The 56,866-nt window shown below is 72.4% G+C and carries 49 protein-coding genes and 2 pseudogenes; 18 read left to right on the top strand and 33 right to left on the bottom strand.

Annotated features, from left to right (window positions below):
- Positions 1-5 precede the first annotated feature (5 nt).
- Entirely contained in the window at positions 6-1,247 is a 1,242-nt protein-coding gene (locus tag ACFYPH_RS28115; RefSeq protein WP_355135477.1) for a glutamate-5-semialdehyde dehydrogenase, read from the top strand.
- An 8-nt stretch (positions 1,248-1,255) separates the two neighbouring features.
- On the opposite strand, the gene ACFYPH_RS28110 is transcribed toward ACFYPH_RS28115, so the two are convergent.
- From ACFYPH_RS28110 to ACFYPH_RS28085, 6 genes and pseudogenes are all read right to left on the bottom strand, one after another.
- Positions 1,256-2,161: a prenyltransferase/squalene oxidase repeat-containing protein gene (locus ACFYPH_RS28110; RefSeq protein ID WP_355067743.1), complete on the bottom strand. Its 906-nt coding sequence runs from the start codon at positions 2,159-2,161 to the stop codon at positions 1,256-1,258.
- Positions 2,162-2,288: 127 nt separating this feature from the next.
- Positions 2,289-3,470, bottom strand: coding sequence for an adenylyltransferase/sulfurtransferase MoeZ (gene moeZ, locus ACFYPH_RS28105; RefSeq protein WP_387185987.1), 1,182 nt, complete (start codon positions 3,468-3,470; stop codon positions 2,289-2,291).
- Between the two features lie 121 nt (positions 3,471-3,591).
- Positions 3,592-4,416, bottom strand: coding sequence for a DUF3152 domain-containing protein (locus tag ACFYPH_RS28100; RefSeq protein ID WP_355067719.1), 825 nt, complete (start codon positions 4,414-4,416; stop codon positions 3,592-3,594).
- Between the two features lie 82 nt (positions 4,417-4,498).
- On the bottom strand, positions 4,499-5,362 hold the full coding sequence (locus ACFYPH_RS28095; RefSeq protein ID WP_387185983.1) for a DUF3152 domain-containing protein: 864 nt from the start codon (positions 5,360-5,362) through the stop codon (positions 4,499-4,501).
- Positions 5,363-5,367: 5 nt separating this feature from the next.
- Positions 5,368-6,342, bottom strand: coding sequence for an alpha/beta fold hydrolase (locus tag ACFYPH_RS28090; protein WP_387185980.1), 975 nt, complete (start codon positions 6,340-6,342; stop codon positions 5,368-5,370).
- 23 nt (positions 6,343-6,365) lie between these two features.
- A pseudogene (locus ACFYPH_RS28085) lies at positions 6,366-8,153 on the bottom strand (hypothetical protein); the annotation flags it as partial.
- Between the two features lie 1,998 nt (positions 8,154-10,151).
- Here ACFYPH_RS28085 and ACFYPH_RS28080 point away from each other — a divergent pair.
- Entirely contained in the window at positions 10,152-10,790 is a 639-nt protein-coding gene (locus tag ACFYPH_RS28080) for a TetR/AcrR family transcriptional regulator (RefSeq protein WP_039909051.1), read from the top strand.
- A gap of 62 nt (positions 10,791-10,852) precedes the next feature.
- Entirely contained in the window at positions 10,853-11,080 is a 228-nt protein-coding gene (locus ACFYPH_RS28075; protein WP_030329796.1) for a DUF3107 domain-containing protein, read from the top strand.
- 76 nt (positions 11,081-11,156) lie between these two features.
- Here the strand turns inward: ACFYPH_RS28075 and ACFYPH_RS28070 are convergent, their stop codons facing one another.
- On the bottom strand, positions 11,157-11,807 hold the full coding sequence (locus ACFYPH_RS28070; RefSeq protein ID WP_387185976.1) for a ferritin-like fold-containing protein: 651 nt from the start codon (positions 11,805-11,807) through the stop codon (positions 11,157-11,159).
- Between the two features lie 318 nt (positions 11,808-12,125).
- On the opposite strand from ACFYPH_RS28070, the gene ACFYPH_RS28065 reads away from it, so the two are divergent.
- Positions 12,126-13,814, top strand: coding sequence for a DEAD/DEAH box helicase (locus tag ACFYPH_RS28065; RefSeq protein ID WP_387185973.1), 1,689 nt, complete (start codon positions 12,126-12,128; stop codon positions 13,812-13,814).
- 89 nt (positions 13,815-13,903) lie between these two features.
- Positions 13,904-15,058 (top strand): class I SAM-dependent methyltransferase, encoded by a 1,155-nt coding sequence (locus tag ACFYPH_RS28060; protein ID WP_387185971.1) that lies wholly within the window; start codon positions 13,904-13,906, stop codon positions 15,056-15,058.
- A gap of 69 nt (positions 15,059-15,127) precedes the next feature.
- Here ACFYPH_RS28060 and ACFYPH_RS28055 read toward each other — a convergent pair whose 3' ends face one another.
- The gene (locus ACFYPH_RS28055; protein ID WP_355067729.1) at positions 15,128-15,571 is read right to left on the bottom strand and encodes a hypothetical protein; all 444 of its coding nucleotides are present in this window, start codon (positions 15,569-15,571) and stop codon (positions 15,128-15,130) included.
- A 240-nt stretch (positions 15,572-15,811) separates the two neighbouring features.
- Here ACFYPH_RS28055 and ACFYPH_RS28050 point away from each other — a divergent pair, with 240 nt between their 5' ends.
- Positions 15,812-16,228 carry a helix-turn-helix transcriptional regulator gene (locus tag ACFYPH_RS28050; RefSeq protein WP_354854403.1) on the top strand — a complete coding sequence of 139 codons (417 nt, stop codon included), beginning with the start codon at positions 15,812-15,814 and terminating at the stop codon, positions 16,226-16,228.
- Positions 16,229-16,361: 133 nt separating this feature from the next.
- Here ACFYPH_RS28050 and ACFYPH_RS28045 read toward each other — a convergent pair whose 3' ends face one another.
- From ACFYPH_RS28045 to ACFYPH_RS28030, 4 genes are all read right to left on the bottom strand, one after another.
- Entirely contained in the window at positions 16,362-17,294 is a 933-nt protein-coding gene (locus ACFYPH_RS28045) for a hypothetical protein (protein ID WP_355067731.1), read from the bottom strand.
- Entirely contained in the window at positions 17,287-17,517 is a 231-nt protein-coding gene (locus tag ACFYPH_RS28040; RefSeq protein ID WP_354854407.1) for a heavy metal-associated domain-containing protein, read from the bottom strand. Before ACFYPH_RS28040 ends, ACFYPH_RS28045 begins: the two co-directional genes overlap by 8 nt.
- 133 nt (positions 17,518-17,650) lie before the next feature.
- Positions 17,651-19,780, bottom strand: coding sequence for a DEAD/DEAH box helicase (locus ACFYPH_RS28035; protein ID WP_355067733.1), 2,130 nt, complete (start codon positions 19,778-19,780; stop codon positions 17,651-17,653).
- A 9-nt stretch (positions 19,781-19,789) separates the two neighbouring features.
- On the bottom strand, positions 19,790-21,556 hold the full coding sequence (locus ACFYPH_RS28030; RefSeq protein WP_387185965.1) for a BTAD domain-containing putative transcriptional regulator: 1,767 nt from the start codon (positions 21,554-21,556) through the stop codon (positions 19,790-19,792).
- 142 nt (positions 21,557-21,698) lie between these two features.
- Here ACFYPH_RS28030 and ACFYPH_RS28025 point away from each other — a divergent pair, with 142 nt between their 5' ends.
- Positions 21,699-22,520 carry a hypothetical protein gene (locus ACFYPH_RS28025; protein ID WP_355067736.1) on the top strand — a complete coding sequence of 274 codons (822 nt, stop codon included), beginning with the start codon at positions 21,699-21,701 and terminating at the stop codon, positions 22,518-22,520.
- 218 nt (positions 22,521-22,738) lie between these two features.
- On the opposite strand, the gene ACFYPH_RS28020 is transcribed toward ACFYPH_RS28025, so the two are convergent.
- From ACFYPH_RS28020 to ACFYPH_RS27995, 6 genes are all read right to left on the bottom strand, one after another.
- Positions 22,739-23,842 carry a branched-chain amino acid ABC transporter permease gene (locus ACFYPH_RS28020; RefSeq protein WP_355067738.1) on the bottom strand — a complete coding sequence of 368 codons (1,104 nt, stop codon included), beginning with the start codon at positions 23,840-23,842 and terminating at the stop codon, positions 22,739-22,741.
- A complete protein-coding gene (locus ACFYPH_RS28015; RefSeq protein WP_387185961.1) occupies positions 23,839-24,729 on the bottom strand; it encodes a branched-chain amino acid ABC transporter permease in 891 nt (296 codons plus the stop codon). The genes ACFYPH_RS28020 and ACFYPH_RS28015 overlap by 4 nt, the downstream gene beginning before the upstream one ends.
- On the bottom strand, positions 24,729-25,454 hold the full coding sequence (locus ACFYPH_RS28010) for an ABC transporter ATP-binding protein (protein WP_354854418.1): 726 nt from the start codon (positions 25,452-25,454) through the stop codon (positions 24,729-24,731). Before ACFYPH_RS28010 ends, ACFYPH_RS28015 begins: the two co-directional genes overlap by 1 nt.
- On the bottom strand, positions 25,454-26,197 hold the full coding sequence (locus ACFYPH_RS28005) for an ABC transporter ATP-binding protein (protein ID WP_354854420.1): 744 nt from the start codon (positions 26,195-26,197) through the stop codon (positions 25,454-25,456). Before ACFYPH_RS28005 ends, ACFYPH_RS28010 begins: the two co-directional genes overlap by 1 nt.
- A 3-nt stretch (positions 26,198-26,200) precedes the next feature.
- Positions 26,201-27,400, bottom strand: a complete 1,200-nt coding sequence (locus ACFYPH_RS28000; RefSeq protein ID WP_266246453.1) for a substrate-binding domain-containing protein — start codon at positions 27,398-27,400, stop codon at positions 26,201-26,203.
- A gap of 580 nt (positions 27,401-27,980) precedes the next feature.
- Complete coding sequence (locus tag ACFYPH_RS27995) at positions 27,981-29,105, bottom strand: glycerophosphodiester phosphodiesterase (RefSeq protein WP_387185957.1); 1,125 nt, start codon at positions 29,103-29,105, stop codon at positions 27,981-27,983.
- Between the two features lie 142 nt (positions 29,106-29,247).
- Between ACFYPH_RS27995 and ACFYPH_RS27990 the strand changes: the two genes are divergently transcribed.
- Together ACFYPH_RS27990 and ACFYPH_RS27985 are read left to right on the top strand one after the other, a co-directional pair.
- Positions 29,248-30,582, top strand: a complete 1,335-nt coding sequence (locus ACFYPH_RS27990; RefSeq protein WP_387185954.1) for a TrkH family potassium uptake protein — start codon at positions 29,248-29,250, stop codon at positions 30,580-30,582.
- A gap of 17 nt (positions 30,583-30,599) precedes the next feature.
- The gene (locus ACFYPH_RS27985) at positions 30,600-31,268 is read left to right on the top strand and encodes a TrkA family potassium uptake protein (RefSeq protein WP_354854427.1); all 669 of its coding nucleotides are present in this window, start codon (positions 30,600-30,602) and stop codon (positions 31,266-31,268) included.
- 39 nt (positions 31,269-31,307) lie between these two features.
- Here ACFYPH_RS27985 and ACFYPH_RS27980 read toward each other — a convergent pair whose 3' ends face one another.
- The 7 genes from ACFYPH_RS27980 to ACFYPH_RS27950 all read right to left on the bottom strand — a co-directional run bounded on the left by ACFYPH_RS27980 (position 31,308) and on the right by ACFYPH_RS27950 (position 40,151).
- Positions 31,308-32,972 carry a serine/threonine-protein kinase gene (locus ACFYPH_RS27980; RefSeq protein ID WP_387185950.1) on the bottom strand — a complete coding sequence of 555 codons (1,665 nt, stop codon included), beginning with the start codon at positions 32,970-32,972 and terminating at the stop codon, positions 31,308-31,310.
- A 71-nt stretch (positions 32,973-33,043) separates the two neighbouring features.
- Positions 33,044-34,606, bottom strand: a complete 1,563-nt coding sequence (locus tag ACFYPH_RS27975; protein ID WP_363936037.1) for a fused MFS/spermidine synthase — start codon at positions 34,604-34,606, stop codon at positions 33,044-33,046.
- A gap of 36 nt (positions 34,607-34,642) precedes the next feature.
- Positions 34,643-35,656, bottom strand: a complete 1,014-nt coding sequence (locus ACFYPH_RS27970; protein WP_354854432.1) for a hypothetical protein — start codon at positions 35,654-35,656, stop codon at positions 34,643-34,645.
- A 314-nt stretch (positions 35,657-35,970) separates the two neighbouring features.
- Positions 35,971-36,780, bottom strand: a complete 810-nt coding sequence (locus ACFYPH_RS27965; protein ID WP_355064560.1) for an inositol monophosphatase — start codon at positions 36,778-36,780, stop codon at positions 35,971-35,973.
- The gene (locus tag ACFYPH_RS27960) at positions 36,773-37,225 is read right to left on the bottom strand and encodes a response regulator (protein WP_387185945.1); all 453 of its coding nucleotides are present in this window, start codon (positions 37,223-37,225) and stop codon (positions 36,773-36,775) included. The genes ACFYPH_RS27965 and ACFYPH_RS27960 overlap by 8 nt, the downstream gene beginning before the upstream one ends.
- Positions 37,222-38,955 carry a CHASE3 domain-containing protein gene (locus tag ACFYPH_RS27955; protein ID WP_354854437.1) on the bottom strand — a complete coding sequence of 578 codons (1,734 nt, stop codon included), beginning with the start codon at positions 38,953-38,955 and terminating at the stop codon, positions 37,222-37,224. Before ACFYPH_RS27955 ends, ACFYPH_RS27960 begins: the two co-directional genes overlap by 4 nt.
- Entirely contained in the window at positions 38,952-40,151 is a 1,200-nt protein-coding gene (locus ACFYPH_RS27950) for a fused response regulator/phosphatase (RefSeq protein ID WP_354854439.1), read from the bottom strand. The genes ACFYPH_RS27955 and ACFYPH_RS27950 overlap by 4 nt, the downstream gene beginning before the upstream one ends.
- A gap of 326 nt (positions 40,152-40,477) precedes the next feature.
- Here ACFYPH_RS27950 and ACFYPH_RS27945 point away from each other — a divergent pair, with 326 nt between their 5' ends.
- Positions 40,478-42,898: a M28 family peptidase gene (locus tag ACFYPH_RS27945; protein WP_387185941.1), complete on the top strand. Its 2,421-nt coding sequence runs from the start codon at positions 40,478-40,480 to the stop codon at positions 42,896-42,898.
- Positions 42,899-42,966: 68 nt separating this feature from the next.
- Here ACFYPH_RS27945 and ACFYPH_RS27940 read toward each other — a convergent pair whose 3' ends face one another.
- A complete protein-coding gene (locus ACFYPH_RS27940) occupies positions 42,967-43,458 on the bottom strand; it encodes a hypothetical protein (protein ID WP_354854442.1) in 492 nt (163 codons plus the stop codon).
- Between the two features lie 284 nt (positions 43,459-43,742).
- Here ACFYPH_RS27940 and ACFYPH_RS27935 point away from each other — a divergent pair, with 284 nt between their 5' ends.
- Positions 43,743-45,893: a tetratricopeptide repeat protein gene (locus ACFYPH_RS27935; protein ID WP_387185938.1), complete on the top strand. Its 2,151-nt coding sequence runs from the start codon at positions 43,743-43,745 to the stop codon at positions 45,891-45,893.
- 4 nt (positions 45,894-45,897) lie between these two features.
- Here the strand turns inward: ACFYPH_RS27935 and ACFYPH_RS27930 are convergent, their stop codons facing one another.
- Both ACFYPH_RS27930 and ACFYPH_RS27925 read right to left on the bottom strand, forming a co-directional pair.
- On the bottom strand, positions 45,898-46,839 hold the full coding sequence (locus ACFYPH_RS27930) for a threonine/serine dehydratase (RefSeq protein WP_354854444.1): 942 nt from the start codon (positions 46,837-46,839) through the stop codon (positions 45,898-45,900).
- Positions 46,840-46,855: 16 nt separating this feature from the next.
- Positions 46,856-47,623, bottom strand: coding sequence for a hypothetical protein (locus ACFYPH_RS27925; RefSeq protein WP_387185935.1), 768 nt, complete (start codon positions 47,621-47,623; stop codon positions 46,856-46,858).
- 325 nt (positions 47,624-47,948) lie between these two features.
- On the opposite strand from ACFYPH_RS27925, the gene ACFYPH_RS27920 reads away from it, so the two are divergent.
- The 4 genes from ACFYPH_RS27920 to ACFYPH_RS27905 all read left to right on the top strand — a co-directional run bounded on the left by ACFYPH_RS27920 (position 47,949) and on the right by ACFYPH_RS27905 (position 49,998).
- Positions 47,949-48,125 carry a hypothetical protein gene (locus ACFYPH_RS27920; RefSeq protein WP_354854448.1) on the top strand — a complete coding sequence of 59 codons (177 nt, stop codon included), beginning with the start codon at positions 47,949-47,951 and terminating at the stop codon, positions 48,123-48,125.
- A gap of 45 nt (positions 48,126-48,170) precedes the next feature.
- The gene (locus ACFYPH_RS27915) at positions 48,171-48,974 is read left to right on the top strand and encodes a hypothetical protein (RefSeq protein ID WP_387185932.1); all 804 of its coding nucleotides are present in this window, start codon (positions 48,171-48,173) and stop codon (positions 48,972-48,974) included.
- A 434-nt stretch (positions 48,975-49,408) separates the two neighbouring features.
- A complete protein-coding gene (locus ACFYPH_RS27910) occupies positions 49,409-49,654 on the top strand; it encodes a toxin HicA (protein ID WP_387185929.1) in 246 nt (81 codons plus the stop codon).
- Complete coding sequence (locus tag ACFYPH_RS27905; RefSeq protein ID WP_334498534.1) at positions 49,654-49,998, top strand: toxin-antitoxin system HicB family antitoxin; 345 nt, start codon at positions 49,654-49,656, stop codon at positions 49,996-49,998. Before ACFYPH_RS27910 ends, ACFYPH_RS27905 begins: the two co-directional genes overlap by 1 nt.
- A gap of 321 nt (positions 49,999-50,319) precedes the next feature.
- Here ACFYPH_RS27905 and ACFYPH_RS27900 read toward each other — a convergent pair whose 3' ends face one another.
- The 3 genes from ACFYPH_RS27900 to ACFYPH_RS27890 form a co-directional block, all read right to left on the bottom strand.
- Complete coding sequence (locus ACFYPH_RS27900) at positions 50,320-50,574, bottom strand: Smr/MutS family protein (protein ID WP_088987488.1); 255 nt, start codon at positions 50,572-50,574, stop codon at positions 50,320-50,322.
- A 121-nt stretch (positions 50,575-50,695) separates the two neighbouring features.
- Positions 50,696-51,064 carry a tetratricopeptide repeat protein gene (locus ACFYPH_RS27895; protein WP_387185926.1) on the bottom strand — a complete coding sequence of 123 codons (369 nt, stop codon included), beginning with the start codon at positions 51,062-51,064 and terminating at the stop codon, positions 50,696-50,698.
- Positions 51,065-51,153: 89 nt separating this feature from the next.
- Positions 51,154-51,924 (bottom strand): ROK family protein, encoded by a 771-nt coding sequence (locus ACFYPH_RS27890; protein WP_354854454.1) that lies wholly within the window; start codon positions 51,922-51,924, stop codon positions 51,154-51,156.
- 62 nt (positions 51,925-51,986) lie between these two features.
- Here ACFYPH_RS27890 and ACFYPH_RS27885 point away from each other — a divergent pair, with 62 nt between their 5' ends.
- The gene (locus ACFYPH_RS27885) at positions 51,987-53,624 is read left to right on the top strand and encodes an ABC-F family ATP-binding cassette domain-containing protein (protein ID WP_354854456.1); all 1,638 of its coding nucleotides are present in this window, start codon (positions 51,987-51,989) and stop codon (positions 53,622-53,624) included.
- Positions 53,625-53,857: 233 nt separating this feature from the next.
- Here the strand turns inward: ACFYPH_RS27885 and ACFYPH_RS27880 are convergent, their stop codons facing one another.
- Positions 53,858-54,385 carry a DUF6244 family protein gene (locus ACFYPH_RS27880; protein WP_387185922.1) on the bottom strand — a complete coding sequence of 176 codons (528 nt, stop codon included), beginning with the start codon at positions 54,383-54,385 and terminating at the stop codon, positions 53,858-53,860.
- Between the two features lie 274 nt (positions 54,386-54,659).
- Between ACFYPH_RS27880 and ACFYPH_RS27875 the strand changes: the two genes are divergently transcribed.
- Together ACFYPH_RS27875 and ACFYPH_RS27870 are read left to right on the top strand one after the other, a co-directional pair.
- Complete coding sequence (locus ACFYPH_RS27875; RefSeq protein ID WP_387185919.1) at positions 54,660-55,298, top strand: hypothetical protein; 639 nt, start codon at positions 54,660-54,662, stop codon at positions 55,296-55,298.
- Positions 55,299-55,303: 5 nt separating this feature from the next.
- On the top strand, positions 55,304-56,170 hold the full coding sequence (locus tag ACFYPH_RS27870) for a hypothetical protein (protein WP_387185916.1): 867 nt from the start codon (positions 55,304-55,306) through the stop codon (positions 56,168-56,170).
- A gap of 611 nt (positions 56,171-56,781) precedes the next feature.
- Here the strand turns inward: ACFYPH_RS27870 and ACFYPH_RS27865 are convergent.
- Positions 56,782-56,866: pseudogene (locus tag ACFYPH_RS27865) on the bottom strand (IS5/IS1182 family transposase); the annotation flags it as partial.

Here is a 56,866-nt window from a genome sequence, read left to right as displayed (position 1 = left end):
CCGGCATGAGCGTCGTCGAGCAGGCGCGACGGGCGCGGGACGCCGCCGCCGACCTGGCCGTGGCCACCCGTACGGTCAAGGACGCCGCGCTGGTGGCGATGGCCGACGCGCTGGTGGCGCGTACCCCGGAGATCCTGACCGCGAACGAGACGGACCTGGCGGCCGGCCGGGAGGCCGGGCTGAGCGCGGCCGTGCTGGACCGGCTCGCCCTCGACGCGGGCCGGGTGGCCGGCATAGCCGACGCGCTGCGCCAGATGGCCGCGCTGCCCGACCCGGTCGGCGAGGTGGTCCGCGGCTCGACGCTGCCCAACGGCCTGGAGCTGCGCCAGATCCGGGTGCCGTTCGGGGTGGTCGGCATCATCTACGAGGCACGCCCGAACGTGACCGTGGACGCCGCCGGGATCTGCCTCAAGTCCGGCAACGCGGCGCTGCTGCGCGGGTCGTCCTCGGCCGCGCACTCCAACGCCGCGCTGGTCGCGGTGCTGCGCGACGCGATCGCCGACGCCGGCCTGCCGGCCGACGCGGTGCAGCTGCTCGACGCCAGCTCCCGCGACTCGGTCAAGGAGCTGATGCGCGCCCGAGGGCTGGTCGACGTGCTCATCCCGCGTGGCGGCGCGTCGCTGATCCGCACCGTGGTCGAGGAGTCGACGGTGCCGGTGATCGAGACCGGGGTGGGCAACTGCCACGTCTACGTCGACGCCGCCGCGGACGTGGCGAAGGCCGTCGCGGTCACGCTGAACGCCAAGACGCAGCGCCTGTCCACCTGCAACACCGCCGAATCGCTGCTGGTGCACACGGACGTCGCCGACGCGTTCCTGCCGCCGATGCTGGCCGCGTTCGCCGAGGCCGGCGTGACCGTGCACGGCTCCCCCGAGGTGACCGCGTACTCCGCCGCCGTGGTCCCGGCGACCGAGGAGGACTTCGCCACCGAGTACCTGTCGGCCGACATCTCGGTCGCGGTGGTCGACTCGCTGGACGCGGCGGTCGCGCACATCCGCCGCTTCGGCACCGGGCACACCGAGGCGATCCTCACCGACTCGGCGAGCGCGGCCCGCGACTTCGTCGCCCGTGTCGACGCGGCGGCGGTCATGGTGAACGCCTCGACCCGGTTCACCGACGGGGGCGAGTTCGGCTTCGGGGCGGAGATCGGCATCTCGACGCAGAAGCTGCACGCCCGGGGCCCGATGGGCCTGCCCGAGCTGACCAGCACCAAGTACGTCGTCACCGGGGACGGGCACCTGCGCTAGGGCCGATGTCAGCCCGGCTGCGCGGCGGCTCCGGCCGCCGCCGGTCGGGCGGCCCGGATCGCGGACAGCGTGGCGTGCACGTCGAACTGGTGACCGTCGTCGCTCTCCCAACCCCCGTCGCTGCGCTGGGTCTCGGCGAGCCGCCGCAGGGCCCGCACCATGATCCAGTCGTGCAGGTCGATGCCGACCCGGCGCAGCGTGGCCCCCAGCCAGGCCACGTCGCCCGGCGACATCGTGGGCATCCGTTCGGCGAGCACCACCTGGATCCGCGCCGACTCCTGGAACATCTCCTGACGGTGCAGCACGGCGGCGCTCAGCCAGCCCGCCGCGAGGAACGACGGCCAACTGCCGTCCGGGCGCAACCGCGCGACGATCGACTGGGCCGCCGCCTGCACCACACCGGCGTACGCCCCGCCGACCCGGTGATCGAGCGGACCCGAGGCGCGGGCGTCCAGGCCGGCGACGGTCAGCCAGAAGCCGGCGTTGGCGGTGAGGAAGAGTTTGGCCTCCGGATCGCCGGGGCGGGCCCACTCCGGGGCCGAGCCGGTCAGCGAGAGGTCCTCGTCCCAGCCGCCGTCGGCCTGCTGCCGGGACGCCAACCAGTCCAGTGCCCGGCGGGCGGCGGGACGGCCCAGCGCGCCCAGGTCGTCCAGCTCGGCGAGGCGGAAGCAGGTGGCGTCGACCGAGGCGACCTCGCCACCCCAGCTCGCCGGCCAGCCGCCGTCCGACGACTGGCCGATCTCGGCCGTCTCCAACAGCTCCGGCGGCACCGGCGTGCCGTTGCGCAGCCAGGAGAGGCGGGCGCGTTCCACCGCGTCCCCATGCGCCACGACGAACCCGATCGCGGCTTCCAAGTCGACCACGGCGGTGACGCTACCTGCGCAGACACGATCCCGCCTCGGGGAATCGGCCAGCTGGAAATGGCTGCGTCGCTCCGGCCGGAGCGCCGTACGGAGGCACTTGCGTCGATTTACCGCCGTCGGCCGCGGTGTGTAGAACCGCGCCGGGGCGGCGCCGCGTGGCGTCGCCCCGGTGGGCCGGTCAGTACGCGGGCAGTGCCGGGTCGATCTGCTTGATCCAGGAGAGCACGCCGCCCTGCACGTGCACGGCGTCGCGGAACCCGGCCGCCTTGAGCGCGGCGAGCGCCTCCGCCGAGCGGACACCGGACTTGCAGTGCAGCACGATCTGCTTGTCCTGCGGGAGCTTCGCCAGCGCCTCGCCAGAGATGATGTCGCCCTTGGGGATGAGGGTGGAGCCGGGGATCCGCACGATCTCGTACTCGGCCGGCTCCCGCACGTCGACGAGGAAGATGTCCTTGCCGGCGTCCTGCCACTCCTTCAGCTCCAGGGCGGTGATGGTCGAGTCGAGCGTCGCCTCCTGGGCCTCCTCGGAGACCGCGCCGCAGAAGTCCTCGTAGTCTTCCAGCAGGTCGGTGACGGTCGGGTTCTCGCCGCAGAGCACGCAGTTCGGGTCCTTCCGAACCTTGATCTTGCGATACTCCATCTCCAGGGCGTCGTAGACCATCAGGCGGCCGACCAGCGGCTCACCGATGCCGGTGAGCAGCTTGATGGCCTCGTTCACCTGGATCGAGCCGATCGACGCGCAGAGCACGCCGAGCACGCCTCCCTCGGCGCAGGACGGGACCATGCCGGGCGGCGGCGGCTCCGGGTAGAGGCACCGGTAGCAGGGGCCGTGCTCAGCCCAGAACACCGACGCCTGGCCGTCGAAGCGGTAGATCGAGCCCCAGACGTACGGCTTGCCGAGCAGCACCGCCGCGTCGTTGACCATGTACCGGGTGGCGAAGTTGTCGGTGCCGTCGACGATGAGGTCGTACTGGGCGAAGATCTCGCGGACGTTCTCGCGGTCCAACGCGGTGTTGTGGATCTCCACGTTGACCAGCGGGTTGATCTCGCGGATCGACGCGGCGGCGGACTCGGCCTTGGAACGGCCGACGTCGGACACGCCGTGGATGACCTGGCGCTGGAGGTTCGACTCGTCGACGGTGTCGAAGTCGATGATGCCGAGGGTGCCGACCCCCGCCGCGGCGAGGTAGAGCAGGGCGGGCGACCCGAGGCCACCGGCGCCGACACAGAGCACCCGGGCGTTCTTCAGCCGCTTCTGCCCGGCCACCCCGACGTCCGGGATGATCAGGTGGCGCGAGTAGCGGCGGATTTCGTCAACGGTCAGCTCGGCGGCGGGCTCGACGAGCGGGGGCAACGACACGGTGGACTCCCCGGGATCGGCGGTGTGAACCGCGCCATTGTTGCTCGCCCGGGCCACTCTCGGCCATGAGGGAGGACACGTGGCCCGCGATGCGGGAGGGGAATAACCGGCGGCCGGTCGCTCAGGGGACGATGTCGCCGCCGTAGCGACGGCCGTCGAGGTACGGCCAGGCGTTGGCCAGGCAGCCCTGCAACCCGTACGTCTGCTGCTGCATCACCGGTGCGGGCTCCCCCGGGCCGGGGCATGCCTCGTGCTGCTCGCCGAACTCGTGGCCGACCTCGTGGTTGATGACGTAGGTGCGGTACGTCTCCAGCGGGGCCCCGTAGTCGGGCACCGCCTCCTGCCAGCGGGCCAGGTTGATGATGACCTGGCCGGGCAGCCGGCAGGAGGTGTAGCGCTCGGTGGTCAACCCGCCCTCGGCGCACATCCGCTCCGACGTGACCGGGGTGGCGAGGTAGACGGTGAAGTCGGCGGCGTCGACGTCGGCCACCCGCTGCACCCGCAGCTCACCGGAGGCGATCCAGCTGCGCGGGTCGGCCAGCACCTCGTCCACCCGCGCGGCGAACGCGTCGGCGTCCTGACCGCTGCCCCGTTCGACCACGACCCGGTAGCGGCGCAGCGGTCCGTCCGTACCGTGCACGGATGTTCCCCCGTCGGCGACGGTGAAGCGTCCCGCGCCGACCGACGGGTAGCCGCTGGGCACCGGGTGGGCCTCCCCGCCGCCCAGGCCCATTCCGCCCTGGGTCGGGGTGGGCGGTACGTCGGCCGTCGGTTCGTCGCCCCGCGTCGCGGTCACGCCGACTGCGGTGGCGGTGGCGGCCACGAGCAGGCCGAGCAACAGGCTGCGGCGGCGGCGGCGGCGCATCCGCAGGACCGTGGGACGCGCATCCTCGTACGCGGACCGGTCGGGCGGCTCGGGCGGGCCGTAAGGGGACGACGGCGTCATGACGTCCAGCCTGCCAGATTATTCGGGCAATTCTCCGCTTTTAGCTTCTATTACCGCAATACCCCTCATGGGGCCGGTTGTCTCAGAGAGCCGGCCCGGCGTAACGCCGACCGTCGACGTACGGCCACGGGTTGACCCGACACCCGTTGAGAAAGAGGGTCTGCTGCATCATCACCGGCGCCGGACGCCCCGCGCCCGGGCAGCGCTCGTGCCGGTGCCCGAGCTGGTGACCCACCTCGTGGTTGACCACGTACGTCCGGTAGACCGCCAGCGGCACGCCCGCCGACACGTAGTGCGGCACCGACAACCGCCACCGATCCAGATTGATGATCACCTGGCCGGGCGCGCGGCAGGAGGTGTACGGCCGCCCGCCGATCCGAATGTCCACGCCACCCTCGGCGCACATCCGGCCCGCCGTACGGGCGGTCGCCAGGTAGACGGTGAAGTCCCGGGGAGCGTCCCCCGGGACCTGCTGCAACCGCAGCCGGCCGCTGTCGACCCAACTGCCCGGCCCGGCGAGCGCCACCTGGACGGCCTGCGCGAACGCGGCGATGTCCTCGTTGCTGCCCGACTCGACCGCCACCCGGTAGCGGCGCAGCTCACCCGCCCGGCCCAGCACCGGGCCGGCGTGGTCGTCGTGGCTGAACCGGCCGGAACCCGCGGTCGGCACCGCACCGGGCAACCGCAGCACCGGCGACGGGCTCGGCGACGCAGCGGTGGCGGTGGCGGTCGGCGACAGATCCGCCGACGGTGGCAGCGGCCCGGCCGCCGACGGCGGCAGCGGCCCGGCCACCAGCGGCGGCCCGATCTCGTCGGCAGTCAGCCGATCCGGTGGCACCCCCGGACCCTCGGCGATCACGGTCACCGCCGCGCCGACAGCCAGCACCACCGCCACCAGCTGGGCGATCAGTGCGAGGCGACGGCGGCGGCGAGCGGACCTGAACATCCCGGTCAGCCTGCCAGATCGGACGGCCGAGCGGCCTCCTCCGTTTCGGCGAGCAGGCCGACCACCGCCCGGGCGACCAGCCGGGGAACCTCCAGCTGAGCCACGTGACCGACACCGCCGAGCATCAGCAGGCGGCTGTCCGGGATGACCCGGGCGGTCTGGGGCGCGACGCGAACGTCGACCAGCCGGTCCTGCCGGCCGCCCACCACAAGCGTCGGCGCGCGCACCGCCCCGGCGAGCCGCCACAGCGAGCCCGGCCCCGGCAGATACGCCCGCAGGAAGCTGGAGACCAGCCCCCGGAACGTCCGGACGTACGCGGCCGCGTAGTGCTCCGCCTCGTACCGGACCCGGATCTCCTCCAACGCCTCGGCCCGGCGCTGCGCACAGATGCGGCTGAGGTCGGCGACGCACGCCTCCAACACCTGCTGGGCCATCACCTCGGGCGCGAGTTGGGTGAGCCGCCGGGCGACCAGCCGTTCACCGCGCGGAATGGCCAGCACCGGCAGCATCCTGCCCTGCAACGACCGCCGGAAGTCCAGAAACGGCAGCGCCGGAGAGATCAGGGTGAGGGTGCGGACCAGGTCGGGCCGCAGCCCCGCCACCTGCACCGAGACCGCGCCATCCAGCGAGTTGCCGAACAGGTGCACCGGCCCCCGACCGGAGTGCTCGATCCACCGGATCACCAGGTCGGCGAAGGCCGGGATCGTGTAGCGCGGGCCCGGCTCGCTGCGGCCGAACCCGGGCAGGTCGATGGCCTGGCCGTCCAGCCGGTCGGCGAGCAGGCCGGCCAGGTCGGTCCAGTTCTGCGACGAGCCGCCCAGCCCGTGCACGTACAGCGCCGGCTCCGCGTCGACGGTCGTCGCCGGAGTGTCCCGCACATAGGTGACGACGCCGTCGAGGCGGACCTCCCGGCCCGGCCACGGCGGCGGCACACCGACCTCGGGGAGGAGGTGGTCCGGCCAGAGGGAGGCGCGCTTCATCCTCCCAGTCTGCCTCGGACCACTCAGGACAGCAGCGCCTCCAGCCGACGATTGACCGCCGCCAGCGTCGCCCGGACCACCGCCTGTCGCGGATCGCCGGCCACCAGGGCCGAGCCGGCGAGCTGCTCGACCCAGCCCTCGCAGACCAGCAGCACCACCACCGTGGCCACCTCGCAGTTGCCGAACGGCACCACCGCCGCGTGCTCGACGAAGCAGCGGCCACGCTCGGCGTTCTCGGCGCCGCGCAGCAACTCGTCCACGGCGGCGGCTGCGGCCACCGCGCAGAGGCGCAGCACGTAACCGTCGACCGCCGGCCCGGTCGCGTACCCGGCCGCGTTGTCGTCGCCGGCCAGCAGCCGCACCTCCACGTTGGCGTCCAGGCCGAAGGTGCTGACCTGCACGTGGTCGATGACCACACGCGGCCCCGGCACGCCGCCGGTGTCCAGAGGCCGAGAGGGCGCCGACTCCGTCGTGGTCACCTGACCGCCGGAGTACGACGTACCGACCGTCGCCGGGCTGCCGGTGGCTCCGCCAGTGGGCGCGGCCGAGACCGAGCCGGGTTCCTCGACGGTGGCGCGGCCCCGGTGCGGGGCGCCCGCCCGCCGTCGACGCGCGGCGTCCGGCCCGGCCCACTGCTCCGGGCCCGCCGGCGTGGCCTCGACCCGACCGCCCGACGACCGAGCGATCGAGGGCGCCTCGGCGGTCCGCGGTTCCGCGCCGGTGTCGCGCGGCTCGGCAGGCCGCGCCTCGACAGATCGCGGTTCGACGGGACGCGTCTCGGCAGCTCGTCGCTCGGCGGGGCGCGGGTCGGCGGATCGCGGCTCGGCAGCGCGACGGCGGACCGGCGGGGCTGGCGTGGTGGGCAGGCCGGGCACGTTCTGCGGGGCGGCGGCCAGCCCCATCCGTTCCTGGAGCAGCCGGGCCACCTGTCGACTCACCTCGGCCGGATCGGCACCGTCGGCCAGGTCCAGCCGGAGACTGTGCGCGCCGGCCGGCGTACGGCGCAGGGCGGCGTCCCGAACGCCGGCCACCTCCCGTACCGCGTCCAGGATGGCGTTGACGTCGAACCCCTCGGGACGCTCCCGCAACGGAGCGGGCTCGTCGTCGCGGCGCAGGTGGGTGGCGATGCGCGCGAGTTCTGGGGTTTCGGCGGGTGGCTCCACGGCTGGCGGCTCCGGCACAACGGGCACGTCCGGTTCCGCGGGGACGCGCTGCGGCAGCACCGCCGACGTGTCGGGCCGTCGCCCACCGTCGGCGGGCTCGACCGGCGACGCCGGGTCGGGGGCGGATCGGCGAGCCGCGTAGGGAGGGGAGGACGCGGGTGACGGCCGGTCGTGACGCCCGGGGCCGCTGGCGGCGGCCGGACCGGCACTGGCCGAGGGAGGCGGGGGACCGGCGAGGGGAGGACCGCTCGCCGTCGGGGCGGCAGCAGTCGGCTCGGCGGGCGACGGCTCGGGCGGCTCGGGGGTCGCTGGTCGGAGCCGGAACGGTCCGGTCGGCCGGACCGGGCCGGTCGACTCACCCGCGTCGCTCGCCCGGGGAGAGGTCGCCGGCCGGGTAGCCGGCCAGGAGGGACGCTCGGCCGGAGCTGCCGGGATGCGGCCCTCGGACCAGTCGGGTCGCTCGGCCGCCACGGGTGTCGGCGATCCACCGGCCCACGAGGGCCGCTCGGCCACCGGACGGACGGGTGCCGCCGGTGGCGGCGCATCGGTCAACGTCGGCGGTGGGCCGGCGGGCACCGGCGGCGGATCGACCGGCGCGGGCGGATCGACAGGTGCCGGGCCCGCCCAGGACGGGCGCGTACTCGCCGAAGTGCCGCCGGGCGTCGGATCGCCAGGCCAGGACGGGCGCGACGGCGGGACGCTGGTCGGCGTCGGGTCCGGGCCACCAGCCCAGGAGGGGCGGGGCGGCGGCGGGAGGGCCGACGCCGGGCCGGCCCAGGACGGGCGCGACGGCGGGGCGCTGGCCGGCGTCGGGTCCGAGCCGCCAGCCCAGGAGGGGTGGTCAGCGGCCGGCGGGCCACTGGTCGGCTCGGCGCGAGCGGCACCGCCCGACGCGGACCCTCCGGTCCACGACGGACGCTCAACGGCCGGCGGACCACTCGTGGGGGGAGACCCCCCAGCCCAGGAGGGGCGCTCAACGGCCGGCGGACCGCTGGTGGGGGCGGGGCCGCCGGCCCGGGAGGGGCGCTCAACAGCCGGCGGACCGCTGGTCGGGGTGGGGGCGCCGGCCCAGGAGGGGCGCTCGGCGGCGGGCGGCGCAGTGCGTGGGGGAACGGGCGGGCCGCTGGTCGGGGTGGGGTCCGTGCCGCCCGCGCGAGGCGACGGGTCGGCCGCCGCGCTGACCGGGGCCGGCGCGGCCCAGGACGGGCGGGCCGCGGGGAGCCCGCCGGTCGGCTCGGGCGTCGGCCCACCGGCCCAGGAGGGCCGCTCGGCCGGCTCGGGCCGGGAAACGTCCGGAGGCACGCTGGTCGGAATCGCGGCCGGACGTTCACCGGCCCAGGACGGGCGCGTGGGCGTGCGGCGGTCGGCGTCCGCCTCGGCCTGGGGGGCGTCCCGGGTGACGTCGTACGCGCGGGGCGGCTCGGCGGGCACCGGCTCGTACGGACGGGTCGGCTCGGCGCGCACCGGCTCGTACGGCAGGTGGGGCTCGGCGACCCAGCCCGGCGTGGACTCGTCCCGCGCCGGTCGGCCGGCCGGCTCGCCGTCCTGGCGGGACCAGGGCGGCGCCCACCCACTGCCCCAGCTCGGGCGGTTCCAGCTGGGCCCGGACCAGTCCGGCTCGATGGAGGGAGACTCACCCGCTCGGTGCGTGTCTCCGGTGGGGCGCTCCGGCTCGGGGTCGTCGCCGCGCCCGGCGGCACGCCCCGACTCGGCCGATGCCTCGGCTGCGGGCGGGACCTGCCAACCGCGGGAAACGGCCGGTTGATCGTCGACGGCCGGCCGTTCGCCGGTGGGCGCGCGGAGACCGGGCGGAACCTCGAAACCCGAGGCCGCCGTGCCGACGGGCGGCACCTGGATGGCGGCTGGCGCCGTGCTGGGCAGACCGGGGTCGGCCCAGCGGACGCTGCGCGGCGCGGCAGGGTCGGTGGTGGAGTGCCGGGGCGGGCCGGTGTCGGCCTCCCCCGCCCCCGGCTCCGCGGCCGGCGCGGGACGCTGGGCGGGCACCACCAGCCGGCCCCCGCCCACGTCGGGCCGGTCCTCGGCGGTCCGCCCGGGCGGCGCGCTCACCGGCGTCTGGCGGCCCGACGAGGCCCCACCGTTGAGGTGCGCGACGCCGTTGATCTCCGTATCGCCGTGGCGGACGCCGTTGATCTCGCTGTCGCCGCTGCTGTCGCTGTCGCTGTTGATCTCGGCCTCGTCGTGGTGGACACCGTTGGCGTGGTGGCCGTTGACCCGGGCCGGTCGCTCGGAGTCACCGGTCAGTCCGGGCAGAGGCGCGGGCAGATCGCCGTGCCTGGTGGAGGAGGCGCGCCAACCGGACGCGGGGGGTCGCTGCCACGGTGGTGCCTGCTCCCCGGCCACCTCGCGCTCGACAGACGGGGACCACCCGCCCGTCGAGGGCGCCCACCCGCTGCCGGAGCGGCCCGGGTCGTCGTGCTGACCCGTTCCGTCACCGTGCTCTCCCGGGGTGGCGGCTCCGGGTTGCCCTGTTTCACTCACCGCGCGCTCCTTGGTCGCCCTCGCTGAGGCTACCGTGTGGGGAGAGTGGCGATAAGTTACAGCGGCGGGCCATTTCCACGACGCGGTCGAGGGCCGCCCCGGTCTGGGGGGAAAATGCCGGCCCGTACGGAGAACTCGGAGGATCCCATGACCGCTGTGGGGAACGGCGCACAGACTGCTGGCAGGCCCACCCGCCTGCCCCGCTCCGCGCGCCGTAAGCAGCTGCTCGCGGCGGCGCAGGAGGTATTCGTCGCGCAGGGCTACCACGCCGCGGCGATGGACGACATCGCCGAGCGGGCCGGGGTTTCCAAGCCGGTGCTCTACCAACACTTCCCGGGAAAGATGGACCTCTACCTGGCCCTGCTAGACACGCACTGTGACGCCATCGTCGCTCAGGTGCACGAGGCGATGCGCGGCACCAGCGACAACAAGGAGCGGGTCAGCGCGTCGGTGCGCGCGTACTTCGACTTCGTCGATCACGAGAGCGAGGCGTTCCGCCTCGTCTTCGAGTCGGACCTGCGCAACGACCCGGCGGTGCGGCAGCGGGTGGAGCGGGTCGAGCAGGGCTGCATCGCGGCGATCACCGACACGATCATCTCGGACACCGGCGTAAGCCGGTCGCACGCCGAGTTGCTCGCCTCCGGGCTGGTCGGCGCGGCGGAGACCGCCGCGCAGTTCTGGCTGGCCGGTGGCCGGCAGGTGCCGAAGGCGGAGGCCGAGGCTCTGGTGGCGGCGTTGTCCTGGCGGGGCATCGCGAGCTTCCCGCTGCAAGGTGAGTCAGCCTGACCGCCGACCCCGTGATCGGATAGCCTTCGCAGGGCGGTTATCGCCCCAGTTGAGGAGGCACAGTGGAGGTCAAGATCGGCGTGCAGTACGCGCCGCGCGAGCTGGTTCTGGACAGCGCGCAGTCGCCGGCCGAGATCGAGCAGATCGTGACCGACGCCTTCGCCGGCAACGGCGGCACGCTCTCCCTGACCGACGAGAAGGGCCGGCGGGTCATCGTTCCGGTCGAGAAGGTCGCCTACGTCGAGATCGCCGAGGCGTCCCCCCGAGCGGTCGGTTTCACCGTTCGCTGACCGGTCCGGCCGTCGCGGCAGGTAGGCGTTTCCAGGCCACCTGCCGCGGGCCGGTTCCGCGCCCGACGGGTGGCGGTCAGTTGTTCAGTCCGGCGACCGCCATCCGCGCGGTGTGTGCGGCGGTGAGCCTCCCGAACAGCCCCGGCACGTCGACCCGGTCGCCCCGCGCGATCAGCGCGGTGAGTGCGGCCCGTTCGGCGGCGACGCGGCCGGCCTGGGACAACGCCTCGCCGACCAGCCGCCGGGCCCACATGGAGAGCCGACCGGCCACCCGGGGATCGGCGGCGACGGCCAGCCGGATCTCGGCGACGGCGAACTCCGCGTACCGGGAGTCGTGCAACACGTCCAGCACCAGCGCCCGGTCGGGCTCGTCCAGCGCGTCGGCGATCTCCCGGATGAAGTCGTCGGTGATCGCGTCGCCCACGTACGCCTTGGTGACCACCTCCGCCCAGTCCCGCGGCTCGGTGGAGTCGTGGTACGCCTGCAACGGCTGCACGTACGGCGTCATCGCCTCCTCCGGCGGCACACCCAGCGCGGTGAGCCGGTCGGCGAGCCGGCGGTAGTTGCCGATCTCGGCCGCGGCCATCTGACTGAGCGCGGCACGTCGGTGCAGGTCGGGGGCGAGTCGCGCGTCACCGGCCATGCGTTCGAAGGCGAGCAGCTCACCGAAGGCGACCAGGCCCAGCAGGTCGGCGACGGCGGGACCGGGGGTGGTCGGCGCGGACACGAGCGCAGGCTACCGTGCGGGACGGGCGCCGGGTGGCCCGTGCGGGGCACGGACGAGCGCCCGAGGAAGTGTGGCGCAGGTCACATTCGATGGCCCCGCGTGCCGGCTGGCCGACCGGGAATCGGGACGTGAGCTTGCCTGTTCAGGTAGCATGGAGCAGTTGCCGTGGGCGCCGATCTGATCGAAAGCTCAGCCCGCGGCGCGCGTGCGGCCCGGTCCGGCTCGGCACTCTGCCGCCGACCGTGTGGCCCGCGTCATACCGAACGCGCCCTGAGGACGAGACGGGGCGCACCCACGAGAGGGCACCCCCACATCCACATGAGCGAGCTGACTCAAGATCTGATGGACGGCCAGGAACTGGCCCCCACCGCCCCGGTTCGACCCGAGGCTCCCACCTTTGCCGCCCTCGGCGCCCGCGAGGAGACCGTCGAGGCGCTGGCCGCGGCCGGCATCACCCGCGCGTTCGCCATCCAGGAGTACGCGATCCCGATCGCGCTGCGCGGCGTCGACCTGATCGGCCAGGCGCCCACCGGCACCGGCAAGACCCTCGGCTTCGGCGTACCGCTGCTGGAGCGGGTCTTCGCGCCGAACGAGGGCAGCGACGGCGTCCCCCAGGCGCTGGTCGTCGTCCCCACCCGTGAGCTGGGCATCCAGGTCGCCAAGGATCTGGCCGCCGCCGGCCGGACGCGCGGCGTCCGGGTGCTGCCGATCTACGGTGGCGTGGCGTACGAGCCCCAGATCGACGCGCTGCGCAAGGGCGTCGAGATTCTGGTCGGCACCCCGGGCCGACTGATGGACCTGCAGAAGCAGAAGCACCTCCGACTGGACCGGGTGCACGCGCTCGTCCTCGACGAGGCCGACCGGATGCTCGACCTGGGCTTCCTCGACGACGTCGAGAAGATCCTGGCGATGCTTCCGGAGGACCGGCAGACGATGCTGTTCTCGGCGACCATGCCGGACCCGATCGTCACCCTGTCCCGGCGTTTCCTGCGCCAGCCGATGACGATCCACGCCGGGCACACCGCCGAGACCGGGCCGTCGCCGCAGACCCAGCAGCTGGTCTACCGCACCCACTCGATGAACAAGGTCGAGGTGGTGGCGCGCATCCTCCAGGCCGAGGGGCGCGGGCTGACCATGATCTTCACCCGCACCAAGCGGGCCGCCGACCGGGTCGCCGAGGATCTCGACTTCCGCGGGTTCGCGGTCGCCGCGGTGCACGGTGACCTCGGTCAGGGCGCCCGTGAGCGGGCGCTGCGGGCGTTCCGCGCCGGCAAGATCGACATCCTGGTCGCCACCGACGTGGCGGCGCGCGGGCTCGACGTCACCGGCGTCACCCACGTGATCAACTACGACTGCCCGGAAGACCAGGACACCTACACCCACCGGATCGGTCGTACCGGCCGGGCCGGGGCGACCGGCGTCGCGGTGACCTTCGTCGACTGGGACGACATGCCGCGCTGGCGGATCATCGACAAGACCCTCGGTCTGGAGATGCCGGAGCCGCCGGAGACGTACCACACGTCGCCGCACCTCTACACCGACCTGCACATCTCCACCGAGGTCAGCGGCACCCTGCCCACTGCCGAGCGCACCCGGGCCGGGCTGTCCGCCGAGATCGAAGAGGATCTGGGCGGGACGACCCGCTCCCGCCGGGGCGACAGCGGCGGTCGGGGCCCTCGACGCGGTGAGAGCCGCGGCGACGGCCGGGGTGAGCGCCGTGGCCGTGGCGACGGCCGCCGGGACCGCACCGACGCCGGCACGCCGGCCGCCGAGGCACCCACGGACGCCGCCGGCGACGACGCCAGCCGCACCCCGCGCCGCCGGCGTCGCCGCCGCGCTGGCGAGACGGTCGCGGGCGAGCCGACCGCGGTGATCTCGGCCGACGCGGCACCGGCCGAGCCGGCCTCCGCCGGCGCCGAGGGCGAGGCGTCGAAGCCGCGCCGCCGCCGGCGCAGCCGTGGTGGCGGTTCCGGCGCGGGTACGCCGGCCGAGGCGACCGCGGACTGACGCAGCGAGATTCACCCGACATCCCCCGCACCGCCTCAGCGCGGTACGGGGGATGTCGCCTTCCCACCCCACCTGCCGAAAATGGAACGATGCCGGAACCACTGGATGCCGCCCTGACCGAGGTTCGTGCACTGCTGCTCGACCCCGCGCTGACCCGGGCGGTCGCCGCCGGGCGTCGCCGCGGACACCGACCCACGGTCGTGCGGGCCGAGCTGCGTCCGGTGACGCTCAAGGCCGGCCCGCGGTTGCAGATCGCCACCTCCGACGGCGCGCGCCCACACACCCGCAACGTCGCCCCCGGTCCTGAGGCCGCCGTGGCGGTCGACGAACTCCTGGCCGAGCCTTTCGGCAACTGGCACGTGGAGACGGCCGACGCGACCCTCCAACTGCGGGTGACCAAGTCCGGTGAGGCGCAGGTGCACCGGGCCGCGACGACCCGACCGGCGGCGACGCCGAGTGGTAACGACCGAGCCAAGGAATACCTGCTCGATCCGGGCGACCCGATCTTCGCGGAGATCGGCGGCTCGGCGGCCAAGCGCCGCCAGGTCGACGCGTTCCTGCGCGCTCTGGCCGCGACCCTGCCCGCCGATCTGACCGGCCCGCTGCGGGTGGTCGACCTGGGCTGCGGCAACGCCTACCTGACCTTCGCCGCGTACCGCTACCTCGCCAGTCGCGGGCTCGACGTCGAGCTGATCGGCGTGGACGTCCGGGAGGACCAGCGGCGGCGCAACACCGAGTTGGCGCAGCGACTGGGCTGGGCCGACAAGGTCAGCTTCGTCGCGGGCACGATCGCCGAGGCCGTTGTCGACCCCACCCCGGATCTGGTGCTGGCGCTGCACGCCTGCGACACCGCCACCGACGAGGCGCTGGCCCGCGCGGTGCGCTGGGAGGCCCGCTGGGTGCTCGCCGCGCCGTGCTGTCACCACGACCTGGCCAAGCAGCTACGCGCCCAGCCCACCCCGGCGCCGTACGAGCTGTTGACCCGGCAGGGCATCCTGCGCGAACGCTTCGCCGACGTGCTCACCGATGCGCTGCGCGCGGGGCTGCTGCGGGTGCACGGGTACCGGGCCGAGGTGGTGGAGTTCGTCGACTCCCAGCACACGCCCCGCAACCTGCTGATCCGAGCCCGCCGTAGCGGCACCGCCGACCCCCGACAGGCGGAGTACCGCGAACTCGTCGACCAGTGGCGGGTCACACCCCGGCTGGAGACCCTGCTCGCCGCCGACGAGCCGCCCGCCGTCTAGGAGCCCAACCGCTGGCCGGCGGTACGCGGTCACCGCCGGCCGGCCTCGGCCGTCGCCGTGGACTCGGTTTCAGCGTCGGCGGTCGCCGTTGTTGCCCCGGTCCCGGACGCCGGAGCGGTCGAAGACCGACACCCGGTCCCCGCCGTGGCGCAGGGTCGGGTGGTCGTCCTCACCGGCGCTGCTCGGGAAGGGCACCACCTTTCCCGAGCTCTCGGCATTGCCGGCGGCCGTGAACGCGTTCCAGGAGATGTCGACGAGCAGCTTCTTCGTCTCGGCGTGCCGGATGGCCGCGTTGCGTTGCAGCGCCACCCGGGCGCCCAGCACCACTGCGACCAGCGTGGTGGTGATCGCGCCGGTGGCGGCCAGCACGTGGGCGCCGGTCGCCGTGCTGGTGCGCAGCACCAGGACCAGCAACCAGATCCAGAACCCGGCGGCGAAGACGCCGGCCTTGGCGACGAAGAAGAGGCTCACCGCACCGGGCTGGTACGGCAGCGGACGGCTCGATTCGGCCATGGTGCTCCTCGGCGGTGGTCCGGGCGATCGGCGGCACGCGCGCGTGCGCCGTGCCGGGACGGGCACCGAGCTTAGTGGAAGAACGACGATGATCGCTGGGTGCCGGTACGAATACTGCCCGAGTTGGAGTCTCATCGGTGGGACAGTTTGTGCGGTCAGTCAGTGGTTTCCGGTTCCCGGCGTACTACGCTCGGGAGGCACATCTTCCCAGTGCTCGGCCGGGGGGAAAGACATACCGGAATGGGTTCCGCAGACGTGTCACCGCAGATGGCGTTCGCCCGCTTCGTCCGGCGCGCCATCGACGACGCTCGCAACGAGCGCGGATGGACCGTGACTGATCTTGCCTCGCACACGGGCGTGGGCCGTTCCACAGTGTTCCGCTGGCTCGCCGGTGACTGGCAGGATTACCCCGAGTTGGCCAAGGTACGCGGCTTCTGCGCCGCGCTGGATCTGCCGGTGGCTGCCGCGTTCCGGGCGCTCGGGCTGCCCGACGCGGGCTCGGTGCCCCGGCGCCGCAGCGATGACGGCCCGGTCGAGGCCGACGTCCGGGCCATCCTCGACCGCCTGGCCGATCCCACCGTCCCAGCCGAGGAAAAGCACCACATCCGCGACCTCCTCCGCTACCTGGCCCGCCGCCCCACCCGCCGAGCCGGCTAACCCCCCACCCCCACCCCCACCTCCCACCCCCTCCGCGCGTCGATCATGAAGTTATTGCCGCGACACACCGACGCGAGTGGCAATAACTTCATGATCAACGGGGGGCCCCGGGGGGCGGGCGGGAGGCCGGGGGTCAGGGGACCGTCAGGGTGAACTCGGCGGTGTGGACCTTGTTGGCTACCTGGAAGTCGAGGTAGAGGCGATAGCGGCCCGGGCCCGGGGTGGTCAGCCAGAACTTCACCTGGCCGTCGGCCAGCTCCGGTTCGGGGTGCACGTGCAGGTAGCCCAGGTCGCCCTCGCGCAGCGCCACCAGGTGGCCGTACGCCCCGAGGTAGCGCTCCAGCACCGCGTCACCGTCCGCGCCGTCGATCCGGAAGGTCAGCGGCACCGTGACACCGGCCTGCGGGCTGCCCTGGTAGGCGACGCTGAACCCGTCCACCGTCGTCGAGGTCGCCGGGCCGGGCAGGGCACGCGGCTCGTACGTGCCCGGCACGACCAGGTCCACCCCGAGGGTCAACGCGCTCTGGCCGCCGTTGTCGGCGACCACCGTGAAGTCGGCGTACGCCCGCCAGACGCCGGGCTGCGCGAGGGTCACCGGCACCGTCCAGGTGCCGTCCGCCGCCATGGTCGGGTGCAGATGCTGGTAGCCCGTCAGGTCCCGACGGACCACGATGAGGTGCATCGGCTTGTCGTGCACGACGGCGAACCGGGTGACCGGGCGGCGTTGCACGTCGCGTACCTGAAAACGGAACTGCCCGGGGCGGCCGGCCGGAAACTCGGTGGCCAGGGGGACGAGCGTGTATCCGGCCGAGCTGACCGACAGACCGCCGGGGTCGGCGGCAGCGCCCTGGTCGGCGCCCGTCACGGACCCGTGGTCGTGGGCCCCGGTGCCCGGCGGGTGGGTGTGGTCGGCGGTCAGTGCCGCAGCGCTGCTGCCGCCGGTGGTGGTGGTGCCGTTCATGCGACCGAGGCCGAACCCGAGCAGCACGGCGAGCACCAGCCCGCCGACCACCAGCGCCAGCCGGACCGTGCTCCGGTCCGGCACGGTGGCGGCCTGCTCAGGCACCGCCAGCGTCCAGCACGTAGCCGGCCTCGTCGACGGCCGCCCGCACCGACTCGTCGGGCAGCGGGCTGTCGCTGGTCACCGTCGCGGTGCCGGAGGCCAGGTCGACCTGGACCTGCCGCACACCGGGCAGCGCCGACAGCTCGTCGGTGACCGCACGCACGCAGTGCGCGCAGGTCATGCCGGTCACGGCGTACGCGCGGGTGACGGGCTGCTGATCGGTCATGCGGCCACCGTACCGCCGCGCCCGGCCAGCCCTGACCGACGCCGGGGCGGCGTGGCGACCGTCGCAATCCGCGCGGCCCGGGAACTTTCCGCCCCGCAGCCGCCCACCGACCTCCGCGATCGCGAACGGCGGCTCAGCCGGCCACGGCCAGAGCGAGCGGGAGCACGTCGGGAGCACCGGCCCGCCGCAGCGCGCGGGTCACCATCGTCATCGTCCAACCCGAGTCGACCAGGTCGTCGACGAGCAGCACCGGCCCCTCCAGCGCGGCCAGCGCGTCGGCCAGGTCGGCCGGCACGGTGAAGGCGTCGTGCAGCGCGCGTACCCGCTGGGCGCTGTTGCCGCGCGGCCCGCCGGGGCCGTCCGGGCCGGTCGGGGTGACCGCGCCGAGCAGCGGCAGCCGGCCCACGGCGGCGATCCGCTCGGCCAGCGAGCCGACCAGCCGGGGCCGCCGGCGGGAGCCCACCGCGACCACGCCGACCGGGCGGCGGGGCCACGGATCGTCGCCGTGCGCCCACGCCTTCAGCACCTCGACCACCGCGCCGGCGACGTCGTCGGGCACCGGCACGTCGGGCGCCTCCGGGCCCACCAGCTCCCGCAGCCGGCCACCCCAGCCCAGGTCGGAGAGGCGCCCGACCGCACGGCCGGGCAGCGCCTGCTCCGCGGGGGCGATCCGGCCCTTCAGGGGTACGCCCACCGCGTCCAGCCCGGTCGGCCAGAGCTTCTTCGGGGCGATCTCCACGCCGGGGCGACCGAGGAAGGTCTGCGCGGCGGCGAGCGCTGCCGTCGACACGTCGGCGGCGAAGAGCGGGTCGGCGCACCTGTCGCACCGGCCGCAGTCGGTCGCGGCGGTGTCGTCGAGGCGTTCGCGTAGATACCGCATCCGGCAGTCGGACGTCGACGCGTACTCCCGCATGGCCTGTTGCTCGACGGTGCGCGCCTCGGCGACGCGGCGCAACCGGGCCTCGTCGTAGACCCAGGGCTCGCCGGTGGCGAGCCAGCCACCGCGCACCCGGCGGACCGCGCCGTCCACGTCGAGCACCTTGAGCATCAGCTCCAGGCGGGCCCGGCGCAGGTCGACGAGGGGTTCGAGGGCCTGGGTGGAGAGCGGACGGTCGGTGTGCAGGGCGGCCAGCACGGCGCGGACCTGCTGCTCCGGCGGGAACGCCAGCGAGGCGAAGTAGCGCCAGATCGCGGCGTCCTCGACACCGGGCAGCAGCAGCACCTCGGCGTGCTCGACGGCGCGGCCGGCCCGGCCGACCTGCTGGTAGTACGCGATCGGCGAGGGTGGTGCGCCGAGGTGGACGACGAAGCCCAGGTCGGGCTTGTCGAAGCCCATGCCGAGCGCGCTGGTCGCGACCAGCGCCTTGATCTTGTTGTCGAGCAGGTCCTGCTCGGCGGCCCGCCGGTCGGCGTCGTCGGTCTGCCCCGAGTACGAGGCGACCGGATAGCCCCGCGACCGCAGGAACTCGGCCGTCTCCCCCGCTGCCGCGACGGTCAGCGTGTAGACGATGCCGGACCCGGGCAGCTCGTCCAGGTGGTCGGCGAGCCAGGCCAGCCGGTGCGCCGGGCTGGGCAGGTCGAGGACGCCGAGGCGCAGCGACTCGCGGTCCAGCGTGCCGCGCAGGACGAGCGCGTCGCCCAACTGCTCGGCCACGTCCTGGGTGACCCGGGCGTTGGCGGTGGCGGTGGTGGCCAGCACGGGCGTGCGCTCGGGCAGGTTGGCGAGGAACGTGCGCAGCCGCCGGTAGTCCGGTCGGAAGTCGTGCCCCCAGTCGGAGACGCAGTGCGCCTCGTCGACCACCAGCAGCCCGGTGGTCGCGGCCAGCTTCGGCAGCACGCCGTCGCGGAAGTCCGGGTTGTTGAGCCGCTCCGGGCTGATCAGCAGCACGTCCACCGCGCCGGCCTGGATCTCGGCGGTGATCTCGTCCCACTCGTCGAGGTTCGCCGAGTTGATCGTGCGAGCCCGGATGCCGGCCCGCGCGGCGGCCTCCACCTGGTTGCGCATGAGCGCCAGCAGCGGCGACACGATGACGGTGGGGCCGGCCTGGTCGGTCTGCCCGCTGTCGCGCAGCAGGGCGGTGGCCACGAAGTAGACGGCTGATTTGCCCCAACCGGTGCGCTGCACGCAGAGCACCCGTCGCCGGTCGACGACCAACGCCTCGATGGCCCGCCACTGATCCTCGCGCAGTCGGGCGTGCTCACCGGCCAGCCGGCGCAGCACCGCCTCGGCCCGCTCCCGTACCGCCGCCCGTTCGTCGCCCATCCGGCATTTCTACCAGCTGGGGCGGACATCCCCTCCGGCCTGTTGCGGCGGAGAGCTGGTCTGCTGGGGCGGAGGGCTGGTCTGCTGCGGGTGGGCGGCGGTCTGCTGCGGGAGCACGGTCGTCGGGCCCGGCGTCGGGGCAAGGAAGACGAGGTGGTCGCGGAGGGAGTCGGTGAGCAGCAGCGGGAGCAGACAGCGAGCGGCCAGGTCCTCCATCGAACCGAACGGGCCACGCAGCCAGCGGTCCACCACCACCTGCCGGGCCTGCTCGGCGGTGATCCCGGGCAGCTCGGCGATCGTCGTCTCGGGGACCGCGTTGACGTCCACCAGGCCCCCGTCGTCGAAGGTACGGGGCAGGTCGGGCCGGCCGATGCGCAACTCATGCCGCGCCGCCGGGTAGTGGTACAGCAGGTAGCGGGCCTGCTCACGGCGGACCCGGCGCTCGTCGGCGACCGCCCCGGCCGGCGCCGCGCCCCGGCCGGTGATCGCTGACCAGATCGCACCGTTGAGCAGGAGCGTGTGCAGGACGCCGAGCAGCCAGGTGAGCAGCCAGGTGATGATCGCGACGACGTCGACGGCGGTCACGTCGTCCGAGTCACCGGAGCCGACCACGCCGATGAACGCGACCATCACCGACAGGTAGCCGAGGGCGGCGAGCCCGTGTCGCCAGCTCCGGCGCCACACCGCGTAGACCAGCACCACCAGCCACGTGAGCAGGCCGAAGGAGAGCACCCCGATCAGCGCGGCGACGATCGCCGTGCTGACGCTGACCCACCGCCGCGCCCGCCGGGGTGGGGTGCCGCGCACCGGGTACTCGTCCCGCGGCATCGGCGGGAACGCGGCCGGCGGCGGGAACACGGCCGGCGGCGGAGCGGGCGGCGGAACGGCGGAGACCGGGTCGGCTGGGTGGCCTGGCTCGGCTGCCCGCTCCTGGGCCGGCACCACCGCGACGGATCCCGCGGTCGCGGGCAGGGGTGACTCCGGCTCGTTCGCCGGCTTTTCCACCACCAGTGTCGGGTCGGCGCGCAGTATCCGCCCGTGCAGCACGCGGAGAGCCTCACCCGGCTCGATGCCGTACTCCTCGCGGAGCAGGTCCGCGAATTCCCGGTACGCGGCGAGTGCCTCCGCCTGCCGCCCACTGCGGTAGAGCGCCAGCATGAGCTGGTGCCGTAGCCGTTCCCGAACCGGGAACTCGGCCACCAGCTCCACCAGCTCCCCGGCCATCTCGCGGTGCCGCCCGAGGTCCACCATCAGCTCGGCCCGGGTCTCCAGCGCCACGGCCCGCAGCTCCACCAACCGCTGCCGGGCCGCCTCGAAGACCGGCCCGGTGAAGCCGGCGAACGGTTCCCCCTGCCACAGGGCCAGGGCTGCGGCCAGCTCGGTCACCGCGTCGGTGGCACGGCCCTCCGCGCGGCGTTGTCGGGCGCGGTGCACCCCCCGCTCGAAGCGGACCGCGTCCACCGCCTCGGGGCTGACCCGGAGCAGGTAGCCGGCGTCGGTGAGGCTGAGCACCTGTCCCGGCGTACGCGGCGACCGGTCCGGTTCCAGCACCCGGCGCAGCCCGGCCACGTACTTCTGCACCACGTTCGGGCCGTTGGCGGGCGGGTCCTCCGGCCAGACCGCCTCGACGATCTGCCCGGTGGAGACCGAGCGGCCGGCGGAGAGCAGCAGTACGGCGAGCACCGCGCGCTGCTTGCCGGGACCGAGGTCGATCTCCCGGTCGGCGTACCAGGCCCGCTGAGGCCCGAGGATCTCGAAACGCAGCTGTCCTGACATGCGAGTTTCCGCTCCTGACACCCCCGCGAGCGCCGGACGGCAGTGCCCGGCAGCCGGACGGCAGCCGGACGGCAGCCGAACCGCCGTGCCGGCCGGCAGCATCGTCGTCGGCAGAAGCCAGGCAGCGAGAAAGAGAAGTGCGATGACACAGGCAACGGGCACCGCCGGCACCATCCGACGGACGGTCGGTACGGCCGCCGCCGTGCTGGCCGCGACCACCCTGCTCGCGGGTTGCGGGTCGAAGAGCGAACCGGCCGCGGCGCCACAGAGCAGCCCGTCCGCCAGCCCGAGCGTCAGTCCGAAGGAGGCGCTCCTCGACGCCGTCCCGGACGGCACCGAGGGGGCGTTCCGGTTGAGCGGCAAGGACGCGTCGAGCACCGTCGACGGCCGGGTCGACCCGGCGGCGAAGGGACTCGAACTCAACATGGTCATGCCGCCGGACTCCGACGGCATCGCGTTGAAGATGTCGTTCCTGGTGATCGAGGAGCAGTACTGGGTGAAGGTGAAGCTCAGCGGCCGTCCCGGCCTGCCGAAGTTCCCCGACAAGTGGATGAAGCTGGACCGCGCGAAGCTGACCGACGCCGAGAGCGTCCCGTCCTACGACGGTGTGGACCAGGGCAACGCCGGTCCGCTGATCCAGGCGGCCACCTCGGTCGAGGAGAAGAGCCCCGGTCAGTACGTCGGGTTCATCGACGTGAGCGAGCCGGAGGCGTCGAAGGCGCTGGAGGAGGGCGAGGCGGCGGCCCTCGGGGAGGCCGCCAAGAAGGTGCCGTTCACCGCGGTGGTCGGCGCGGACAAGCACCTGGCCTCGCTGACGTTGAAGATGCCGGCCGCCGGCAAGGCGAAGGCGTACGACTACGTCGTGAAGTACGCCGACTACGGCAGCGCGCCGAAGATCAGCGTGCCGACCGGCGCCGCCGCCACGAAGGCGCCGGCGATGGCGTACGAGTTGTTGAACGGCTGATCCACGACGCAGAGGGCGGCGGCCACACGGGGGGCCGCCGCCCTGTCGTCGTCCGCGGACGGTGGCGTGCTCAGTGCGCTGCGGGTCGGCGTGGCGTGCTCAGCGGCCGAGGACCGAGCCGCCGTGCCCCTCGGCCATCCACAGAACCCCGTCGATCATGAAGTTATCGCCATCCGCGACGGCGTGTCGTGGCAATAACTTCATGATCGACAGAGGGGTCAGCGTGGGGGGCGGAGGGATCTGGTCAGGTGGGCCAGGCGGGGGGCGAGGCTTGTGATGCCTCCGGGGAAGAAGTAGACGGCCAGGATGAAGACCGTGCCCAGGACGAACAGGGGCTGGCTCAGCGGGTGACTGAGGACGGCCGGCAGGTTGTCGACCGCGTCGCTCGTGCCGAACGCGGTGAGCCGGTGGTCCAGGTACATGTAGAGGACCCCACCGAGCACCGGCCCCCACCGGGTGCCCGGCCCGCCGAGCACCACCATGACCAGCAGCGACAGGGTCAGCTCGGACGAGGTGATGTGCGGCGACGCGCCGCCGACGATCAGGACGTAGACCACCCCGCCCGTCGACGCCAGCCCGCCGGCCAGGGTGAACGCCACCAGCTTGTAGCGGTACGGGTCCAGCCCGAGCACGCCGATCCGCCGCTCGTCGTCACGCAGCCCGGCGAGCACCCGACCGGTCGGCGACCCGCTCACCCGGTGCACCACGAACACCACAAGCGTCAGGTACGCGAGCGCCAACCAGTACAGGTTGACCGTGTTGGTCACCCCGACCAGCCCGGCGGGCAGCCCGGACACGTCCAGCGGCAGACCCTCCTCGCCGCCGGTGAGCCCGCCGAAGTCCCGGGCCACCAGGATCGCGCCGACCTGGGCGAAGGCGAGGGTGACCATGGCGAAGGCGATGCCCACGGTCCGCAGCGCCACCGCGCCGAGCAGCGCCGCGAGGATGGTTCCCCCGGTGATGGTCAGCAGCGCCGCCTGCCACAGCGGCAGGCCGGCCCGGGTGACCAGGATGTCGGTGCCGTAGACACCGGCGGCGAAGTACAGCGCGTGCCCGAAGGAGAGCATCCCGGTCCGGCCGAAGAGCAGGTCGTACCCGGCCGCCAGCCCGCCGAAGATCAGGCAGATGGCGAGCAGTTGCAGGGTGCCGGGTGAGTTGACCGGCCCCTCGAAGATCCCCGGCAGGGAGATCGTCGAGTACGGCAGGATCGCCAGCACGGCCAGCGCGACCAGCGGCAGGAACGGGCGGACCCGGTGCCACCGCCCCCGCTGCGGGGTCAACTCGTCGGGCACCTGCGCGGGAGGCGCATCGATCACCGTCATGCCGTTGCCACCTTTCCGGCGATGCCCTGCGGGCGCAGCAGCAGCACCACGGCCAGCAGGCCGACCACGCAGATGTCGCCCAGCCCGGACGTGCCGTAGTAGTTGACGAACTGCTGCACCAGCCCGACCACGACCGCCGCGTACGCGGAGCCGACCACCGAGCCCATCCCGCCGATCACCACCACGATGAACGCGAAGATCAGCAGCGAGCCGCCCTGCCCGGGCGAGACGGTGCCGAAGTAGACCCCGCCGAGCGCACCGGCGAGCGCGGCGGCCGCCCCCCCGATCGCGAAGACCAGGGTGAACGCCTTGCGGACGTCGATGCCGAGCGCGGTCACCATCTCCCGGTTCTCCACCCCGGCCCGGATCACCAGGCCGTAGCGGGTCCACCGCAGGAACGCCAGGATCGCGCCGAGCACCAGCACCGCCGCGACGATCAGCAGCAGGCCACCGTTGGGCACCTGCGCGCCGAGGATCCCGGTCACCTCCCGGGTCCAGTCCGGCCGGGGAAACGGCCGGGCGTCCGCACCCCAGGTGGCTTGGAGCAACGCCACCCCGGCCAGCGACAGCCCGACGGTGACCAGCACCTGCTCGATGGTGCGGGAGTACAGCGGGCGGATCAGCACCAGCTCGACCAGGATCGCCACCAGCGTGCCGGCGGCCACCCCGAAGGCGACCGCGAACACGAAGCCGAACCCGTCGCCGCCGGCACCGGGCAGATTGCCCGCCGCCCACCAGGTGCCGTACGCGCCGACGCCGAGGAACAGTCCGTGCGCGAAGTTGAGCACGTCGGCCAGGCCGAAGACGAGGGACAGGCCGGACGCGACGAGGAAGTACAGCGCCGCCAGGCCGAGCCCGGTCAGCGTCAAGAGGATCACGGTGCCCATCAGTGGTTCACCTCCGCCGAGCCCACACCCAGCAGCGACTTGGTCAGCGCCGTCTCCAACAGCAGCTCCCGGGCGTCGCCGGTCCAGGCCACCTTGCCGGCGGCCAGCACCACCGCGTCGCGGGCCAGCCGGCGTACCACCGCCAGGTTCTGCTCGACGAGCAGCACCGGCACCGACTCCGCGACCCGTTCCAACACCTCGGCCACCTCGGTCACCACCTTCGGCGCCAACCCCTTGGTCGGCTCGTCGACCAGCAGCAGCCGGTTGTCGTTGAGCAGCACCCGCCCGATCGCGAGCATCTGCTGCTGCCCGCCGGAGAGCGAACCGGCCCGTTGGCGTCCGCGCCGGTCCAGCTCCGGAAAGAGCGCGAAGACCTTGTCGTACGCCGGGGTGGTGCCGCGCCGCTCGGCGAGCCGCAGGTTCTCCGCGACGGTGAGGCCGGCGAAGACGCAGCGGTCCTCGGGCACGTAACCGAGACCGCCGCGGACCAGCCGGTGCGTGGGGCGGGCCAGCAGACTCTGCGCGCCCATCCGGATGGTGCCGCGGACCTCGCCGGCGGGCGGGGTGAGGCCGACGATCGCGCGCAGCGTGGTGGTCTTGCCGACCCCGTTGCGGCCGAGCAGGACGGTCACCCCGGTCGGGGCGACAGTGAAGGACACCCCCTGGAGGATGTGCAGCCCGGAGATCCGGACCGACAGGTCCTCCACGCTGAGGATCGGTTCCATCAGAGCGACTCCCCCAGGTAGGCCTCTTGCACGGTGGGGTTCGCCATCACCGTCTCCGGGGTGTCGCAGGCGAGCAGCGCGCCGTGGTGCATGACGGCGATCCGGTCGGCCAGTTCGAGGATCACGTCCATGTGGTGTTCGACCATCAGCACCGCCCGACCGCTGTCCCCGGTCAACGACTTGATGACGGCGACCAGCTCGGGCACGTCCTCGGCGCTGACGCCGGCCATCGGCTCGTCGAGCAGCATCACCCGCGGCTCACCGGCCAGCAGCAGAGCGATCTCCAACTTGCGCTTCTCGCCGTGTGCCAGGGTGCCGGCCATCGCCGTACCCCGGTGGGCGAGGCCGACCCGGTCGAGCGCCGCGTCGGCGGCGGCGGCGACCTCCCGGTCGGCCGCCGCCCGCCGCCACAGCGCCATCGAGCCCCCGCGGTGCGCCTGCACGGCGAGCCGGACGTTCTCCCGCACGCTGAGCGAGCCGAAGACCGACGACGCCTGGAAGGTACGGCCCAGACCGAGGCGGGCCCGCCGGTGCGGCGCAAGCCCACCGATGTCCTGCCCGTCCAGGGTGATCCGACCCTCCGTGGCCCGGCGCAGGCCGGTGATCAGGTTGAACAGTGAGGTCTTGCCGGCGCCGTTCGGCCCGATCACGCCCAGGAACTCCCCGGGCGCCAGGTCGAGGTAGACGCTGTCGACGATGGCGACCTCACCGATCCGCCAGGTCAGACCGCGGGTGGCGAGCATGAATCAGCCCTTCATCGCCACGGCCGGCGGCGCGGTCTCGTCACCGGTGAGGCTCTTCTGCGCGGTCGCCGTGAAGGCGGTGCCGCTGCCGGTCAGCTTGGCCTGGAACATCGGCTGGAGCAGCGCGTGATCGGCGGCCCGGATGGTCATCTTGCCCTTGACCCCGTCGAAGCTCCAGCCCTCCAGCGCGGTGACCATCTTGTCGACGTCGTCGCCGCCCTCCTGCACCGCGCGGACCACCATCTGGGCGGCGGCGAAGCCGTCCGGGTGGAACAGGTCGATGGTGTTCACCTTGGCCTTGAGCGCCTTGCTGGCCTCGGTGTCGGACGCACCGTCGAAGTAGTGCGAGAGGAAGGAGATCTTCGCGCCGGCCGCCCCGAACGTCGGCCAGGAGGCCCGGATGTCCAGGCCGGTGACGACCGTGGTGGAGGAGAGCACACCCTGCTGGTCGAGCGTCTGCCACATGGCCGGGGCGGTCGTGCCGGCCCAGGCCACGAAGAGCAGGTCCGGCTTGGCGGCCTTGATCTGGCTGGCGAACGGCGTGAACTCGGTGGCACTGGCCGGCGCCCGGACGCTGCTCACGGTGGCGCCGGCGCTACCGATGACCGCCTTGACGGCCGCCTCGTTGGCGTCGCCGAACGCGCCGTCCTGGGCGAAGACCACGACCTTCTTGCCGGCCGGGTCGCCGATGAACGACTTGGCGGTCACCACGTCCTGGTAGGACTGCCGGCCGGAGCGGAACGTGTACTTGTTCGCCCCGGTCACCGCGTCGGTAGCGGCCGGGCCGGAGATGAAGAGAACCTTGTTCTGCGCCGCGATCGGCGCGACCTGGAGCGCCACACCGGACGCGGTCGAGCCGGCAATGATCTTCGTACCCTTGCCGATCAGGTCCTTCGCGGCGGAGACCGCCTTGGCCGGGTCGCCGGCGTCGTCGACCTCGGTCAGCTCGATCTTCCGGTCACCCACCTTGCCGGTGCCCTTGGTGGCGAAGTCCAACCCCGCCTTGAACCCCTCGACGTACTGCTTTCCGTAGCTGGCCAGGGCTCCCGACTGGGAGTACACCAGGCCAACCTTGACCGGGGCGGCGCTGTCGCCGCCGCCGGTGGCGGTGTCCTGCGGGCTACCACAGGCCGTTGCGGCGAGCGCCGCAGCCATCATCGTGGCGGCGGAGAGGAACGCCCGCCGCGTGTGCCGGACCGTCATCGCGACTCCAGGTGAGGACAGGATGCTGTGTTGTCGGCTCACGCTAGAAGTGACGTCACCCACGAGCTATGTGGCGGAAACACACAAGTAACAGGAAGGGGGTGGCCCGGGGTTACAGCGGGCCGCACTACCACCCTCGGCCCAGGCCTCCCGATAGCCCGAAGCGCCACGGATGGATCGACAGGTGTGTCCCGCCGAGCCATCCGCCGCTCAGCCGTCAGCCGTACGGCCCTCGCAAGATCGTGCTCGATCGTTGATGTAGTGGCCTCGGGAGCACGGCGAGGCCACTACATCCTGGATCGAGCGCGACCTTGGGGAGTGTCGCCGTCGGGCGAGCCATCTCCTGTTGAGCGGTATACCTGTGAGTCATTTTTATGACTCACAGGTATACCGCTCAACACAGCAAGTGGCTCCGGTCGAGTGGGGCGTCCCGTACAAGAGGTCGGCGGGTCTTGGGCCTGCGGGCTGTGCCGGAGACGCCGCTGGCCCGGCGTCCGAGGTGACGGACGACGGGCCAGCGTGTGGGCCGGGCGTGATCGGCCCGGTGGTCGGCTCGGAGCGGGTCAGCTCCGGGCCGAGGTCAGTTGTCGGCGAGGCCGGCGCGGGCGGCGACTGCCGTGTCCGGGTGGTCGCTGAAGACGCCGTCCAGACCCAGGCCGAGGAAGAGTTCGTACTCGGACGTGATGTCACCGCGCGCGTTCGGGTCGGTGCCGATCCGGAAGTCCACGGGGAGGAACTGGTTCTCCGCGCGGAACGTCCAGGCGTGCACGAGCAGCCGCTCGCGGTGTGCGTCACGCACCACGTTCGTCGGGGCGAGCAGCTTGCCTGCGGCGTCGCGGGGCACGATCAGGTTCTTGTTCGCGCCGATGCCGTCGGCATACCCGGCGATCCACTTCAGGCCGGCCGCCGAGGCGAGGTCCTGGTAGCTGCGGGTGTCGCCGGCGACGGTGAAGTCGTATGGGCGGCCGGTGGCGTCGAGCAGCTGGACGAGCTTCACGTCGGTCAGCCGGCTCAGTCGACGCAGGTTGGCCGTCTCGAACGACTGGATGAAGACCGGCGAGTTCTTCCGGTCCAGCTTGTTCTGCCGCAACACCTTCAGCAGCGGCTCCTCCAGCGGCAGTCCGATCGACGTGAAGTAGGTCGGGTGCTTGGTCTCCGGGTAGATGCCGATGGTGCGGCCCCGTGCCCGCCCCTCGGTGCGAGCGAGGTCGATGACCTCCTGGAGGGTGGGCACCTCGAAGCGTCCGTCGAAGGCGGTGTTCGCCACGCGGACCTGCGGCAGCCGCTCCTTGGCCCGCAGCGTCTTCAGCTCGGCCAGGGTGAAGTCCTCGGTGAACCAGCCGGTCACGGCGACCCCGTCGATGGTCTTCGTCGTCTTCCGGCCGGCGAACTCCGGGTGCGTCGACACGTCGGTGGTGCCGGAGATCTCGTTCTCGTGTCGGGCGACCAGGACACCGTCGAAGGTGGACACCAGGTCCGGCTCGACGTAGTCGGCACCCATCCGGATCGCCAGCCGGTACGCCTCCAGGGTGTGCTCCGGCCGGTAGCCGCTGGCGCCCCGGTGACCGATGACGATCGGCCGGTCGTTGCCTCGGGCGCGGTCGACCCCGGTCGAGGGGTCGGCGGCGGCCAGGGTGGGCACGGCCACGGCGGTGGCGGCGAGCAGCGCGCCGGCCACACCGAAAATCGAGAGGGTACGTCGCAACGCCGTCTCCTGTCATCGAGGGATGTCGCAGACAGCAGACCGCCCGAGATTGACCGGAAGTTGGTCGATGACTGGCCGGCAGGTGAATCTCCGGAATGGGCGTTCCCACTCGGGCTGCCACCCGGAAAAGGAAGATTGTCTGGTGCGCCGGTTACTCCGCAACCCCGTGCGGCTGGTGCCGCTGGGGTTCCTGGTGCCGATCCTGCTCGGCACCGCGCTGCTGCTGGCGCGCTGGTCGACCATCCAGCACCAGCGTCCGTCCCTGGTCACCGCCCTGTTCACCGCCACCTCGGCGGTGTCCGTCACCGGCATGGCCGTCACTGACACCCCCAACTACTGGTCCGGTTGGGGCCTGGTGGTGATCACCCTGCTCACTCAGCTCGGTGGTCTCGGCATCCTCACCGCCGCGGCGCTGGTCATCCTCGTCGTCTCGCGCCGGCTCGGGCTGCGCAACCGGCTGCTGGTGCAGGCCGAGACGGCGGAGTTCGGGGTCGGTGACGTGGCCCGGCTGCTGCGCCGGATCGCGGTCACCGTCTTCGCGTGCGAGGCGGTGATGACCGCGCTGGTCGCCGGCCGCCTCTGGTGGGCGTACGACTACACGCCCGGTCGGGCCCTCTGGTCCGGCGTGTTCCACGCCGTCCAGGCGTTCAACAACGGCGGCTTCTCGCTCTACTCGGACGGGCTGCTGGCCTTCGACCGCGATCCGTGGGTGTCGTTGCCGCTGGCGTTCGGCGCCATCGTCGGCGGGCTCGGGTTTCCGGCCCTGTTCGAGGCCGTGCGCGAGTGGCGCAGGCCGGCGGGCTGGGCGGTGGCGACCAAGCTGACCATCTGGGGCAGCGTGGCGCTGCTGATCCTCGGCGTCGTCGGCCTGCTCGCCGCCGAGTGGACCAACGTCAGCACCATCGGCTTGTACGACGCCGAGGGCAAGGTGCTCGCGTCCTTCACCCAGATCGCGTTGAGCCGTACCGGTGGCTTCAACGTGCTGAACATCACGGACCTGCAGGAGGAGAGCTACCCGCTGCTGATCGTGCTGATGTTCATCGGCGGCGGCAGCGCCAGCACGGCCGGTGGCATCAAGGTGTCCACGTTCTTCCTCCTGGCGTTCACCATCTGGGCGGAGCTGCGCGGCGAGCCCGACGTGACGGTCGGGCACCGCCGGGTGGCCACCGCCAGCCAGCGGCAGGCCATCACCGTGGCCCTGCTCAGCGTCGCGCTGGTCACGGCCGGAACGATGCTCCTGTTGCTGCTCACCGAGGGCGTGCGGTTCATCGCCGCCCTGTTCGAGGTCACCTCCGCGTTCAGCACCACCGGGCTGACCATCGGCCTGGCCAGCGAGTTGCCGCCCAGCGGCCAGGTGGTGTTGACCGTGCTGATGTTCATCGGCCGGGTCGGGCCGCTCACCCTCGGGTCGGCGATCGCCCTGAACACCCGGCGCAGGCTCTACCGCTATCCCCAGGAACAACCCATTGTCGGCTGACGAGAAGGAGGGTCGAGGTGTCGGCGAGACGATCGGACGGCAGCGGCATCGTGGTGATCGGGCTGGGTCGGTTCGGGTGCCACCTGGCCGGCGCTCTCACCCGGATGGACCGTGAGGTGCTGGCCATCGACCGCGACCCGGATCAGGTGCAGCGCTTCTCGACCCAACTCGACCGGGTGGTCCAGGCGGACACGACCGAGGAGGGCGCCCTGCGGCAGCTCGGCGTCACCAGCTTCGGCCGGGCCGTGGTGGCCATCGGGGCCTCGGTGGAGGCGAGCGTGCTCACCGTGCTGGCGCTGGTCGAGCTGGGTCTGCCGCAGATCTGGGCCCGCGCCACCTCGCAGAAGCACGCCAAGATCCTGTCGTCGGTGGGCGCGCACCACGTGATCTTTCCGGAGGCGGAGACCGGGGACCGCGTGGCCCACCTGATCGTCAGCCGGCTGCTCGACTTCATCGAGTTCGACGACGACTTCGCGATCGCCACCGTCCGCGTGCCACAGTCGCTGGCCGGTCGCACCCTGCTCGACCTGCGCCCGGAGGAGCGCTACGGGGTCCGGGTGATCGGCGCGAAGGTGCCCGGTGAACGCTTCCGGTACGCCTCGGACGACACGGCGCTGCCGCGGGACGGGGTGCTGGTCGTGGAGGGTGGGATCGACCAGGTGCAGCGGTTCGCGGGGCGACGCTGACGCCTCATTTGTGGTGCGCGGCGCGCTTATGGGGCGCCTTCACCCTTTTCCCGGACCACCCGGCCCCTTGGCGTCGGTCGGCTTCGCGTGCTCCTTCGCGGGGGCCTTGGCGGGCTTCGGGGGCTTGGGCTTCGGCGCGGCACCGCCGGAGCCGCTGCGTACCGTCGTCTTCTTGGTCGGTGCCTTCGTCGGGGCCTTCGTCGGGGCAGCCTTGCTCGGCGGGGCCGTGGACGGGGTCGTCCCGGCCACCCCGGAGACGCGTACCCTGCAGGTCGCGTCGCCGAGCCGGAACTCCACCGGCAGCGGGTTCGCCCCGCTGTACGTCCCGGCGAGGGTGAGCTTCTCGGCCGCGCCGGGCGCCAGGATCGTCCGCTGCGCTGCGGGCCGGATCTGCACCGATCCGCCCTGCTGCTGCACCGGGGCGGGCTCCGCCTTCGTCACCGTCTGCTGCCCGGGGAACGTGAAGTTCATCGTCCAGTCGCGCAGCTCGCGGTCACCGGTGTTGGTCAGGGTCAGCTCGGCGGTGAAGTCCTTGCCGGAGTCGGTGCGCAGCGCGTACGCCACCTCGCAGGGGGCCGTCTCGGGCAGGCCCATCCGCGCCTCGGTCGTGGGCCGGTCCTCGCCGCTTGCCGGGCTGCGGGAGGTGAACCCCCACATCGCCCCGGTGACCGCGATCAGCCCGACGGCTGCCACCCCGGCCTCCACCCGCCGCCGCCGCCGGTTCACCCGTCGGTCGCGGCTGCGCCGGGTACGCGAGAGCGGAAGCGCGTCCGTCTCCGCCGACCAGGGCAGGATCGTGGTGCCGGCGTTGGCCAGCTCGGCGGGATCCAGTGGACCGGCCGCCGGCGACACCGGCACCGCCGCCAGCATGCCGGCCGCCTCGGCGAGGGTGCGGGCCAGCTCGGCGGTGGTCGGCCGGTCGGCGGGGCGCTTGGCCAGGCAGCGCCGCACCAGGTCGGTCACCGCGTCGGGCAGTCCGGGCACCGCCGGCATCGGGTCCGGGTCGCTGTACATGTGCGCACGCAGCATCTGCGTGGTCGTGTTCGCCTCCCACGGCAGCCGGCCGGTGAGCATCCGGTAGAGCAGCAGCCCCACGGCGTACACGTCGGTGGCCGGGGAGACCTGGCCGTTGTCCAGCCGCTCCGGCGCGAGGTACGCGGGCGTGCCGAGCAGCGCGCCGTCCGGCCCCTTCTCGCTCTCCCCGACCAGCGCGGAGATGCCGAAGTCGACCACCTTCACCCCGGTCGAGGTGAGCATGACGTTGCCCGGGGTGACGTCGCGGTGCACGACCCCGCGAGCGTGCGCGGTGGCCAGCGCCGAGCTGACCTCCGCGCCGATGGTCACCGCCGCACGCCACGGCAGCCGCACCTCCCGGCCCAGTCGGCCGGCCAGCGAACCGCCGTCGACAAGCTCCATCACCACGTACGGCACGGTGATGCCGACCTGGTGGGACTCGCCGTAGTCGTACACGTTGGTGATGTTGGGGTGGCAGAGCCGCGCGGCGGCCTGCGCCTCGATGCGGATCCGGTGCCGGAAGGCCCGGTCGCTGGCCAGCCGCGAGGCCAGCACCTTCACCGCGACCTGGCGGCCCAGCACCTCGTCGTAACCGCGCCAGACCACCGACATGCCGCCCGCGCCGAGCTGCTCGATGAGCCGGTACCGCTCATCGAGGAGTTGTGCGCCGTTCCGGTCCCCACCGCCCATGGTGGCCGTTGTTGCCCGCAGGAGACCGGGCTACACCTGAAGGATCGGAATCGGTCAGGAATATCACCCGTTCAGGCGGTCGCCAGCAGTTGGTCCACCGGGGCGTAGTCGTCGGTCAGCACCGTCGCCTCCCCGACGAATTCCGTGAGGCCCGCGCCGGAGAGCAGGCTGACGCTCCGGTCGACCTCGTCGAGGCGGGCGCGGACGGCGGCCAGCGGCAACGGCGCGTCGGAGCCGACGATGAGGAAGTTGCTGCCCCGCTCCTCGGCGAGCGCCTCCGGCGGGGCGATCAACGCGACGTGGGTGAACTCGGCGGCCACCGTGGCCAGCTCGGCGCGGATGAACCGCAGCGGCGGGTAGTCGATGACGTTCTGCACGTACACGCCGCCGGGGCGGGTCACCCGCCGGATCTCGGCGGCCATCTCCCGGGTCGCCAGGTGCCAGGGCACCACCAGGTGACCGAACGCGTCGCCGACGACCAGGTCGCGGCTGTCCGCCGGCTCACCGGCGACCAGCATGCGGGCGTCGCCCACCACCGTTCGCAGGCCCGGCCCCGGGCGTACGCCCAGTTCCCGCTCGCCCAGCTCGACGAGCCCGCCGTCGATCTCGAACACCACGTTGTCGGTGCCCGGTCGGGTGGCGCTCAGGTACGTCGGCACGGTGAACCCGCCGCCGCCCAGGTGCAGCGCGTCCAACCGCTGCCCGGCCGGCGCGGCCACGTCGGCGACCGCGCCGATCCACTTGGTGTACGCGTACTCCAGGTGTTTCGGGTCGGCCAGGTCGACGTACGAGTGCTGGGCCGAGTTGAGCAGCAGCGTCCGGCCGCTGGGCCGGAGCGGGTCGGTGGTGACCCGGGCGCAGTGGTACGCGGTCTCGATGTCGCACGGGTTCGGCGCGACGGTGGTCAGCCCCGCCCCGAGCAGGCCGAGGACGGCCAGCGCGGCCCGGGTACGGGCCGGACCGGGCAGGTCGGTGCGCGCCTGCCGCCGCAGATACCACCCCAGGCCGATGCCGGCCAGCCCGAGCGCCACCGCCAGCGACAGCAGGATGACCGTGCTGGGCAGGGCGGCGACCAGCACGAACCCGGTGAGCAGGGTGGCGGTGATGCCGCCCAGGGTGCCGATGCCGGACAGCCGGCCGACCACCTGGCCGGTACGACGCAGGTCGGCGAGCTGGAGCTTCACCACCAGCGGGGTGACCGCGGCCAGCAGCGCCGCCGGCACGAACACGGCGAGCGCCACCAGCAGCAGGATGGCGCTGGCCGCCCCGCCCCGCAGGACCTCCCCGGCGTAGCGCACCACGGGCAGGGTCACTGCGGTGGCGATCCCGGCCAGCACCAGGGCGGGCGCCAGCAGGCCGCGTGGGTCACGCCGGTCGGCGAGCCAGCCGCCGGCCCAGGCCCCGTACGCGATCGCGGCCAGCGCGATGCCGATGACCGAGCTGGTCACCTGGAGGGTCACCCCGACGTACGGGCCGACCAGGCGCAGCGCGACCGTCTCCAGCACCAGCACGGCGCCGCTTGCGAAGAAGACCAGGAAGGCGGCCAGGCCGCCGGGCAGCGCCCGGCCGGTGACCGGCACGGACGGGCCCGAGGAGACCGGCGTGGTCGCGACGTCGGACGGTGGGGAGCTCATCGTCGCGATGGTACGCAGCGAAGCGGGCGCTTCGGGTCAGTACATCGAAAGATGAACATGGTTTGTGTGGCTGGCGGCCGGGCTGCCGCTGCCGCTGTACGACCGCCAGCCCGTGCCCGGATGCCAGATCTGCCGGTACCAGATCACGTAGAGCACACCCAGCCGGTCGGCGTTGCGCACGTGCCAGGCGGCCAGGCTGTCCCCGTACGCCTTGTCGCCGCCGGTCGCGTTCTTGTCCTCGAAGCCGTTCGTGGCGGCCGAGAAGTCGCAGGCCCGCCCCTTCGGGTGCTCGCCGCCGCCGCCCTCACGCTTGCAGGAGACGTGCCGCTTGTAGCCGGCGGCCTGGGTCTGCTTGAGCGCGTTGAGGGTGCGCGGGGTGATGCAGCCCGAGGTCGTCGGGTCCTTCACCGAGCAGGACTCCGACGGCCAGGACCCGTCGGAGTTGCGCGGCGCGGGCTTCGCCGACGTGGAGCTGCCGCCGCTGAAACCGTTGCTGCTGCCCGAGCTGACCTCGGCGAGAGCCGCCTCGGCCTCCTTCTTCTTCTTCGCCATCACGGCGAGCTGCTTCTGCTGCTCACGGACCTCGGTGTCGATGGCGATCTTGGCCTGCTGGGCCTGCTGCCGGGCCTCGGTGAGATCGCGCAGCCGCTTGCTGTCCCGCTGGGCCATCAGGTCGAGGTCGGCGGCCCGTTGCAGGAACGCCTGCGGGGTGGCGGTGTTGAGCAGCATCGCCGTCGGGGTGAGCCGACCGGCCCGGTACGACTGCGCGGCCACCTCGCCGACCTGGGCGGTGAGCCCGACCAGCCGAACCTCGACGGCCTTCAGCTCGCCGGTCAACGCCGTCTGCCGGCGCTTGGAGTTGTCCAGCTTGGCCTTGGCCTCGATGTGACCCTTGGCGGTCAGCTCCAGCGCGTCCTGCAACTTCTTGGTGCCGCCCTCACCGGGCTCCGCGTACGCGGGCACCCCGCCGGCGAGCACCAGCGCGACGGCGGTGAGCAGAGGGAGCAGTACGCGGCGAACGCGCCGCTGGCTGAGCCTGGTCCTGGGCACGACAGCGTCCTTCCGTCGACCGCCGGCCCCCGGTGACCTCTGCGCGGCGGCGTCCCCGCCGGCGCCGGTCGGCGGCCTGCTGGCGGAGACCGCCGGTCACAATACCGGAACGCGCGCCGGTGACCAGCCCTGTGAGCGCCCGCCGGCCCCAGTGTCGACACAGCGTGCCGCCGTCGTCGCACACTGCGCGCCGATGCCGCGCTGGCCGTCGTCGCACACCGGGCGGAGACGCCCCACGGCCGTCGTCGTCGACGGCCTGGAGTCGCGGCGCGGACGTCCGTCACACGGTCTGGAGACGTCGCGCGGTGTGCGGATCAGGAGCCGAGCAGGGCCTCGTGCACCTCGGCCCAGACCTGTTCGTTGGCCGCGACCAACAGCCCGCGGCCATCGTCGGCCGGGTGGTAGTCGACGCCGTCGAACCGGCGGGCGACACCCCCCGCGGCGCGGACCAGCAGGGTGCCCGGCGCATGGTCCCACGGCAGGGTGCGCCAGAAGAGGGTGAACTGCTGCTCGCCGGTGAGGATGTCGAGGTATTCCCGGCCGGCACAGTGCTGGCCGGGCAGCAGCTCGCCGAGCCGCCGACCGCCGGCGCGGACCCGGTCGCGGGCCTCCGCCGGCAGGAACCGCGTCATCGCCGCGCCGCGCAGGTCGCCCAGTGGCGGCACGGCGTCGGCGGCGTCGACCGGCTGGCCGTTGACCAGGGTGCCCTCGTCGGCCCGACCGGCGGCCAGCGTCCCCGCCAACGGGTCGAGAATCCAGCCGGCGGTCGGGCGGCCGTCGGTCAGCAGGGCCACCATCAGGGCGAACGGCCGGCGGCCGGCGGCGAAGTTGGCGGTGCCGTCGACCGGGTCGACCAGCCACACGTCTCCGCTGTCGCGCAGGTGCCGCAGCAGCCCCGGATCGTCGGCGACACCCTCCTCCCCCACCACCGTCGAGCCCGGCCGCAGCCTGCGCAGCCCAGCGGAGATCAACTCTTCGGCGCGGCGGTCGGCGACGGTGACCACCTCGCCGGGCGCCTTCTCCGACACGTCGGCGTCGTCGAGCTTGCGGAACAGGGGCAGCACGACCTGGTCGGCGGCCTCCAGGAGCAGGTCACCGACGTCGTCGAGCAGGGTGTCAGCCACGAGGCGGCAGCTTGACCACGCTGACGAAGAACTCGTCGATCTGCCGGACCACGGCGATGAAGCGCTCGAAGTCCACCGGCTTGGTCACGTAGGCGTTGGCGTGCAGCTGGTAGCTGCGCAGGATGTCCTCGTCGGCCTGGGAGGTGGTGAGCACGACCACCGGAATCCGGCGCAGCTCGTCGTCCTTCTTGATCTCTTCGAGCACCTCCCGGCCGTCGCGGCGGGGCAGGTTGAGGTCGAGCAGGATCAGGTCGGGCGCCACCGCGTCGGCGTACTGGCCCTCCCGCCGCAGGTAGGCGAGCGCCTCGGCGCCGTCGGAGACGACGGTCAGCCGGTTGCGCAGCTTGTGCTCCTCGAACGCCTCCTGGGTCATCAACACGTCACCCGGATCGTCCTCCACGAGCAGGACCTCGATCGGGCTCTTGCCGTCCGCCGGCGCGGTCATCCCACCGTCTCCCTCATGTCACCCGTTCTACCGCTTTCCGGCGACCCGTCGGCCCGGTCCGGCTGGTCCGCTCCGGCGGAGTGCTCCGGCAGCGCGGACGACGCCTCGTCCGCGGGCGTCGTGTCCCCCGGCGTGGCCGGCTGCGGCTGCTCGGCGGGGTCGGTGGCGGCAGCCGCCTCCACGTCCTCGGGACGTGCCGGGAGGGTGAACCGGATGGCCGTGCCCTCCGGTACGTCGGTGTCCACCCAGACCCGGCCGCCGTGATATTCCGCGATCTTCTTGACGATCGCCAACCCGATGCCGGTGCCCGGGTACGCGTCCTTCGAGTGCAGCCGCTGGAAGATCACGAAGATCTTGTCGGCGAACTCCGGCTCGATGCCGATGCCGTTGTCCTGGCAGCTGATCTCCCACTCGGCCCCGACCAGCCGGGCCGAGATGTGCACCTTCGGCGGCACGTCGGGACGGCGGAACTTGATCGAGTTGCTGACCAGGTTGGCCAGCAGGTTGGTGAGCAGCGGCTCCTCGCCACGGATCACCGGCAGCTCGGTCCAGGTCAGCTCGGCGTCGGCGTACTGCCGGGCAGCCTCGGTCTGACCGGCCACGTCGCCCATCACCTTGTTGAGGTCGACGTCGACGAAGCCGGTGGTGAGCCGGCCGATCCGGGAGAACGCGAGCAGGTCGTTGATCAGGCGCTGCATCCGCTGCGCGCCGTCCACCGCGAAGGCGATGTACTGGTCGGCCCGCTCGTCGAGCTGCCCGGCGTAGCGGCGCTGGAGCAGCTGGCAGAAGCTGGCCACCTTGCGCAGCGGCTCCTGCAGATCGTGGGAGGCCACGTACGCGAACTGCTCCAGGTCGCGGTTGGACCGGGTGAGCTCCTCGGCCTGCTTCTGGAGCTGGCTGTTGACCCACTCGATGCGCTCGCGGGCCTCCCGCACCTCGGCCAGGTCGGAGGCGATCTTCTGGCGCATCGCGTCCACGTCGTCGCCGAGCCGGATGAACTCCGGTGGGCCGACGGTGGCGATGCGGTGCTGGTAGTCGCCCTCGGCGACCTCGCGGACCTGGGTGGCCAGCCCGGTCAGCGGCCGGATCACCATCCGGTCCAGCGAGAGCAGCAGCACCGTGCCGGCCACGACCACCACCACGGCCGCGATGATCAACAGGATGACCAGCACGTTGCTGCTGTTGCGGACGTTCGCCGCGGACTGCTCCCGGGCGGCCAGGATCTCCTGCTGGAGGTCGTCGACGGCCGAGCGCACCTCGTCGAACCGCTGCCGGGCCTGCTCGGTGACCAACGCCTGGCCGGCGCGGGTGCCATCCTGTTCGGTCGTGGCGATGACCGGCTCGGCCACGGCCCCCCGCCACTGCTCGGCCCTCTCCTCGACGACCCGCAACTCCTGGCCGATCTGCGGGTAGTCGTCGAGCAGCGCCCGCATCGCGCTGATGGTGGCCTTCTCCTGCTCGAGCCCCGCCTCGTACGGACTCAGATCAGCCGGGTCACCGCTGACCGCGTACCCGCGAACCGCCGTCTCCTGGTCGAGCACCGCGTTGAGCAGCTCCTGCGACTGCACCCGCAGCGGGCCGGTCTGGTTCAGGATGGCGTCGATCTGGGTGCGGTTGCGGGCGGCCATCGCCGCCTCCGCGGTGGCCAGGCCGATCAGCAGCACGCCCACGACGGTGAGCAGGGTGATGACCCGGCGGCGCAGACTCCAGCCGCCGCTCACCGGCTTCACCGGCCACCGCCCCGGCTGACCAGCAGCATGGCCACGTCGTCGGCGAGCGGGCCGCCGTTGATCTGCTCGGCCCGACCGACCAGCCAGGCCGGCAGTTCGGGCAGCGACACCTCCCGGTTGGCCGGCTCGTCGAGCAGCCCGCTCAGGCCCGGCACGTCGAGCCGTTCGTTGCCGGCGCCCACCCGCCCCTCGATCAGGCCGTCGGTGTACATCAGCAGGGACCAGTCATCGGTGTCGAACTCCAGGTCGTAGGCGATCGGCCGGCGAGGTCGTACGCCCAGCAGCAGGCCGCCGGGCGCGGGCACCGGGACGACCCGGCCACCGGAGAGCAGCAGCGGCGGCGGATGCCCGGCGAGTCGGACGGTGGCCCGGTTGGCGTCCAGGTCGAGTCGGGTGGTGGCCACCGTCGCGAAGATCTCCTGAAGTCGGCGCTCACTCATCAGCACCTGCTCCAGTGCGGGCAGCACCTCGTCGTCCGGCACCCCGGCGAGCACCAGGGCCCGCCAGGCCACCCGCAGTTCCACACCGAGCGCGGCCTCGTCCACCCCGTGCCCGCAGACGTCCCCGACGATCAGGTCGAGACGGTCCGGACGGGTCTGCACCACGTCGAAGAAATCTCCGCCGATCAGCGCGGCGTGTCGACCCGGCCGGTAGAAGGTGTGCACCGCCACCTGGTCGGTCGTCATCAACGGTTGGGGCAGCAGGCCACGTTCGAGTCGGGCCGACTCGGCCTGGCGCAACTCGACCTCACGCAGCCGGCGGGCGTTCACGTCGGCGCGCTTGCGCTCGACCGCGTAGCGCAGCGCCCGCGTCAGCAGCACCCCGTCGACCTGGCCCTTGACCAGGTAGTCCTGTGCGCCCTCGGCGACGGCCACGATGCCCATGTGCTCGTCCGAGCGGCCGGTCAGCACACAGACGGCGGCCCCACTGGGCATCTCCAGCACCTGGCGCAGCCCGTCCAGCCCCTGCGCGTCGGGCAGGCCCAGGTCGAGCAGGACGCAGTCGACGCCGGTGATCCGCTGCCGCGCCTCGCTGAGGCTGGTGGCGACCACCAGGTCGATCATCGAGTTCGTCTCGGCGAGCAGCTCACCGACCAGGAAGGCGTCACCCTCGTCGTCCTCCACCAGCAGCACCCGCAACCGCTCGCCGGGCGGCAGGTTGGCGTGCCGCGCCAGGCCACCGTGCGGGTACGGCACAACTGGGGACGCGGCCAGGCCGCCTCCCCGGTGCGGCCGGGTCACCGCCGCGAGACGCGGGAGTTCGCTGGTGATGTCGGGCTCCTTCCGAGTGCCCTGCTGATCCTGTATTAGACAACGGTCGCACACAACACGATGGGCGCGGCACGGGCGGGGATGGGCCGGATCACTGCCCGCCGGGGGACAAAACGGACGGCCGGTCGGTGCCCGGTGGCCGAGCGCCCCGCCGACGGGCGGGAGATCGGTGGACGCCCGGCCATCCCGTCCCGGGCCACCGGAGGGCAGGATGGTGCCACCCCAGGCCCCACCACCTTCGAGGAGTTCGGATGGGCGCACCCCCCACCCCCGTCACGGCGGGCGTACCGCTCCGGCCGGGTCCGGGCGTACCCCCGGCCGACCGTGCGCTGACCCGACCGCGCCGGCGGCTCCTGGCCGCCGCGGCGGCGCTGGTCGCGCTGGCGGCCGTCGGCGCCGGCAGCCTGCTCGACCTGCGCACCCCGGCGCCGAGGCCGGCGGACGCGCCGGCGGGCGAGTTCAGCGCCACCCGGGCGTACGAGGACGTCCAGGTGATCGCGGCCCGGTCGCACGTCGCCGGGAGCCCGGCCAACGACCAGGTTCGCGCGCACGTCGAGCAGCAGTTGCGCGGCCTGGGCCTGGAGACGGAGGTGCAGGACACCGTCGCGCCGGAGGCCGGCCAGCTCAGTGGCGCGGCCGGCGGGGCGACCCTGGCCCGGGTGCGCAACGTGGTGGCCCGACTGCCCGGCACCGACCCGACGGGTCGGGTGTTCCTGGTCGCCCACTACGACTCGGTGCAGACCGGGCCGGGCGGCAACGACGACGCGGCCGGCACCTCGGCCATCCTGGAGGTGGCCCGCGCGCTGACCACCGGCCCCCGGCCCCGCAACGACATCGTCTTCGTGCTGACCGACGCCGAGGAGGCGTGTCTCTGCGGGGCGGCCGCGTTCGCCGCGAGCCACCCGCTCGCCGCCGACGGCGGTGTGGTGCTCAACCTGGAGGCGCGCGGCTCCACCGGCCCGGTGATCATGTTCGAGACGTCGAAGAACAACGCGAAGCTGGTGGACGTCTTCGGCCGGGCCGCCCCGCACCCGGTCGGCACCTCGTTCGCGGTGGAGATCTACCGGGCGCTGCCCAACGACACCGACTTCACCGCCTTCCTGGACCAGAAGTTCGTCGGGCTGAACTCGGCGTACATCGACGGCGGCGCGATCTACCACACGCCGCTGGACACCCCGGCCGCGATGGATCGGAGCAGCCTCCAGCAGCACGGGGACAACGCGCTGGGCCTGGCCCGGGAGTTCGGCCGCACCGATCTCACCGACCTGCGCTCCGGGTACGACGCCACCTACTTCCCGGTCCCGGGTGGGCTGGTCCGCTACCCGGGCTGGCTCGTCCTGCCGCTGGCCCTGCTCGCGGTACTCGCCGTCGCGGCCCTGGGTTGGCTGACCCGCCGCAGCGGTCGGGCCAGCACGGGACAGCTCGCCGCCGGTTTCGGCCTCGCTCTCGGGCCGATCGTGGCCGCGCCGGTCGCCGCCCAACTGCTCTGGCTGGCGATCACCGCGATCCGTCCGGGGTACGCCGAACTGCTCGACCCGTACCGGCCGATCTGGTACCGGATGGCCGTGCTGGCGCTCGCCGCCGCCATCCTGTTCACCTTGTACGCGCTGGTCCGCCGCCGGATCGGCCCGGCCGCGCTCGCCGTCGGCGGGCTGGCCTGGCTGGCCCTGCTCGGGGTGCTGCTCGCCGTGGCGGTGCCCGGCGGGGCGTACCTCACCACCCTGCCGGCCCTGGCCGGCGCCCTCGGCGGGCTGGTCGCGCTGCGGACCCGGCAGACCGGGCCGTGGCCGGTGGTGGCGGTGACGGCCGCCGCCGCGGTCGGCGTGGTGATCCTGCTGCCGACAGTGGTGCTGCTCTTTCCCGCGTTGGGCATGGCGATGGGTGGGGTGGCCGCGCTGGTCGCGGTGCTGCTCGGCCTGACGGCGCTGCCGGTGGTCGACCTGCTGCACCCGCAGGCCGGCGGGCAGCGCGGCCTGGTGGCGCTGCGGGCCCGACGACTCGCGGTGCTGCCGGCCGGGGCCGCCGCCCTGGCGGCGGTGGTGCTCGCCGGGGTCGGGCTGGCCGTGGACCGGTTCGACGCCGCCCACCCCGCGCCCACCCACCTGATGTACGCCCTGGACGCCGGCACCGGGCAGGCCCGCTGGCTGAGCCACGAGACCGACCCGCAGCCGTGGACGGACGGCTACGTGGACGGGGTGGCCAGCGTGGCGGACGACTTCCCCGGCCTGGGCGACGCGGAGCTGCGCGCCGGCCCGGCGCAGGCGGCGAACCTGCCGGCGCCGAAGCTCGACGTGCTGGCCGACACCAGCGCCGGCGGTGAGCGCACGCTCCGGCTGCGGCTCACCCCGCAGCGGGCGGTCCGGCTCGCCACCCTGCACGTCGACACGGCGACCGCCACCGTGGTGCGCGCCGAGGTGGCCGGCCGTCCGGTGCCCGTGGAGCCCCGCGCGGGCAGGTGGGGCTTCGGACTGGTCTTCCACGCCCCACCGCCGGAGGGCGTCGAGGTCACGTTGACGCTGCGGCCGATCGCCGCGCAGGTGGCGCTGCGGGCGATGGACGCCAGTGACGGGCTGGACGCGCTGCCCGGCTTCCGGCCCCGGCCGCCGGCCGTCGGCGTCGTCGGATCACACAGCTCCGAGATGCTGGCGGTCGCCCGCACGTATCCCCTCTGAGAAGAAAAACCGGTGGTCCGGCGGCACGAATCAGCCGCCGGACCACAGTCGTTGGAATTGCGTTTCGGTCAGCTCACCGGCTCGGGTTGACCGGAGCCGATACGCCGCCAGCGGTTTCCGTCATGATCGGTGAAGGTGAGCTCCACCAGAACGGTGTCGGTCGCCGCTTGTAGCCGATGCTCCGCCGTGACGGTGACGAACAGATCCGAACTTTCCCGGCCGTGGATCCGGCGGACCTGTTTCGCACCGGCCAGGTCCACGGGGGTGCCCTCCGGATCGTCGGACGGGACCAGTCGCGGCAGCGCCGTCACGTCCAGGACCGGCGCGTCACTCTCGTTGGCCACGGTCACCCGCAGCACCGACTTGCCCCGGATCTCGGCCACCGCCGAGACCAGCCGGGCCTGGGTGGCGCGGAACCGCAGCTCGTCGGTGCGCCGGGCGCGGATCTCCCGGCGCAGCCCGAGATAGACGAAGAGCACACTCGCGATGGAGCCGAGCGCGCCGAACCAGTCCGGCACCGAACCCCAGTCGGCCACATCGTCGTACGGCAACCAGTTCATGCGTCCATCGTGGAACCGCCGCGCGAGGAACGAGCACGGCGGATCGGCCCGAATGGACGGCGAATTGGAATTCCCGGTGCCGATTCCGGTCAGCCGGGCGACCTAAACGGAGAGTGTGCAAGCCAGCACAGTGGTGGATACCCTTGCGGTTGACGTAGGGCGGGTGACTATCCCTCCGAATGTCCACTCAGTGGACATGATCTTTTCTGCCACCCGCCGCGCCGCAATTTCGCCACCGAAGGGGGACCGCATTGACTGCGGACGTTCCACCCGAGGATGCGGGCGTGCGCCGGCCGGCCTACGACCGACCGAGTCGCGTCTCCGTCGACCCGCCACTCGGGCGCCTGGACAGCCCGCTGCACGGCCGGGACGACCTGATCGACGAGATCATGCATCCGGCAGACGCCGACGGCGAACAGCCGTCGGTGCACATCCTGTGCGGCATGGGCGGCTCCGGCAAGAGCCACGTGGCCCTGGAGATCGCCCGCCGGGCCCGAGCGGACGGCCGGACCGTCTGGTGGGTGCAGGCCGGCCGGCTCAACTCCGGAATGCGCGAGGTGGTCAGTCAGCTCGGCGCCTCGGAGAGCCAGGTCGACCAGGCGTGGGCCGGCATGATCAGCGCGACGGACCTGGTCTGGCGCTACCTCAACCAGGCCCAGCAGCCCTGGCTGCTGATCTTCGACAGCGTGGACGAGCCCGGCACGCTCGGCCCCACCGACGGGGTGCTCGCCGACGGCACCGGCTGGCTGCGCAGGCCGGAGGCCGAGGACGGGATGGTCCTGGTGACCACCCGGGACGGCAACCGGGCGACCTGGGGCACCTGGTCGATTCTGCACCAGGTGCGCCCGCTCGACGCCGACGCCGGGGCGCAGGTGCTCATCGACCGGGCCGGCGCGCAGGCCGGCGGCCTCGACGACGCCCGCGAACTGGCCCGGGAGCTGGGCGGGTTGCCGCTGGCGCTGCGGGCGGCCGGCAACTACCTCCGCTCGGTCAACGCCAGCCCGGTCTGGCGCGGCTCGTCCACCATCACCACCTTCGCCAACTACCGCACCGCGGTGCAACGCCGGTTCCGCTCGCCGCGCGACGCCGCCGACGTCGACCTCGATGAGTCGCTCGGTCTGGAGATCGTCCGCGAGGTCGACGACATCTCACTGGACCTGCTGGCCCGCCGCCAGCTCCAGCAGAGCCGACCGCTGCTCAACGTGCTGGCCTGCCTCAGCATCTCCCCGGTGCCCTACGAGGTGGTGCTCAAGCCGGCCATCCTGGCCGGGTCGCCCCTGTTCGAAGGGCTTACCGCCCGGCAGCGGGTGAAGGTGCTGGAGGGCATCGGCGACCTCGCCCTGGTCGACTTCGATGTCCAGGAGGACGTCACCGACCCGGCCTTCGCGCACGTGCTGTCGCTGCACCCGCTGGTGCACGCGATGTTCCGCGACCGCGACGAGGTTCGCGAGCAGATCGCCGAATACCACGGCGTGGTCATGAAGCTGCTGCTCGCCGCCACCGAGGGGCAGAGCCCGGACGACTCGGCGGTCTGGGCCAACTGGGACGTGCTGGTGCCGCACCTCGTCGAGGCGGTACGCGAATACCTCGTGCCGCAGCGACAGAAGCACGACCCCGAGACCGTACGCCGGGCGCTGGAGCTGACCCGGCTCACCGCCCGCTACCTCATCGCGATCGGCCTGCCGGGCTCGGCCTTCGACATCCTCGACCCGATCGTGCGGGGCTGCGCCGCGTACGACCACGACCTGGACCGGCCCCAGGTGCTGGCGCTGCGCCACGAGCTGGGCCGCACCTGGCTGGAGCGCAACCAACCGGAGATGGCCGACCGGGTGCTGCGCGACGTGATCGCCGACCGCACCCGCGTGCTGGGCAGCGACGACCCCGACACCCTCGCCAGCCGGCACAAGCTCACCAAGGCGATCATGGCGCAGCGCCAGTGGCCGGAGGCCGAGTCGGAGCTGCGGCAGATCGTCGCCGCCGAGGACCAGGTCCGTGGGCCCGAGCACTGGGACACGATGATCGTGCGGCACAGCCTCGCGCTGGCCGTCCTCGCGCAGCACCGGGCCCCCGAGGCGGAGGAGATGCTGCACGCCATCCTGGAGGTCCGCTACCGGCTGTGGCCGCTCAACCAGCCCGAGACGTGGCAGGCCCGGCACACGCTGGCCCGGTGCATGCAGGAGCAGGGCCGCCTCGCCGAGGCGGAGGCGGAGCTGCGGGCCACCCTGGCCACCGTGGAGCCCCGGCACGCCGACCGCAGCGAGGTGCTCGCCATCCGGGCCACGCTCGCCGTGGTGCTGCTGCTCGACGGGCAGGTCGACGCGGCAATCGGGGTGTACGAGCACCTGCTGGCCGACCGGCGGCGGCTGCTCGGGGACACCCACCTGGACACCCTCCAGGTGGAGCACGCCCTGCGCCGCCTGCGCAACGGCGACTGACCCGTCAGTGCGGCGCCGCCGGGCCCAGGTCGCTCGGGTCGGTGTTGCCACCGCAGACGATCAGCGCCACGCGCTCCCCCGCCTGCGGCACGTACGCCCCGCCGACCAGCGCGGCCAACGCGGCGGCGCCGCCCAGCTCGGCGGCGACCCGCAGCTCCGACCAGAGCAGCCGACGCGCCCGCACCAGGTCCTCGTCGCGCACCAGCACGGACACCACGCCGGTACGACGGGCGGTGTCGAAGGCGATGTCGCCGATCCGGCGAGCGCCCAGTGAGTCCGTGGCGATGCCGCCCACCTCGATGTCGACCGGTCGGCCCGCCTTGAGGGCGGCGTGCAGGGTGGGGATCTGCTCCGGCTCGACGGCGACGACGCGTACCGACCCGTCGAACCAGGTCGCGATGCCCGACACCAGCCCGCCGCCGCCGACCGCCACCAGCACGGTGTCGATCCCGTCGAGCTGGCGTTCCAACTCCCGACCCACGGTGCCCTGACCGGCCACCACCTCCGGCTGGTCGTACGCGTGCACCACCAGCGCCCCGGTCTCGCCGGCCCGCTCGGTGCTGGCCGCCAACGCCTCGGCGTAGTGCTGGCCCACCTGCCGCACCTGCGCGCCCAGGCCGGCCAGCCGCTGCACCTTGACCGGCGAGGCGGTGACCGGCACGAAGACCTCCGCCGGCACGCCCAGCGACCGGGCCGCGTACGCGACCGCGAGGCCGTGATTGCCCCCCGAGGCGGCGATCACCCCGGCCGACGGCAGCGAACCCTGGAGCATCCGGTTGAACGCGCCGCGCGGCTTGAACGAGCCGGTGTGCTGGTGCAGCTCCAGCTTGAGGCTCAGCAGACCGGGCACGCCCAGGTCGGCGCCGTCGACGGAGATGACCGGCGTCTGCCGGACCCGACCCTGCACCAGCGCCGCAGCCGCCTCGACGTCGCTCTTGTCCACCATGGGGAAACGCCCTTCGCTACGACCAGAGAGCCAGTCGACCGTCGTCGGTGAGCCCGACGAAGCATCCTATGGAGATTCGCCGGCCATCCGTCGCCGGACGCACCGTGTGATAGTGACGCGGGTCAAACAGAAATCCCTCTCCCAGTTCGGGCCGCAACGTCAACGACTGCGCGCCGTCGGCCACCGACTCGTGATAGCCGTACCCGCCGGGAATCCGCAGGTCCTCGTCGCTCGGCTGCCACCGGCGACGCCACAGCACCGTCTCACCGCCGACGGGCGGCACCCGGACGTAGATGTTGAACGCCAACTGGGCCACCACCTCCGCGTCGAGCAGCCGGCCGGCGTACTCCCGGACCGCGTCGTCGAAGTGCATCTGCAGGCCGGCGTTGATCTCGCGGACGATGCCGACGTGCATCTCCCGCCGCTGCCGCCGCCCGGGTGCCACATCCGGCCAGGCCGACCGGAACGCGGCCAGGCACAGCTCGCGCGGCGCGTCCGGCAGACCCAGCGTGGACCAGCCCTTCTCGGCGGCACGAGCCGCCTCCCAGTAGTCGTCGCGCAGGTCGCCGCCGTCCCGGTGATCGTTGATGGCCGGGCCGAACTTGGCGACGACGGGAAACACCCGGCTCTCGTCGTAACGGTCCATCTCCGCGTCGGCGAGTGCGGCGGTGATCGCGTGGCAGCGGGCGGCGGGCAGCAGCCCCGGCACCCGGACGGCGGCGATCCGCCCCGCCACGAGTCCGGCGACGTCTGCCCGGGTGATCGCCGCGGACACGACGGCCACGAACAACGGATCGGTTCTGCTCGGTTGCCGCACGGCGGTCCTCCCGTATCGAAGATCCCTCACCGGACAAGTCGCGCCCCCGACCCGCGCACGGTGCAATGTAGCCACTGGCGGCAAACCCGCATCGCACCATTGACCGCAGCGCATGTCGTGAACACTTCCGCAGTTCAAGGGCGGGGTGGCGGATGCGCCGTTACCATCGGCCCCACCAGGGGTACGTCACACAGGGCCGTACGGCGGGTCGATTCCACCGATCGGGGAATGGTGACGACTCCCGGCCCGGTGGATGATGCGAGTAGTTCGAATGCGGACGAGGAGTTCGATTATGGCTGGCGCCGGCCCGACCGATCTTGACGCGTACGTCGACCGCCTGGAGATGGCGCGTCGAATAGCCCGGGAAATGATCGAGTCCGACCACCTCGCTCTGGAGCTGGCCGTACGGCAGCGCCCACAGTGCTGGTCCCGTCGCCCGGTCGTGCACACCTCCCGCACCGACGCCTGACTCGCGGGGCCACCAAATGTGGCACGGCCGGGCAGAATGCCACCCATGCGCCGGCTCGCCACCGTTCTCTGCCTGCTGACTGCCGCGGTGCCGGGAGTGGCTGCCTGCGCGGCTCCCCAGACAAGGCCCGGAGACGGCTCCGCCGTGTGGGGCACCTACGAGGCCGAGGTGAGCGGCGTGACCCCCGGTCCGGGCGACCGGGCGGTCACCGTGCACGTCAAGGCGCTCGCCGGTCGCGACGGCTGCTCGCGCAACGTCCAGGTCGGCCACCACGAGGAGGAGAACGGCGTCATCTTCGCCAACATCGTGCAGGAATCGGCCGAGTCGGACACGTTCGGCGCCTGCCCGACCTTCGCGCCCGCCGAGGTGACCCTCACGTCGGCGGAGCCGATCGGCGACCGTCCGCTGTCGCTCAACCAGAAGACGTGGGCGCTGAAGAACGGCGCCTACACCCGGTGTGACGAGAACCTGGGTTGCAACCCACCGAAGGACCGCTGCGACCCGACCTGGACGCGCGCGGCCGTACGCGGGATGGACGTGTCCCGCCACTCGCAGGGTCACGTCGAAGCCTGCGACGGGACATGGCTGGTCATGACGGTGGCCGACGACCCGACTTCGTGCGGCGCCGAGCCACGCCCTGGGTGCGAGGTGAACACCGCCGTGCGGCGCTACTTCCTGCGTAACGAGCCGGCCGGATGGTCGATTGTCGCCCGAACCACGTCGGGTGGGTGCGACGCGGTCCGCGAGGCCGCGCCTGCCTTCCCCCGGAATCTCTGTGCCAACCTGGAACCGACGGCCCGGCTCGTCACCGTGGCACCAACGCCGCCGCCCGATCTGCCCGGCGGCTGATCAGACGACAGCCGCTACTTCCAGCGGCATTGATCTTTGCCGGGGATGCTTCCGAAGGACGAGATTGCGATTGGCATTCCGACAGAGGAAAGCTTGTTTGGCAGGCTACGCACAGCGATCAAAGTTGAGTCAAACCAGCATCAAGTTGCCCCAACTCAGCGTCCTCGGCCGTCCAGTCCAGCCACCCCGGCCACATCCGATCGCCCCTAGCCATCCCGTCGGCCTTCGTCCGCGCCTCGGTGGAGTGGGTGGGGCCTGCCCGGACGGAGGTGGTCGGGATGGCGTCACATCCCGGAGTGCCGGAGGACCCCGCCAGAGGCCCCGCCCTCCCTGGCACAGCCGGAAGAACTGGCCGCAGCATGCCTAGGCGTGCTGCGGGTAGGCGTGCACGCGGCAGCGTTGCCACCTGGTACCACAGGTAGTACCATCGAGGCGTGCCCTCGGTAAACAAGATCATAGAAGCGATGCGAAGCAACCCGCAGAACATCGCCTACAACGATCTCAAGAGGGTCTGCAAGCACTACTTCGGGGAGCCCCGACAAGACGGGACTTCCCACGCAGTTTTCAAGATGCCGCGGGCGGGGGACCCGCGCGTGAATATTCAAGACGATAGAGGCAAGGCAAAGGCATACCAGGTACGGCAAGTGCTAAAGGCGATCGAGAAGAAGGAGGCCATGTGATGCAGACCGTTGCCGATCCAGAGGTAACTCACTATACCTACCGCGTTACATGGTCGGCCCAGGACAACGAGTTCGTCGCCACCTGCGCTGAGTTTCCTTCCCTTTCGTGGCTGGCTTCCTCTCAAATCGAGGCCCTGCAGGGACTCGAACAGCTACTGCGTGAGGTGATCGCGGACATGGAGCAGCAAGGCGAGGAGGTGCCGGAGCCATTCGCCGAACGTAGCTACTCAGGCAAGTTCAATGTCCGCGTCGGAGAAAGCCTGCACCGCGAGCTGGCAACCCATGCCGCCGAGGATGGACTGAGCCTCAACCAATATGTCGTACGGAAGCTGACAGCAGCCTGATCAACGCGAAAGGCCCGGCTCCCGCAAGGAAGCCGGGCCGCGTCGGATACCACTTCAGCCGATGCAGGGCGAGCCCCGACGCCGGAAACCGTGGTCAATGCGAAGCCGCACTGATTGGTGGATCTGCAGATCCTCTAGTTCGTCGTGAGCCACCTGCTGCCGACGAGCGAGGACCGCACCCGCCGCGTCATCGACAAGGCGCTAGGCGAGGACCAGGACCCGGACGACGCTCCCGAGCCCGGCAACGGCCTGGAGACGGCATGATCTTGTTTCGGACCCGCCGCCAAAGACCTCAGCCGCAGGTCAGGGCGCATGCCGTCGCTACTTCCAGCGGAAGTGGACGAAGAGGCGGCCGAAGTTCTTGGAGTCCTTCTCCACCCGGTGGTAGAGCTGCTTGACGTCCTTCTGGTCGAGGAACCGCAGCACCCGCTTCTTGAGCTGCCCCGACCCCTTGCCCGGGATGATCTCCACGAGGGTGGCCTTCTTCGCCACCGCCTCGTCCATGATCCCGCGCAGCGCGCGGTCGATGTCCTGGCCCTTGTTGAAGATGTCGTGCAGGTCCAGCTTGAGCTTCATGCCGCAGCCCCCGGCCGGTCAGGTCCCATGTCCGCCATCCTAGGCACGCCCGTCGGCCCGGCCGCCGGACGACGAAGGGGCGGTCCGCAGGACCGCCCCTTGCTCATCACCAGGTCTCCGCTCAGCGCGTGCCGCCCACTCGGGTCTCCACCCGCTGCAGCGCGATCCGGTAGTCGTCGTTGGCCGCGTACATCGCTGCGGCGATCCGCAGGTGCCGCAGCGCGTCGGTGTGCCGGTTCAGCCGCTCCAACGTCCGGCCCAGCACGTGGTGCGCGTAGTGGTCACTCGGGTCCCGGTCGACGAGCTCCCGCAGCTGCTCCTCGGCCCGGTTGAGCTGGGCCGACTGGAAGTACGCCCGGGCCAGCAGCTGCCGGACAGCGGCGTTGCTGGGTTCGGCGTCGACGATCGGCTCCAGCAGTCGGGCCGCTCGGCTCGGGTCACCGGTTTCGAAGAACATGGTCGCCCGCCGGTAGTCCGCCAGAAGATCCATCTGCCCACCTCCTCGGGTCGCGCCGTCACCTGTTCCGACGCTGGCACAACACTCGACGTTTGGCGACTGTTCCCCGGGTGGAAATAGGGTCAGGCGCGAGCGTCCCGGCGGCCGGCGGCCAGCTCCCAGGCGCGGACGCCGCCGACGATCCCGGCCGTGTTCGGCACCACCACCACATCGTCGCCCATCCGGGCCAGCTGCTCCGGCCGGATCAGCCGGGAGTTGCCCCCGCCCAGGTAGAGCCGGTCCCACCGGAACACCGGGCGCAGCCCATCCACCACCTGCCGGATCCGCCGGGACCAGAAGGCGTCGCCGAGCCGCCGACGCTCCGGCTCACCCACGTACGTGTCGTAGGTGGTGCCCCAGCGCACCGGCGCGTGCGACAGCTCCAGGTGCGGTGCGAGCACACCGCCGTCGAAGAGGGCGCTGCCCAGCCCGGTTCCCAGGGTCAACACCAGTTCACAGCCGGTGCCGGCGACCACACCCGCTCCGTGCACCTCGGCGTCGTTGAGCACCAGCGCGGGCACCCCGAACGCGTCGGCGAGCGCGCCTCGCGCGTCCCAGCCGGACCACTCGGCCAGCAGGTCCGGGTCGATGCGGGAGCGGGGGCCGCTGCGGGTGACGTAGTGCGGGGTGGCCACCACCACGCCGTGCCGGATCATCCCGGGTACGCCGACCGTCAGCCGGTCCGCCGTGGGCAGCCGCCCGCCCAGCTCCAGCAGGGTCCGGACGAACAGGGCGGGAGGCAGCGGGTACGGGGTCGGCACCCGCAGCGGCCGGGCGCGCATCGTGCCGGCCTCGTCGAGGACCGACGCCTTGATGCCCCCGCCACCGCAGTCGATCGCCAGAGTGGTCACCACGCCGTTGAGTCTGCCCGCTGCCGTCGGCCCTTATGCGAGCAGCCGGATAGGCTGCCGTCCTGATGAGCGCCACGATGATCGTCAAGGACCTGGCCGCCGGGCACGGGGACCGCCCACTCTTCTCCGGGTTGGACCTGGTCGTCGCCCCGGGCGACGTGGTCGGCCTGGTCGGGCCGAACGGGGCCGGCAAGTCGACGCTGCTGCGTACCCTCGCCGGATTGTTGCCGGTCGAGGCCGGCAGCGTGCGACTCAGCCCGCCCACCGCGAGCGTCGGGCACCTGCCGCAGGAGCCGGAACGGCGACCGGGCGAGACCGTACGCGACTTCCTGGCCCGCCGGACCGGGGTGACCGCCGCCCAGGCGGCGCTGGACGCGGCCACCGAGGCGCTGACCGCCGGGACGGCGGGCGCCGACGACGCGTACGCCGACGCGCTGGAGCGCTGGCTCGCCCTCGGCGGCGCGGACCTGGACGAACGCGCCGAGCAGGTGAGCGCCGACCTCGGGCTCGCGGTCGACCTGGACCACCCGACGACCGGGCTCTCCGGCGGTCAGGCCGCCCGCGCCGGGCTGGCGTCGCTGCTGCTCAGCCGGTACGACGTGTTCCTGCTCGACGAGCCGACCAACGACCTGGACCTGGCCGGCCTGGAGCGGCTGGAGGAGTTCGTCACCGGGTTGCGGGCCGGCACGGTGCTGGTCAGCCACGACCGGGAGTTCCTCACCCGCACCGTGACCCGGGTGGTGGAGCTGGACCTGCCGCAGCAGCAGGTGCACCACTACGGCGGCGGTTACGCGGCCTATCTGGAGGAGCGCGAGGTGGCGCGGCGGCACGCCCGCGCCGACTTCGAGGAGTACGCCGACACCAAGGCCGGCCTGGAGGCGCGGGCCCGCACCCAGCGCGGCTGGATGGACAAGGGCGTGAAGAACGCCCGCCGCAAGGCCACCGACAACGACAAGATCGGCCGCAAGTTCCGCAGCGAGGCGAGCGAGAAGCAGGCCGCCAAGGCCAAGCAGACCGAGCGGCTGATCGAACGGCTCGACGTGGTCGAGGAGCCCCGCAAGGAGTGGGAGCTGCGGATGGAGATCGCCGCCGCGCCCCGCGCCGGCGCCGTCGTGGCCACCCTGCGACATGCGGTGGTACGCCGGGGAGGCTTCACCCTCGGGCCGGTCGACCTCCAGATCGACTGGGCGGACCGGGTCGCGGTGACCGGGGCGAACGGTTCGGGCAAGTCCACCCTGCTGGCCGCACTGCTCGGGCGGCTGCCGCTTGACGAGGGCACCGCCTCGCTCGGGCCGGGCGTAGTGGTCGGCGAGGTGGACCAGGCTCGGGGACTGTTCCTCGGCGACGCGCCGCTGATCGACGCGTTCCACGCGGCCGTACCGCATCTGTCGCCGGCGGACGCGCGGACCCTGCTGGCCAAGTTCGGGCTGCGGGCGGCGCACGTGCCGCGGCCGGCGGCGACCCTCTCCCCCGGCGAGCGGACCCGCGCGGCGCTGGCCCTGCTCCAGGGGCGCGGGGTCAACCTGCTGGTGCTCGACGAACCCACCAACCACCTCGACCTGCCCGCCATCGAGCAGCTCGAATCGGCGCTGGCCAGCTACCCCGGCACGCTGCTGCTGGTCACCCACGACCGGCGGATGCTGGCCGCCATCGAGACGAACCGTCGGCTGCGGGTCGACGCCGGGCGGATCGCCGAGGATTGATCCGTGCCGGAGGGCCGGGCCGGGGTGAGAATGACGCCATGCTCAAGTGGGAGTACGCGCTGCTGGTCCGCCGCCGCTCGGCGTCCCACCCGGGACCCCGGTCGGCTGCCTGGTCCAGCGTGCGCCGAGGTCCTGGTCAGCGGACGTAGTGTCGCCGGCGGCATGAGGTGCCGAAGGTGAATCGCCGTGCGCGAAAGGGGTAGGGCTGGCCGGTGAGTGACCGCCAGCCCCCGTCAGTTTCCCGACGACCCCAACTGCCGGGCCTGCGCGATCGCCGCCTCAACGGCCTGCCGGGCCCCGCCAGTGCGCTGAACAATCAGCACCAGGACCTGCTTGATGGCCTCCAACGCCTGCAACAGCGGCCCGGGCTGTCCACCCTGCAGGACCACGGCGACGAGCTGCTGCGCCTCACCGACTCCGGTGATGACCCCGGCCGCCGCGTCACGGGCGGCGTCCACGGCGCTCTGCACGGGCGCCAACCCGGCGATCGTCTCCTGCGGGGTGGCCTCGTTCGGCACCGCCGCAGTCGCCTTCGTCGCCTCACCGATCGAACCGGCAAGACTTCCCAGGCCGCCCTGGATGCCCGTGATCGCGTTACGCACCCGAGCCACACCCGTCGCCACGGCGACGAAGCCCGCGCCCGCGGCCCGCAACGCCACCTCCTGTGCCTGACTGTCAGCGGCGGTCGCCAACCCCTGTGCACGTTCGACTCCGGTCATCATCGCGCGAAGTTCAACGGCGATCTTCTCGATCTGCGACACGTGGCCGGCATCCCCAATCGATGAAGTGAAAGTGCTCGACAGCTGAACCTACCGGGCTACTCGCGAGGCCACCAGGCACCGGCGAGGCGGGCGGCACCACAGACAGACCCGCTGACTCCCGGTCATCTCTGCATCTGCGGACAGATGCCGGAGCCTGAGCCACCTCGCGGAATGGTGCAGGAGACTCGGCTGACGCAAGCTCGTCGCCTCAGCCCTGTCGGTGACGCGTGGGATGCTCGATGCAGTAGTCCGACGATTCGAGAGGTGGTGGCCGGTGGTCGAGCTGCACCCCTCGACGTACCTACGAGCGGCAGCCTGGGTACCCGATGACGACCCGGAGCGACCATGGGAGGACGCCGCAGACCTTGCTGCGGAATGGATCTGGGAGCGCAGCAAGGCCGAAGGGGTAGCCCCACTCCTGGTGACCAACACCTTCCAGAACGGCGTCGGCATCGGATGCCTAGAGGCGATTGCTCGCCGTGGCGGTCAGACCACGCCGCAGGGCAAGCAACGGTTCGATCGCGGTCCTGTGCTGGCCTACGTGCCGGACGAGCGAACGCTAAAGCTCGCGCTCGATCTCGCCCGCGGCTACTCGCTCGCAGTCGTGGAGACGGTCAGCTTCCCGCTTGCTGAATGGGCGGCGGGGGTGGAAGCCATCAACCTGCTCGACGGAAGTACGAACACGAGCAGCATCCCGGACGACGTCAAGGCCGATCTCGATCACGCGGCGTCCTTCGGCGGCAATAACGGTTGGACTGGGCCGCACGAGAAGCAGCACGTTCGCACTCACCTCGGGCACCATGTCCAGTCCGGCCGCCTCGCACCAGAGCAAGCGGCGTCCTATGTCATGTCGCAGGGCATCTCCGACAGGGGCGCCAAGAGACTGCGCCTACTCCTCGAGAAGCTGGCGTAGCGCCTATGCAGGAGCTTTACGATCTCGCCTTCGCGCGACTCGACCGCGTGTCCGTCAAGCGCCAGGAGTTCGCTGAGTGCTGGGCGAAGTACATCTCGGTGCATCCGTGGGACATCGATGTCCGGAACGTCGATGCCTGCACGCTGGAGATCCTGGCAGTCATGCGCGAGCCAGCGCCGGTCGAGCTGGCCCTGATCTTCTCCGAGTGGCTGGCAGCGCTGCGGGCGTCGCTCGACAACGCGATCTACGCCTTGGCCTCCGCGATCACGGGCCAGAATCCCCCGCCGCAGGCCGAGCGTATCCAATACCCGGTCTGCTCGACTACGGCCGAGTTCAGTCGCCAAGCAAAACGCCTCGCGATGTTGCCGATGCACATCATTGAGGCGCTTGAGAAGTCGCAGCCTTACCAGTCCCCATGGGGTCCTGAGAGCAACCTGACCTGGTGGGTCAACGAGCTGGCCCGGAAGGACCGCCACCGAGTGCTCCACGTCGGGCTCGGCCGTGTTGATGAGCACCGCATCCGGATTGCGCCGCCGAGCGGCGTCACCATCAAATTTGACGAGGCCGTGGAGCCGTACAGCCATATTGAGCTGGAACTGGTGGTCGGGCGCTTCACGGCCAGCCGACCGCTGCGGCCCCGGGAGATCACGGCGGACTTGACGGGCGTCGCCATCGCGCCGGAGATCCAGGCATGGGCCGGCTACCGATTGGATGGCAGGCGGCAGTCGCTCCACGACCGGATGGTCTACACCGAGATCTTCACGCGCAATCACCTGGAGAACATGGCGCTAATGGGCGAATGCCTGCCGCCGGGCGGGTTCAGGACGTTCGATCTCGCTGATCCGGAAGGTGGGGCGCAGCAAGCCGAGTAAGCCGACCGTCAGCCACGCACACGACCTGCCGATTGGGCGTCATCAAACCCGGCTGAGAACGGCCGGCTATGGCGCCCCGCGCCGGAGCGGGAGGTTTGAGAACCACCGACGTTGTAATGGTGTAGTCGGTCAGTCGGGCCGTCGTCGATAGCGCAGCCCTGGTGCGCGATCGAGATCAAGAACGAAGCCATTCGGCCCTGGCACATCCTCATCCGCCGAAGAGGTATCGAGGGTCAGCGTGAGGCCGTCCGCAACGTAGGTGGACCCGGTGCAGGTAAGGCGGTCGAGGGTTCCCCGACGCCACAAGAACAGCGAGCCGGCACAGCGGGTCAGGCGTACCGAGCCGGGCACCTCGGCGCACGTGTAGGTACCGAGCGTGATGTGGGGCGCTTGGAGGTCTACGCCGCCCGGGGAGGTGACCTTGGGAGCCGAACTGCTGGACAGCGCACGAGACAGGATCTGACCCGGATCGACGTTGGAGTCGTGGGTTAGGTCAGCAAGTGCGGCGGCGGCCACGTGGTCGGCGGCGATATCGGTGTGGTTGGACAGGCAAATGACGACTAGCCCTGAGCTGGTGAGGTAGACGGCGGCGGAGAACCCCTGAGCCCTTTTCATCCTGCGTAGCGGTTGGCTTCGACGCGGTGGAGAACGAGGATGGCCTGCACGATCGTGGTCGCTCGGCGTGGGCAGCAGCGC

The sequence above is a fragment of the Micromonospora sp. NPDC005252 genome (assembly GCF_042872475.1).
In the GTDB taxonomy this organism is placed as follows: domain Bacteria; phylum Actinomycetota; class Actinomycetes; order Mycobacteriales; family Micromonosporaceae; genus Micromonospora.
The sequence above is the reverse complement of the archived record's forward strand: the minus strand, read 5'-3'. Positions and strand labels throughout refer to the sequence as shown.

Excerpts from the sequence above, each read along its gene's own strand:
- ACFYPH_RS27980 (WP_387185950.1), bottom strand. The coding sequence starts at position 32,972 with ATGGGCGGTGGGGACCGGAACGGCGCACAACTCCTCGATGAGCGGTAC.
- ACFYPH_RS27885 (WP_354854456.1), top strand. The coding sequence starts at position 51,987 with ATGAGCGCCACGATGATCGTCAAGGACCTGGCCGCCGGGCACGGGGAC.
- ACFYPH_RS28090 (WP_387185980.1), bottom strand. The coding sequence starts at position 6,342 with ATGAAGCGCGCCTCCCTCTGGCCGGACCACCTCCTCCCCGAGGTCGGT.
- ACFYPH_RS28095 (WP_387185983.1), bottom strand. The coding sequence starts at position 5,362 with ATGTTCAGGTCCGCTCGCCGCCGCCGTCGCCTCGCACTGATCGCCCAG.
- ACFYPH_RS27920 (WP_354854448.1), top strand. The coding sequence starts at position 47,949 with ATGGCTGGCGCCGGCCCGACCGATCTTGACGCGTACGTCGACCGCCTG.
- ACFYPH_RS28025 (WP_355067736.1), top strand. The coding sequence starts at position 21,699 with ATGACACAGGCAACGGGCACCGCCGGCACCATCCGACGGACGGTCGGT.
- ACFYPH_RS27895 (WP_387185926.1), bottom strand. The coding sequence starts at position 51,064 with ATGGATCTTCTGGCGGACTACCGGCGGGCGACCATGTTCTTCGAAACC.
- ACFYPH_RS28035 (WP_355067733.1), bottom strand. The coding sequence starts at position 19,780 with ATGGGCGACGAACGGGCGGCGGTACGGGAGCGGGCCGAGGCGGTGCTG.
- ACFYPH_RS28055 (WP_355067729.1), bottom strand. The coding sequence starts at position 15,571 with ATGGCCGAATCGAGCCGTCCGCTGCCGTACCAGCCCGGTGCGGTGAGC.
- ACFYPH_RS27905 (WP_334498534.1), top strand. The coding sequence starts at position 49,654 with ATGCAGACCGTTGCCGATCCAGAGGTAACTCACTATACCTACCGCGTT.
- ACFYPH_RS28000 (WP_266246453.1), bottom strand. The coding sequence starts at position 27,400 with ATGACGGTCCGGCACACGCGGCGGGCGTTCCTCTCCGCCGCCACGATG.
- ACFYPH_RS27870 (WP_387185916.1), top strand. The coding sequence starts at position 55,304 with ATGCAGGAGCTTTACGATCTCGCCTTCGCGCGACTCGACCGCGTGTCC.
- ACFYPH_RS27975 (WP_363936037.1), bottom strand. The coding sequence starts at position 34,606 with ATGAGCTCCCCACCGTCCGACGTCGCGACCACGCCGGTCTCCTCGGGC.
- ACFYPH_RS28020 (WP_355067738.1), bottom strand. The coding sequence starts at position 23,842 with ATGACGGTGATCGATGCGCCTCCCGCGCAGGTGCCCGACGAGTTGACC.
- ACFYPH_RS28100 (WP_355067719.1), bottom strand. The coding sequence starts at position 4,416 with ATGACGCCGTCGTCCCCTTACGGCCCGCCCGAGCCGCCCGACCGGTCC.
- ACFYPH_RS27915 (WP_387185932.1), top strand. The coding sequence starts at position 48,171 with ATGCGCCGGCTCGCCACCGTTCTCTGCCTGCTGACTGCCGCGGTGCCG.
- ACFYPH_RS28060 (WP_387185971.1), top strand. The coding sequence starts at position 13,904 with ATGCCGGAACCACTGGATGCCGCCCTGACCGAGGTTCGTGCACTGCTG.
- ACFYPH_RS28005 (WP_354854420.1), bottom strand. The coding sequence starts at position 26,197 with ATGCTCGCCACCCGCGGTCTGACCTGGCGGATCGGTGAGGTCGCCATC.
- ACFYPH_RS28010 (WP_354854418.1), bottom strand. The coding sequence starts at position 25,454 with ATGGAACCGATCCTCAGCGTGGAGGACCTGTCGGTCCGGATCTCCGGG.
- ACFYPH_RS28080 (WP_039909051.1), top strand. The coding sequence starts at position 10,152 with ATGACCGCTGTGGGGAACGGCGCACAGACTGCTGGCAGGCCCACCCGC.
- ACFYPH_RS28065 (WP_387185973.1), top strand. The coding sequence starts at position 12,126 with ATGAGCGAGCTGACTCAAGATCTGATGGACGGCCAGGAACTGGCCCCC.
- ACFYPH_RS27930 (WP_354854444.1), bottom strand. The coding sequence starts at position 46,839 with ATGGTGGACAAGAGCGACGTCGAGGCGGCTGCGGCGCTGGTGCAGGGT.
- ACFYPH_RS27940 (WP_354854442.1), bottom strand. The coding sequence starts at position 43,458 with ATGAACTGGTTGCCGTACGACGATGTGGCCGACTGGGGTTCGGTGCCG.
- ACFYPH_RS28040 (WP_354854407.1), bottom strand. The coding sequence starts at position 17,517 with ATGACCGATCAGCAGCCCGTCACCCGCGCGTACGCCGTGACCGGCATG.
- ACFYPH_RS27960 (WP_387185945.1), bottom strand. The coding sequence starts at position 37,225 with ATGACCGCGCCGGCGGACGGCAAGAGCCCGATCGAGGTCCTGCTCGTG.
- ACFYPH_RS28030 (WP_387185965.1), bottom strand. The coding sequence starts at position 21,556 with ATGTCAGGACAGCTGCGTTTCGAGATCCTCGGGCCTCAGCGGGCCTGG.
- ACFYPH_RS28115 (WP_355135477.1), top strand. The coding sequence starts at position 6 with ATGAGCGTCGTCGAGCAGGCGCGACGGGCGCGGGACGCCGCCGCCGAC.
- ACFYPH_RS28050 (WP_354854403.1), top strand. The coding sequence starts at position 15,812 with ATGGGTTCCGCAGACGTGTCACCGCAGATGGCGTTCGCCCGCTTCGTC.
- ACFYPH_RS28015 (WP_387185961.1), bottom strand. The coding sequence starts at position 24,729 with ATGGGCACCGTGATCCTCTTGACGCTGACCGGGCTCGGCCTGGCGGCG.
- ACFYPH_RS27945 (WP_387185941.1), top strand. The coding sequence starts at position 40,478 with ATGGGCGCACCCCCCACCCCCGTCACGGCGGGCGTACCGCTCCGGCCG.
- ACFYPH_RS27900 (WP_088987488.1), bottom strand. The coding sequence starts at position 50,574 with ATGAAGCTCAAGCTGGACCTGCACGACATCTTCAACAAGGGCCAGGAC.